Source organism: Planktotalea sp., assembly GCF_050633725.1.
Lineage (GTDB): Bacteria > Pseudomonadota > Alphaproteobacteria > Rhodobacterales > Rhodobacteraceae > Planktotalea.
In genome coordinates this window covers 1042-58712 of sequence record NZ_JBOEHB010000013.1, presented here as the reverse complement: position 1 = coordinate 58712, position 57671 = coordinate 1042, and the positions used below count along the sequence as shown (strand labels likewise).

Sequence of the window (57671 nt, the reverse complement as noted above, 5' to 3'; positions counted from 1 at the left end):
AAGCGGAAAAGATCGCCAGCGCCGCGATGCGCTTTTGAATGCGGTAACGAACGCCGCTGATCACGGTTTGCCTGTTTCGCGCTACAACCCGACCCAACTGAAAGCGCTGCTCAAGAATGCGCGCAGCCCGCGTGAGCGTGGTGCGGTCGAAGTCGAAATGAGCCGGATTTTCTTGCAATACTCCAGAGATCTGCAAACCGGTGTCTTGGTTCCATCGAAAGTCGATAGCGACATCGTGCGCCAGATTCCGCTGCGCGATCGTGTGTCCTATCTCACGAACTTTACCAAGTCCTCGCCAAAGCGCTTTTTCAATGCATTGGCTCCGACGGCGCCAGAATATGCGCGTTTGATGAAATCCAAACTCTTGATGGAGCGTCAATTGGCCAATGGTGGCTGGGGGCAGAAGGTTCCTGCTAAGTCGCTAAAGCCAGGCCAGTCTGGCAATGCGGTTGTAATCCTGCGCAACCGTTTGCAGGTGATGGGATATCTCAAGCGGTCTTCTTCGCAGACCTACGATGCTGCGATGCAATCCGCTGTGCAGCAATTTCAGGCGTCGCGCGGCTTGAACCCTGATGGCGTTGCGGGTCCTGGAACGATGTCCGAGATCAATCGCCCGATTGAATCGCATTTACAGGCCGTGATGGTCGCGATGGAGCGTGAGCGTTGGATGAACCGTCCACGCGGTAAGCGCCACGTTTGGGTGAATTTGACAGATTTCAGCGCTGCGATCATTGATAACGGCAAAGAAACATTCAAAACCCGTTCCGTCATTGGTAAAAACCAGAGTGATCGCCGTAGCCCCGAATTCTCTGATGTGATGGAATTCATGGTGATTAACCCGACGTGGAACGTTCCGCGCTCGATTGCGACAAAAGAATACCTGCCGCTTTTGCAGCGTAACCCGAATGCCGTCGGTCACCTGCGCATTGTTGACAGTCGCGGTCGCACTGTGTCCCGCTCTGCTGCGAACTTTGGTGCCTATTCAGCCAAGACCTTTCCTTACAACATCAAGCAGCCTCCGAGCCGTGGAAATGCTTTGGGTCTCGTAAAGTTCATGTTCCCGAACCGTTACAACATCTATCTGCATGACACGCCTGCAAAGAACTTGTTTAGCCGCGAAGTGCGCGCCTATTCGCATGGCTGCATCCGTTTGCACCAGCCGTTTGATTTTGCTTATGCGTTGCTGGCCAAGCAGACAAATGATCCAAAGGGATTCTTTCAGGCCAAGCTTAAAACAGGCAATGAAACCCGCGTGAACCTGAATGAACCTGTGCCTGTACATATTGTATATCGCACAGCATTTGTGACCGCAGATGGGCGTGTGAACTTCCGCCGCGACATCTATGGCCGCGACGCACGTGTTTATTCGGCGCTGGTCAAAGCAGGCGTGCAAATGCGCGCGGTTGGCGGCTAATCCACGCCTTTGATTGATTTGAGAAAGCCGGGGGAAGCCCCGGCTTTTTCTGTTTCAACGAACGGATAAGCGCTTGGCGGGGTTTGCCTCGCCGCGCGATATCGCCTACATCAACGCCAACACTGCGATGGGACGAGCTATGAGCTATACAATTGAGCAAATCGCGACTGCGCTTGGCGCTGAGGCCGTGGGCGATGTGGCCCTGAAAATCGCCTCCGTCGCGGAGCCTGCACAGGCCTCTAGCAATCAGCTTGCTTTGGCGATGAAGCCCGAGTTTGCAGCTCAGTTGAGCGAAGGAAACGCCGTATCCGCTATGCTTTGGGAGGGGGCCGATTGGCAAGGTTTTGGTTTGAAAGCTGCCATTCTTGCACCTCGACCCCGTTTTGCAATGGCAGGTCTGAGCGCGATGATGGATCCTACGCCACGCGCCGTTGCCGGGGTTCATGCCTCTGCCATCGTCGATCCCGCTTCTCAACTTGGCGATGGGGTAAGCATTGGCCCATTGGCGGTCATCGAAGCTGGTGCGCAAATTGGTGCGGGTGCGCAGATTAGCGCGCAGGTCTTTATTGGACGCGGCGCTGTCATTGGAGAAAACGCAATTCTGCGCGAGGGCGTGCGCATTGGAGCGGGTGTTTCCATCGGTGCGCGGTTTATTGCACAACCGGGCGCAACCATCGGCGGCGACGGATTTTCTTTTGTGACGCCAGAGGTTGGCGCAGTTGAGCGCGCGCGCGACTCGCTCGGGGATCAAGGTGATATCAAAGCTCAAAGCTGGACGCGCATTTACTCGCTTGGGTCTGTGCAGATCGGCGATGACGTTGAGATTGGCGCAAACTCCTGCATTGATCGCGGAACGGTGCGCGACACGATTGTTGGCAACGGATGCAAATTCGATAACCTTGCTCAGGTCGGGCATAATGTCGTGATCGGAAACGATTGCATGATTTGCGCACAGGTTGGCATTGCCGGCTCAACCCGCATTGGCAACAATGTCGTGCTTGGTGGGCAAACAGGGGTAAGCGACAACGTTTTTGTGGGCGACAACGTCATCACGGGCGGGGCGACCAAAGTGTTGGCGAATGTGCCAGCAGGGCGTGTGATGCTCGGATATCCTGCTGTCAAAATGGACAAGCAGATCGAAATTCACAAACTCTTGCGCCGCTTGCCGAGATTGTTCAGCGATGTCACAGCCTTGAAAAAGGATGTTTCCAACGCGCGCAGCACAGACTAAATCAACGCTAACGTATTTGGCACAAAGGACATGGCCATGAGCATACGCACGCAAGTCTTTGAAATCATCGCCGAGCAAGCGCTTTTAGACGTCGATGATGTAAGTGGTGAGAGCACCCTTGAAAGCCTTGGCATTGATAGTTTGGGGTTGGTTGAAAGCATTTTCGCGATTGAGGAAGCTTTTGATATCACCATTCCATTTAACGCCAACGAACCTGAGAAAAGCGAATTTGATATTTCCTCTGTGGAAACGATTATCGCAGGTATCGAAGCTTTAATCGCAGCGAAATCGTGAGACGCGTTGTCATCACAGGCGCGGGAACGATCAACGCCCTTGGCAAGTCTGTCCATGCAACTCTGGATGCCATGCAGAACGGGCGGTGCGGCATCGGTCCGCTCGAATTTCGGGATGTCGAGCGTCTGTCTATTCAAATTGGCGGGCAGGTCAAAGGATTTGAAACAGACGCGTTGTTCAACCGTCAACAAATGACCTTGTATGACCGCTTTACCCAATTCACGCTTTGCGCCGCAAAAGAAGCGATTGCGCAGTCTGGAATAGAGTTTACTGGCGAATTATCCGCGCGTTCCGGCGTTGTTCTTGGCACTGCGGGGGGGGGCGTTAGCACGTGGGATGACAATTACCGTTCTGTCTATGAGGACGGAAAGAACCGTGTTCACCCATTTGTTGTGCCCAAACTGATGAACAACGCGGCCTGTAGTCATATCTCGATGGAACATAATCTGAAGGGGCCCAGCTTTACAGTTTCAACCGCTTGTGCTTCGTCCAATCATGCGATGGCGCAGGCCTTTTCGATGATCCGCACAGGGATGGCCGAGGTCATGGTTACGGGCGGGTCGGAATCGATGCTGTGTTTTGGCGGCGTGAAAGCTTGGGAAGGGCTGCGCGTGATGTCAAAGGATGCGTGCCGCCCCTTTAGTGCGAACCGAAACGGGATGGTGCAGGGCGAGGGGGCTGGCATTTTCGTGTTCGAAGAAATGGAACACGCACAGGCGCGCGGCGCAGATATCCTGTGCGAAGTTGCTGGTTTTGCGATGTCCTCGGATGCCGCTGATATTGTGATGCCCTCCAAGCAGGGCGCGGCGCGTGCGATTGCAGGCGCTTTGCAAGACGCCAAGATTGATCGTTCCGAAGTCGGTTACATTAATGCGCATGGCACCGGAACGGCAGCAAATGACAAGACCGAGTGCGCCGCAGTCGCAGATGTATTTGGCCCGCATGCAGATGAATTAATGATCAGCTCGACCAAGTCCATGCACGGTCATTTGATTGGCGGCACAGGAGCGGTAGAGCTTTTGGCCTGCATCATGGCACTGCGCGACGGGGTCATTGCCCCGACGATCGGTTATGAAGAGGCCGATCCGGAATGCGCATTGGATGTGGTGCCAAATGAGGCGCGCGATGCGAATGTTGAGGTTGTCTTGAGCAACGCCTTTGCCTTCGGTGGGCTGAACGCCGTGATCGCGCTTCGAAAAGTATAGCCTCAGACTAAAAAAGCGCGCCAAGATGGCGCGCCTTTTCGTTTTTGTCAGTTTTGAATTACTGCGTAACGACAGATGATTTGTCATATCCCGCGGTGAACCCTTTCAGGGACATATTCAGGTCAACTTTCTGATCAGGCGCGAGGAAAGGAACGATTGTTACTGTCGCAGACGCCCCACGTTTGAAACCGTCAACGTCACCTTTGGTCAGGCCAATCCGTGCAAAGCAGCCGATAGGGTTACAGAAAGAATAGGGGTAACGCTTGCCCTGCGCGCCATCTACAGAAATACGAAGTTGCGCTTGCAAGGATGTTTCGAGCGGCACAACAACAGTCGCGCCCGCAATCGCCTGTCCACCAGCAGGAAGACGGAAAATGCTCACTTCAGCGACGGAATTGCCTTCGTCGTCTTTTAGAAGCTGGTACATTTGGCAGGGCTCTTCGGCTTCGGCATCGGCTTCACCGCGAATACACTGAATTTCCCAATCCTGCTCGTTCTCGCGAATGTAGGTTTGGCCAACTTGAGGGACATCGGCGTCTTCGCCCATGTTCAAATCAGTTTCAATCGGAGCGATGGGTTTGCTTTCGTCGGCCGTTTCAGTAGCCGTTTGCGCCAAGGTCGCGCTGGATAGCGCAAAACAGGCGATGGCGGAAAGGGCGAACGTACGAGTTATCATCAAAGGCTTCCTGACTTTGTTTGTTTGAGCCTGCATAACATGCGAGTTTTTCGCTGTCAGTGGCTTGTAATCGAAATTGTGGCGAACTTCTGCTTATTTTGCGCAAACTGGATCGCTTGGCAAGGCCAAGGGTAATAATGAGGAACCTGATAACGCGTTGGAATTTTTCAATAAAAAAGGGAAGATCTCTTGCGGATCTTCCCTCCTATTTATTTTCCCCGTCAGACTGGCCGACTTATTGGCGCAACGTTACGATGGTGAAACTCAAGCGTCAACAGGAAAACTGTCAGAATGTCGCATCCTTTGTGCGTCAAGCAGAAAAAAATGCGATTTTTTCGATCTCTGGGTGCAATGATTTGAAATCACATAAAAAAACCGCGCCACAAGGGCGCGGTAAGTCTGACAGGGAGGAAGTCCGCCCACAGCACGAGGACAGTCGGCTGCGAACAGATTGCACTTTGACATGAATAAGTTAACGTGCCGTTTCCGTGTGGTCCTTTCTATCAGGACAATACACTTACAGTTTTAAGCAAGTCCGGGAGAAGCCAATGGACCATCATATTTTCGTCGGCGGCGGCGGGCCGGATTATACAGAAAAGCAATGGTTGAGCCTGAAATATGCGAACCGTCACGGGCTTGTGGCTGGCGCGACAGGCACCGGTAAGACGGTAACATTGCAGATCCTTGCCGAGAACTTTTCCAATGCTGGCGTGCCTGTGTTCCTGACGGATGTAAAAGGCGATCTTTCAGGATTGGCGGCCGCGGGCTCGGATACGTTCAAACTGCATGACGCGTTCACCTCACGCGCCGAAAAAATTGGCTTTGAAGATTACAGCTACGACAAGTTTCCTGTCACCTTTTGGGACCTATTTGGCGAGCAAGGGCATCCCGTACGCACGACTGTCGCGGAGATGGGGCCACTGCTGGTTTCTCGCCTGCTTGAGCTGAGCGAGCCGCAAGAAGGCGTTGTGAACATTGCGTTCCGCGTTGCAGATGAGCAGGGCATGCCGCTGCTTGATCTTAAGGATTTGCAAGCGCTGTTGGTTTGGGTCGGTGAAAACCGGGATGAGCTCACGCTGCGCTATGGCAACGTCTCAGTTGGCTCAATTGGTGCCATTCAGCGTCGTCTTCTGGTTCTTGAAAATCAGGGCGGGGCGATGCTCTTTGGTGAACCCGCGCTTGCGCTTTCGGATATCATAAGCACGGATTCAGACGGGCGAGGGCGGATCAATATCTTGGCCTCTGACAAACTGATGGGCGCTCCACGTCTATACGCGACTTTCCTTTTGTGGCTGTTGTCTGAACTTTTCGAAGAGCTGCCGGAAATCGGTGATCCTGATAAGCCCAAGCTTGTGTTCTTCTTTGACGAAGCGCATTTGCTCTTTGATGGCGCGCCGAAACCATTGGTGGATAAGGTCGAGCAAGTCGCTAGGTTGATTCGTTCAAAAGGCGTTGGCATCTATTTCGTCACGCAGAACCCGTCTGATGTCCCCGAAGACGTTCTGAGCCAACTTGGCAATCGTATTCAGCACGCGCTTCGTGCCTTTACTGCGCGCGATCGTCGTCGCCTAAAAGAAGCGGCAGAGACTTATCGCGATAATCCGCGGTTTGATACCGGCGAAGCAATTCGTGAGGTCGGCGTGGGCGAGGCCGTGACGTCGATGTTGCAAAAGAAGGGCATTCCCGGAGTGGTCGAACGTACGCTCATTCGCCCGCCAAGCTCAAAGCTCGGACCTATTTCGCCCTCCGAGCGCGCGCAGGTTATCGCAACTTCGCATGTCGCAGGTAAATATGAAGCGAAGTTTGATCGTCAGTCTGCATACGAAATTCTGCGTGCACGGGCGGATCAAGCTGCAAAAGCTGCGGCGGAAGAAGAGGCCAGAGAAGACGAGCTTGAGATTGCGGAGCGCGAATATAAGGCAGCCCGCCGCTATAGCGGCACCCGTGTGAGCCGCTCCACCAGCCGTGGCCGCGCCAAAAGCGATAGTTTTGGCAGCGCTATGGCGCAGGTGGTTATTAAAGAGTTAAAGGGTACCACAGGTCGCCGCATCGTGCGCGGCATTCTGGGTGGCTTGTTCAAAGCGAGATAATCAAAATGACAACAAAGCGTATTAACCTCGCCCTGCAAGGGGGCGGGGCGCATGGTGCCTTCACTTGGGGGGCGCTTGATCGCATATTGCAAGAACCTAGCATCGAAATCGCTGCGATCTCCGGCACTTCAGCTGGCGCTTTGAACGCGGCGGCTTTGAAGTCGGGCATGTTAGAGGGTGGCGCGTCAGGCGCGCGTGAAGCGCTTGATGCGCTTTGGGATAAGGTGGCCAAAACCTCAACTGCAGGGTTTGATCAGTGGTTCTTGCATGCCCAGTTGTCCCCATCTGCAATAAGCCAAGCGTTAGAGTTTTCGCCGGTCAAAATGTTCGCAGATACTCTTTCGCGGATGTCTTCCCCCTATAGTTCGGGGCCATTCTACAATCATCCTTTGCAAACGATTGTTGAGGGCTTCAACTACAGCGAAGTCTGCGCCAGCGAAGGCCCTGCGCTCTATATTGGTGCAACCAATGTTCGAAGCGGCAAGGTGAAAGTGTTTCAAGGCGCGCAGATAGGCCCTGATGCATTGCTTGCATCCGCATGTCTGCCGACGCTTTTCCGCGCGGTCGAAATTGATGGCGAAGCCTATTGGGATGGGGGGTACACTGGAAATCCACCGTTGTTCCCGCTGTTTGATCAGGCATTGCCCGAGGACATTTTGGTTATCAACATCAACCCGTTAGAGCGCGATGCGATCCCCACGACTGCGCAGGCAATCCAGAACCGGATCAACGAGATCAGTTTTAACTCATCGCTTTTGCGCGAATTGCGCGCGATCTCTTTTGTGCAGCGTCTCATCGGGGATCAGACCTTGCAACAAGGCAGCATGAAGAACGTTCATGTTCACATGATTGCTGATGACGCTTTAATGACGGAACTCTCTGTTGCCACAAAAACAGTTGCTATCCCGTCCATCCTTTTGGCTCTGCGAGAGGCGGGCACACGTGCTGCCGATGCGTTTTTACAAGCGCATTTGGATGATATCGGCGAAAAGAGCAGCGTTAATTTGCAAGCGATGTTCAGCTAAAACCCGTTATTCAACGGGTTTAGTCGGATCTTTTGCGTTCGGGTAAACAAGCCCCGCTGAGATAACCAGTTTAGCGGCATCCTCAACGCTCATTTCTAGCTCAATGATGTCTTCGCGCGGGAAAAACAGCAAGAATCCCGACGTGGGGTTTGGCGTTGTCGGAACGAAGATGCTGACCAAATCGCCGCTCGTCGCCGCACTTTGTGCGACTTCGCCTTTGGCGGTCGTTGAAATAAAGCCAATCGCCCAAATCCCCTTGCGTGGGTATTCAAACAGGCAGGCTTTCTCAAATGACCGTTCCGATTGTGCGAATACTGTTTCAGCAATTTGCTTAACGCCCGAATAGATCGAGCGCACAACAGGCACGCTTTCAACGATACCTTCCGCAAAACGGATCAGCGAGCGGCCTAAAAGCCCTTTGGCCAACCAGCCCACAACAATCGTGAACAGTAAGAAGATGATGACACCGACGCCGCGCAGGTTGATGCCGATATATTTTTCCGGTTGGAACGTATAAGGCACCAAAGGCAACACGACGCTGTCAATCCAGCCAACGATCGACCAGATGAGCCAAATCGTTAGGCCAACGGGTGCGATAACCACCAAACCAGTTAAAAAGCTGGCGCGCAGAGATGCAAATAGGCCCGGTCGGCGCGGGTGTTCGTCAAATGGCGTGTTCATATAGGTGTTCCAAACGTTCTTGGCCCTACCTAAGCACCTCGATCATTGGGGGCAATGGCTGCTTCTGATCTGGCTGCTAATTGTCACCCATTTCGCAGGCAATCCGTGCCGCAAGTGCTGCATTGTTCAAAACGAGGGCAATATTCGCGGTCAAAGACCGTCCCTTGGTCAGCTCAAAAACCCGTTGCAGCAGATAGGGCGTGACAGATTTGCCGCTGATTCCATGATCAAGAGCATCCTGCAATGCGCGCTCGATCACCGGATCCATTTCCGCGCGCGCAATTTCGTCCGCTTCAGGGATAGGATTTGTGACAAGCTGCCCACCCGGAAGCCCAAGCGCGCCGCGCATCTTGTGGGCATTTGCGATGTCCAAAGGAGTATCAAGCCGCAAGGGGGCTTTATGCGCGCTTTGCGCCGACCAGAATGCGGGAACCGTGTCTTGGCCGAAGGCGATGACCGGCACACCAAGAGTTTCCAAAACTTCTAACGTTTTGGGAATATCCAAGATCGCTTTTGCGCCAGCGGCAACAACAGTAACCGCAGTTTGCGCCAGCTCTTGCAGATCAGCAGAGATATCAAAGCTTTCCTCAGCGCCGCGATGAACGCCGCCAATCCCACCTGTTGCAAAGACAGAAATACCCGCAAGATTTGCCGCAATCATCGTTGCGGCAACCGTTGTTGCACCCGTTCCTTTGCTTGCCATGCAAACGGCGATGTCTGCGCGGCTAAGCTTGGCCGCGCCCTTTGTTTGGGCCAGTTCCTCTAACTGATTATCCTCAAGGCCCACAAGCAAGCGCCCTTCAATGACTGCAACCGTTGCAGGCGTGGCACCGCCGTCGCGCACAGTTTGCTCGACCTTGCGCGCCATTTGCAGATTTTGCGGATAGGGCATGCCATGGGTGATGATAGTCGATTCCAGCGCGACAATAGGTCTGCCTGCATCAAATGCGGATTGGACGGCTTTGGAGCGGATAAAAGGAAGGGTCGTCAATGTGCTGTTTCTCCTGAAACATACCGCGCTGCGGCGTGAAGGGCATCTTCGAGGGCTCTTTGCGGAGTGGCGTTCCGCAGCTCTGCGTTCATATGGGCCGCCATGAATGTATCGCCAGCGCCTGTGACACGAGCCACCAGAACTTGCGGCGGCGTTGCTTGGCGCAGACCTGTTTTATCTGCTTCCGCAGCTAGGTTTCCGCCATCGGTCACAAGGGCCCGCGCGGCGCCGCGATCCAAAAGTTTGCTTGCAGCGTCCGCTGCCGTGGTGAAGTTGCTGTGGCAGAGCAGATTTGCTTCCTCAAGATTGACGTAAAGCGTCGCGCGGGTCTGATCGAGAAAGGGGCGCAGGCGTTCGGCCTTGCCGGGCGATGCAGGCGCGACGCGTAGGTCCGCTGCGCGAAACATCGGATCGCCAGCAATTTTCGTCAATAACGACAGCGTTAGATTGCCATCCAGCGCAATCATTCCGTCATAGGGGGCATCATCACGCGCGAGCCTGCCGTCTTGCAAAGGCGTAAGAATTTTCGCGCCAGCCGTCTCAAGCGAATGCGCATCCGCGATTGCAGCGATCAGCCCGTTAGCGCCTTCAACGGCCATGTAGCGATCCGTTGGAAGATCAGCGGAGCGATAGAGAAAATCGCATCTAAGGCCCATTTCCTCGAGCTCATCCACCAATTGATCCCCTGCGGCGTCGCGGCCGACTGCACTCAGAAGGGCAGGGCGCAAACCGAAACGGCGCAGGGTCATTGCGATGTTCAACGCAACGCCGCCCGGCAATTGTGTGATGCGGCCGGGCACATCATTGCCTTGACGCATGGAGCTGCTCGAGCGGCCAATCACGTCCCAAAGGACAGAGCCGATACAAAGGATATCTGGGTGAGTGTTCATACGGTCTTAGTGCCGCGCCACGTGCGCACTCGCAAGGGCTTAGCGGACTTCAAATGTAAGTGCGGCCCAGAGAGTTTCCCAAACTGCGCCTGTTTCTTGCGAAAGCGCGGGCGAGGGTTCGCGCAGCAAGACATTGTCGAGCAAGTACGCATAACCCGATTTCACAGGGATCACCGCAATCCCTTCATCATTGGTTTGCACCAGTGTAATTGTCGTATCGCCCTCTTTTGAACGTTCGAAGATTTCAATCTGCGCATCCAAGCGGGGCATTTCACGATAGAGCACTTTGACAGGCAAACCGCCGTCGAGCGTATCTGTGTACGGGTTTTTCAGCGCGATGATCTCTAGCTCTAAACCACGTGATGCATCGCTGCCTGCTCCACTGCCAACCGCAAACAGACCCTTTGCAAAACGAGTGTAGGTTTCGCGGAACTTGTCTTCGCTCAATTCTCTTTCGCGATGTTGGCTTAGGACGTCGCCAAAATCCTTGTGGTCTGCAAATTTCTTGAACTTCGCCCATTCAGTGTAGGTGAGGTTTTGAGGATTGGTTTGGTAAACCAGCGTGAACAAACCGTCGCTTTCGATTGGCTTGTCAAACACGGGCGAGTCTCCGAGCCGCGCCTGCACAGGCTTTGCGCCGCTCGCATCAATTCGCTCGAACCGCGCCGCGCGCCTCGTGAAATAGGCAAGGTCTATTCCTTTGAAGTTTTGTCCATTCTTCGTGAAAGCCGCAATGTTTTCGCCTGTTTTGACTTGAAATTTCTTACTATCAATCCAAAACTCATGCGCGAGTAACGGCGTCGTCGCCAAGGTCAGAAAAATATTACAAACGAAGGTCTTAGCGATCATGATATCAACTTTCTCAAAACTCAAAGTCATGCTGATGCAGTTGTTGGCAGTGTCAAGCATTATGGCGTTCACAATGTCGTCGGCAATAGCACATGAGGTCAGCCCAACGGTCGCAGATTTGAGCGTTGAAGAAGGCAAAGCCTCATTAAGCATGCGCATCACATTAGAGAGTTTTCTGGCTGGCATCGATCTGGATAGTGCTGAGGATACGAATGAAGCCCCTCAAGCCGCCGATTATGATGCATTGCGCGCGCTCACCTCCGCTGAGCTGGAAACCCGCATGAGAGAATTTGCGCCGCAAATGCTAAGTAAATTTCAGCTTCGCATTGATGGCGCGCCTGTCGCCCTCGCAATCAGCGGGCTAGATATTCCAGAGGTTGGCGATCCTGAACTTCCGCGCCTGTCGCAGTTGAGCTTTGAAGGCACAGCCCCAAAGGATGCATCCCAAATGCAGCTGGAGTGGCCAAAGGGATACGGCGCGCTGATTCTTCGGCAGATGGGCATAGAAAACGGCTACACGGGGTATATCGACGGAGGGCAGTCCAGCCCTGAAATTTCTATTTTCGGCGGTGAAGAACGCGGTTTTGGCTCTGTTTTCATTGAATATATTCCCGTCGGCTTCGATCATATCCTGCCTAAAGGTTTGGACCATATTCTATTCGTTCTAGGGCTTTTCTTCTTCTCGACCGCGCTACGCCCTTTGCTTGTGCAAGTGACCTCTTTCACCCTGGCGCATACCGTGACACTGGCGCTTGGCGCGCTTGGAATCGTCACGATACCCGGCAGCATCGTTGAGCCAATTATCGCGGCCTCAATTGTGTATGTCGCCGTTGAAAACATCTTCACGCGCAAAATGAACCCTTGGCGACCTGCGATTATTTTCGTGTTCGGATTGCTTCACGGGCTTGGATTCGCTTCGGTCCTTGGCGAATTTGGCTTGCCTGCGGGGCAATTCGTGGCAGCTTTGATCGGCTTTAACGTTGGCGTGGAATTTGGCCAGCTGACGGTAATTGCGCTTGCCTTTCTCGCTGTTGGCTTCTGGTTCGGTGGCAAAGAGTGGTACAGAGCACGCATCGCCATTCCAGCCTCTATCGCCATCGCTTTGGTCGGGGCCTATTGGTTTGTAGAGCGGGTGTTTCTTTAAAGATCGCGAAGGGCGGTTTGCAGATCACCATATCCTGTAAACCGTCGCTCGAACTTAAGGCCCAATCGATCCGCACAGATTTTCGCTTTCTCCGTTAAAGCGGGATCATCGGTTTGCGCCTGATACACCAGCTTTTCATAGTTGCCGAAATACATATCGCGCAGCTCAGGGTGACGATCTAGGCCCATAGGTTTGATCACGAATGCATCAAATTGGCGAACCAAAAAATCCGTAAGATAAAACGCCGTAAACTCGTTTTCAGAGATCTTCGCAAAAGTTTCAGTGCCTTCAAAAAAGGAGTAGCAATGGGGGCCTTGGATCATTTCAACGCCAAGCTCATTGCACTTCGCCTCCAGCAGGCCACCCGTGCCGCAATCCGCATAAGCGACAAATATCTGCGCGTAATTTGGTTGATGTTTCAGAACCGCTTGCTCAACCGCATCAGTGATCTTTTCCGGATAAACGTGATAAATAGCGGGCAAACAGGTGAGATCCATATGATCCCATTTGTTTATCTCTTTCAGCGCAAGAATTTCACGCGCGAGCGCTCCGCAAGCTAGGATTAAAGACCGCCCGCCTTTGAGCTGGCTTAATCCTTCATGGGTTAATGCGGTGTCTTCGATTTTCATCTAATTTACCCAAATGCGAAAGGCTCCGAATGCAGATGCACCGGAGCCTCTTTTTTGCAATAGCCAGTGCTTAACTCGCCAGCTGGTTATGCTTGCGTCCGATCCAGTCTTTTGCCGTTTCGACAGCAACCGCTGCGTCACGGCAATAGGCGTCTGCACCGATGGCTTTACCGAATTCTTCGTTCAACGGCGCGCCGCCAACGAGCACGATGTAGTCATCGCGGCGACCTTGCTCAACCAGCGTGTCGATAACGACTTTCATGTAAGGCATCGTTGTCGTCAAAAGGGCAGACATCCCGAGAATATCTGCATCTTCCGCTTCAAGCGCCTCAACATAGGATTCAACGGCATTGTTAATGCCAAGATCAACGACCTCGAAACCCGCACCTTCCATCATCATGCCGACGAGGTTTTTACCGATGTCGTGGATGTCGCCCTTCACCGTGCCAATCACCATTTTGCCAACGCGTGGTGCTCCTGTTTCCGCCAAAAGCGGCTTCAGAATGGCCATGCCACCCTTCATCGCGTTCGCCGCAAGCAGAACCTCTGGCACGAACAAAATACCGTCACGGAAATCTGCGCCAACGATTGTCATGCCGCCGACCAAAGCTTTGGTCAGAACGTCGTAGGGGGCCCAATCGCGTTCGAGAAGGATATTAACACCTTCTTCAATTTCCTCTTTCAAACCGTCGTAGAGGTCATCGAACATCTGTTGGACTAATTCTTCGTCGTCCAGTTCAGACAGGATGATGTCGTCTTCTTCGTCGGACATGAGCCGTTCCTTTGATGAGGCAGATATGCCTGTTGTTTTCTTGATATTTGGTCAGATTGTCGCGTCTAAACTTAACCAATTGCGACACTGGCGCTTTCAGTTCCGACCTATAGCAATTTTTCAGCAAGGAGCCGAATGAAAAAGGATCATTATGACTATGAGATGCTTTGCAGAAATCGCTATCCTTTTGGGCGGCCTGGGCGGGAAATCACATAGGCTGCGCCCAATGAAATGCCAATCGCTTGCCCGATGATCACGGCCTTTGGCGCGCCTGCGTAAAGACTGAATAAGAAGACAGCCCCCATCATCGAACACGCGAGCCATTTGACCTTTGTCGGGATAACGCCGTGGGCTTCCCAGTCCTTAATCATTGGTCCGAAAAATCTGGAATTTAAGAGCCAAGCATGAAGACGTGGGCTCGATTTCCCAAAGGCAAAAGCTGCAAGAATGACAAATGGCGTCGTCGGCAGAACCGGCAAAACAACACCCAGCGCGCCAAGCGTCAGAGCCAGCGCGCCGAGCGAAAACCAAAGTGCCTTCACTTAGCCAGCTCGTCTTTTGCGCCGTGTCTTTCGCGCGGCTGGAGCATTTTCTTCGGTTCCATCGCCGGCAGAAGAGAACGGGCCGATGGTTTCAGCGATCGCTTCCAGTGTTGGGGCGGCAGATTTGGGAGTTGTTTCTAGCGCTTTGCGCATCGCGCTAAGGTGCTCCGGCATGGTGCCGCAGCATCCGCCAATGATCGTGGCTCCGCAATCACGCGCCATGCAGGCGTATTGCCCCATCAATTCAGGCGTTCCATCGTAGTGGATATGCCCTTCCACATATTTTGGAATGCCAGCGTTGCCTTTGGCGACGATCGGGCGATCAGAGCCTTGGGCCGCAAACCCGAGTACTGTGCGCAGCAAATCAGATGCACCAGTTCCGCAATTTGCACCAAAGGCGAGCGGGGGGTGCGCAAGGCCTTCGACCATTTGCACCATTGCTGCGCTGGTCGTGCCCATCATCGTTCGGCCTGCGGTGTCAAAGCTCATGGTGCCAACCCAAGGCATGTCAGCGCGGGCAAACGCTTCGGCGGCGGCGCGATATTCTTCAGGTGCCGAAATCGTTTCAAGCCAGAGCACATCAGCGCCGCCAGCTTTGAGGCCCTCAGCCTGTTCGTGGAAGATTTCGACAGCGTCCGCATGGGACAGCGTTCCGACAGGTTCCATAATGTCACCCGTTGGGCCGACAGAGCCAGCTACAACGATTGTTCGGCCCGTTGCGTCTGCGACTTCGCGACCGATTTCAGCGGAAATGCGTGACAATTCATGTGCGCGGTCTTGTGCATTGTGCAGTTTGAGCCGCGACGCGTTGCCACCAAACGAATTGGTTAGGAACAAATCACTGCCTGCATCAACCGCAGACTGATACAACGCTTTGATCTTGTCTGGATGCTGTTCATTCCATAACTCTGGCGCATCGCCAGACATCAGGCCCATGTTGAAGAGGTTCGTTCCTGTGGCGCCATCGGCCAAGATCCATTCGCGCTCAGCGAGCATACGTGTCAGTGCATTTGTCATAGTGAAATCCTGCTGCTTTGGGTCTCTGTTACATGCCCAAGCAGGTGGAACCAATTCTTAATCGTCATAAACATTATGAAATTGCCGATAGGATGTTCAGTTTTGAGCATTGCTCTGATTGTTAGGTAAGGGGGGCGGGTCCTGAACCTCTTGCCATACATCCCAGAGCGAAAGCCAAAGGGCGAGCCGATTTGGCGCTGCGGCGTAAAGCGGCCGCCAGTGGGGGGCAAAGCTGCGTTTAAACTGCGCAAGTCCGACTGAGTGGGGCGATTTGCGAAGGCTTAATCTATCAATAATTTGAATGAGCGGCGCACCTGCACAGGCGGCTGAGGCGAGAGAAAAAGAATGCGCGCCAGCGCGCTGTGCATCTTGGACTGCGTGCCAAACCAGCGCGTGCATAGTGCCGCTAGGGGCGTCTGATATATTGCGCATGATGTCCAATGCCCAGATTTTTTGCCCGCTATGGCAACTGATGTAGGCAACTAAGCGACCATTGAGCCAGGCTCCAAGGCAGGTTTGTTTTTGCATATAACCTAGCTCAACCCGTCCCATTGAAAACCCGCGCGCAGGTCCGTTTTGCTGCTGCCACGCCTTGTCGATTTCCAATATCTGGGTTGCCGAAGAGGCATCAATCGCTAACGGCGCGATAACGATGCCTGATTTTTTCGCCTTGTTGAGCTTTCGTCGCAGACTGCGGCGGGCTGGCAGGGTGAGCGTGCAATCGTGCAAATCTAAAACGGCATCCTTAGCGATCCGCGCAACGCTCATATGGTTTTGACGTAACTTCGCTGCGCAGCGTGCGCTACATTTGTAAAACAGCGGCAAGGTTGCTGTGTTTCTGGCCGTTTTCTTAAGGGCCGCGGTGCTTTGCTCGGGGCAAATAGCTGGTTCGAAAAGCATAGCGCTGCTCTGTGTGGTGCGTGCTTTGGCCCCGATCAACGTGCCTTCGCGCGTAATTAGCGGTGCTCCCGTTTGCAAACCTGCGCTGCTTTCAGCATGCAATCCTCTTGCGCGTAAAACAGATGGTCGCTGGCGGGATTTAGTTTTCATCGGGTGAATCAAATAGAGCACGCCAATGCAAGCCGGCAGGGCAAAATAGATAAGCCGAAAGGCTATCAAGCTGGCTAAAACCTCATTCACATTCTCGCCTTGCAGCGCCCATAACAAAGTCACTTCAAACGGACCAACGCCGCCCGGTGTATTGCTAATCAAGGACAAGCCGAGGCATGTGAGATACACAGGAAAAAGCGTTGCAAATGAAAGCGCTGCGCTTTCCGGAAGCAATACCCATAGGGCAAAGGCTGCGAGGCCCGTGTCGCAGGCCGTATAGAAAAGCAACGCAAGAATCGCGGTTAAGCTTGGCAATCGCAACCGTTTGCCCGCGATGGTCAGGTATCGCTTGAGAGCGGTATATAGCACGAAACAAATGGCAGAGAACAAGCTGGCATGAAAAGCCAGCGGCGGAAGGGGGAGAGATGTTGGCGCAAGCAAGCCTGCAACAGCAAAAAGCGCCAGCCAGGCTCCTAAAAAGCTAATTGAAACCATTGCCGTTACCGAGCCTGCTGCGACGATACTAAGGTTTGGCAATCCACGCCATCGCGCAACTGTGCCACTGATCAACCCCATTCCAATCACTTGCGAAATGGCGATCGCTGCTGCGCCACTTGCTTGGGCTGCGCGCGCAGGCACGCCAGTTTCTAAAACGCGGTGAATTATGACGTCATATCGACCAATGGCGGCGAAGCTCGCAGCGCTGGCAAGCAAGGCTAAAGCCCATTGCCCGGCCGTGATCTCGCTCCAAGACAGGCGCACAAGGCTCCAATCGAGTGCGGCCAACACGGGGCGCAATGCAACGGCACATAGAGGCAAAACAAGGCATAAGGCTGTAAGTTGAAACAGCGCTTTGCGTTTGAAGGGAAGTTTTGACAGGGGCGCAGACATGGAGCAAGCTCTTAAGGCTCATCCATTATCAAGACCTTAACGGATACAATTGGACAGAAAAAAGCCCCCACATTCGCACCGTTTAAAACGAGGATTGCAGGGGCTGATTTGACGTTAGAAGCTTGTTTTAAACTTCTGAAATCAACTGTTCTTTTGCGACGGCCATCAGCTCGCCCATCTTCGCGCGGATCGCGTCTTCACTGGATTTATCACCCAGATCACCGGCTACTTTGCGCACAACATCTTCGTGGCCTGCTTCTTCAAAGTCGGACTTAACAACTTCTTTGGCATATTCAGCAGCTTCGTCGCCAGTTTTGCCCAATAGTTCAGCAGCCCAAAGACCTAGCAATTTGTTGCGGCGCGCGTCTGCTTTGAACTGCATGTCTGCGTCATGTGCGAATTTTGCTTCAAAGGCGTTTTCACGATCGTCAAAAGTGCTCATCTTGCTCACTCTCCTCAAGATTCAATTGGTTTGAGTCAATTATGCGCCGCTGCGAGAGGCGCTGCAAGGGCCAAGCGGCATTGCACCGCATGCATAGCCCAAGCACAACCTTGCCCCGAGGTGCCCCTTGCCCTAAGAGGGCGGCAGATGCGCATGGGCAGAGTCGCCCACAACGCGCAATGCTGCAAAGAAAGTCACTGCCATGGCGCGCGGAAAAAAGATCTACGAAGGCAAAGCAAAGACCCTCTATGAAGGTCCAGAGCCGGGAACAATCGTCCAGTACTTCAAAGACGATGCGACAGCCTTTAACGCTGAAAAAAAGGATGTGATCGACGGGAAGGGTGTTTTGAACAACATGCTGTCCGAGTATTTCATGCTGGGCCTTGGAAGCATTGGGGTGCCAACACACTTCCTTAAGCGGTTGAATATGCGAGAGCAATTGGTGCGTTCGTGCGAGATTGTTCCGCTGGAAGTCATCGTGCGTAACTATGCGGCTGGCACAATGTCCAAACGGTTGGGCATCGAAGAGGGCACGCAACTGCCGCGCCCGATTGTTGAATACTGCCTCAAGGACGACAAGCTTGGCGACCCTCTTGTTTCTGAAGAGCATATCGCAGCGTTCGGTTGGGCCTCTCAACAGGATATGGAAGACATTCTAAGCCTCGCGCTGCGGGTAAATGATTTCCTTGCTGGCGTCATGTATGGCGTGGGAATCAAGTTGATCGACTTCAAAATCGAAATTGGCCGCGTCTTTGATGGCGATTTCCAACGTCTTGTCATCGCAGACGAGATCAGCCCGGATAGCTGCCGTTTGTGGGACATCGAGACAAATCAGAAGCTGGACAAAGATGTGTTCCGCCGCGATCTTGGCTCGCTCACGGATGCCTATACAGAAGTTGCCAAACGCTTGGGAGTGTTGCCGAAGAACCAGCAGCCAATCACCAAGCCTACACTGATAAACTAAGCACTAAGAAGGACTTATACATGAAAGCTCGCGTGCATGTTATGCTGAAAAACGGTGTTTTGGACCCACAGGGAGAGGCCGTTCGTCACGCGCTCGGCGCGCTTGGATTTGATGGTGTTGAAGGTGTGCGGCAAGGCAAAGTGATCGAGCTTGATCTTGCTGACGGCACAACTGAAGCGCAGGTCAATGACATGTGTGAAAAGCTGCTCGCAAATACGGTTATCGAATCCTACACGGTGGAGCTAAGCTAATGCGTGCAGCGGTCATCACTTTTCCCGGCTCTAACTGTGACCGTGATCTTGAGGTTGGCCTGCGTATGGCTGGTGCAGAGGTCACACGTGTTTGGCACAAAGACAGTGCTTTACCCGAAGGTATTGATTTTGTTGGTATTCCGGGCGGTTTTTCCTACGGCGATTATCTGCGTTGCGGCGCGATTGCTGCCAATTCACCGATTTGCGCGGCCGTAAAGACCCACGCTGAAAAGGGTGGTTATGTCTTTGGCGTATGCAACGGGTTTCAGGTTCTAACGGAAACACGTTTGTTGCCGGGGGCTTTAATGCGTAACGCAGGGCTCAAGTACATTTGCCGCACTGTTGGTCTCGAAGTCGCTGAAAATGATAGCGATTTTCTGAAAGCGTATAGCGCAGGCCAAGTGATCCAGGTGCCGATAGCCCACCATGATGGCAACTACACAGCTTCCGAAGAAGAGCTTGATCGCTTGGCAGGAGAAGGGCGTATTGCGTTCCGCTACACTGACAATCCAAACGGCTCAAAACGCGATATTGCTGGTATTACATCTGCAAACGGGCGTGTGCTTGGTATGATGCCGCATCCTGAACGGGCGATGGAAGAGGCGCATGGCTCAAGCGATGGCGCGCGACTTTTCGCCGGTGTCGTAGGGTCAATGGTCTCTGCCTGAGCGTGATGCCTTGAGCGCAGAGGACGTGCGCACTACCATCGCGCCCATGAGCGATAGTTCTGCATCGGACAAGCGCGCGGTGACAATCGCGCGAAAGCGAGCCCCGCGCCAGCGTTTCAACCCTTGGCGCGTGCGGGTGCTTCTTATAACGCTGGTGTTGTTTGCGGCCATCACGGTCTTTTTCACCAACTCGTTTCTTGTTACGCGCTTTACAGAAACGACCCGCAACCGCGCCGAGTTGCGACTGGCTCTTTATAGCGGAAATATCCTCTCGGAACTGCGGCGCAATTCTATCGTGCCGCAGCTACTCTCACGCGATCCTGCTTTGATCGGTGCGCTCAATTCTGCGGATTACACCAATTCGACCCAACGCTTGATAAGTTTTGTTGAGGAAATTGGCGCGGCCTCGCTGATGTTGCTCGACCGTGACGGGCGCTCTGTTGCCGCGACGGATCGCAACAGATTGCAATCATTACACCGCACGGAAGCCTATTTTGTTGATGCTTTGCGATCAAATGGCACGGTGTTTTCCGTGATCAAACGCGAATCTGGCGGATTTTCCTTTACTTATTCACGCCGTGTTGAAAGCGCTAACGAAGTACTTGGCGTTGTGATCGTCGAGGTCGATCTGCAAAAGTTTGAGCGCGCGTGGTCAGGCATTTCGGATGCGGTGTTCATCACCAATTCCGAGGGTGTGATTATCCTTGCAACAGAGCCGCGTTGGCGCGGTTTGCAAGAAGAAGAGGCGCTTAAGCGGCAACCGCCCTCTGGTGCGATCAGCCGTGCGCTGCAAGTGACAGCAGATTGGACGAATGATCCGGGCGACGTCTATCTGCGCGGCGAGGCTGTTATGCATAGCCAAGCGCGTATTTCCTTCAGGGGCTGGCAAATTGCGAGTTTCACCTCCTTTGCGTCCGTGCGCGAACGGGTTAACGGCGTGCTCGCACTCGAAATCATGGGATTCGCTATTCTTTTGGCCTTGGCGTTCTATTTCCTGAACCGTCAAACGGCGGGACGCATGGCGCTTTTTCAGCGCGAGTCGGCAGAACTTCGCCAGCTTAACATCCGCTTGCAGCGGGAAGTTGCCGAGCGCCAGAAGGTCCAAGAGAACCTTGCTGTGGCCGAACAGACGCTTGCGCAAAGCTCAAAACTGGCGGCGCTTGGTGAAATGTCTGCGGCGGTCAGCCATGAATTGAACCAGCCCTTGGCCGCGATGAAGACCTATCTTGCTGGCGCGCGTCTTCTGGTCGGGCGAGGGCGCCCTGAAGAGGCGCTTTCCAGCTTTCAACGCATTGACGATTTGATCGGTCGTATGGGCGCGATCACGCGGCAGCTTAAGAGCTATGCGCGCAAAAGCGGGGATGAATATGCCCCTGTAAATCTTGGCGATGCCTTGGCTTCTAGCCTGTCTATGATGGAACCACAGCTGCGCCAACGACAGGTGCAGATCGAAAAGACTTTGCCGCAAGAACCGGTGATGGTGATGGCCGATCGCGTGCGCGTTGAGCAGGTCATGATCAACCTGCTGCGTAACGCGCTTGATGCGACGAAATCCGAAGCGAACCCGCAGGTCGATGTTCTGCTCGCAGCGGGCGAAACCGCGATGTTAACGGTGCGCGATAACGGGCAGGGGATTGAAAACCTAGATGCCCTGTTTGAGCCGTTTTATACCACCAAGCAACCAGGGGATGGGGTCGGGCTGGGCCTTGCCATTTCGTCCGGGATCGTGAACGAGCTAGGAGGGCGGATGACTGCGCGCAACTCCGAGCAAGGGGGCGCGGTCTTTGAAATCCGTTTGCCGATACTACATGAAGATAGCGCCGTAAGCGCAAAGCCAGCAGCGGAGTAAACCCATGGCCAATGCTATGAAAATCGCCATCGTTGATGATGAAAAAGATATGCGCCAGTCGATCTCGCAGTGGCTGGCGTTGTCCGGTTACGACACCGAGACTTTCGCCTCTGCTGAGGATGCGCTTGCGGGGATTGGATCTGATTACCCGGGCATCGTGATTTCGGACATCAAAATGCCGGGCATGGATGGAATGCAGTTTCTCAAGAAGCTGATGGGCACCGATAGCGCTTTGCCGGTGATTATGATCACAGGCCACGGCGATGTGCCGATGGCTGTGGACGCGATGCGCATTGGCGCGTTTGATTTTCTGGAAAAACCTTTCAACCCGGATCGCATGTCCGAGCTTGCCAAAAAAGCTGCGAACGCGCGCCGCTTGACGTTAGACAATCGCGCATTGCGTCGGGAACTGTCTGATGGTGGGCAACTGATGAAAAAGCTCATCGGTGCCTCGCCTGTGATGGAACGTCTAAAAGAAGACATTCTGGATTTGGGTCAAGCTGATGGGCATGTGTTGATCGACGGTGAAACGGGCACAGGAAAAACGCTCGTTGCCCATGCGTTGCACGCGGTCGGAAGCCGCGCGGGCAAACGCTTTGTTCTCGTGAGCTGCGCGGCCATGGACGAAGATGCGCTCGCGCAGCGGCTTTTTGGGCCGGTGCCGCCAGAAGATCCGTATTTGCCTGCGATAGAAGAGGCGAGAGGCGGGACGCTGGTTCTAGAGGATATCGAAGCGCTGAGCGATGGTTTGCAGGCGCGACTGCTTTCGGTGATTAACGAGCAGGGCACGCCAGCGGAAACCCGGATTATTGCGATTTCCAATCTGCAAGAACAAGACCGCACGTGCGAGGATGCTTTGCGCTCAGATTTGTTCTACCGCCTTGCTGCATTGCGCATCACTATTCCACCACTGCGCGCGCGGGGCGAAGATATCCTATCGCTATTCACCCGTCTTTCCGAGCAATTCGCAGAGGAATACGGATGCGACGCTCCAGAGGTGTCAGCGCAAGAGGCGGCGCAGCTATTGCAAGCGCCTTGGCCGGGAAATGTGCGTCAATTGATCAATATTGCAGAGCGCGCTGTTTTGCAGACCCGCCGTGGTTCGGGAACGATCGCATCGCTTCTGATGAATGATCACGACGAAATGACGCCAGTGATGACCACCGAAGGCAAGCCACTCAAGGAATATGTGGAAGCGTTCGAGCGGATGCTGATCGACAATACGATGCGCCGTCACAAAGGTTCGATTGCGGCAGTCATGGACGAACTTTGTCTGCCTCGTAGAACGTTGAACGAGAAAATGGCAAAATACGGTCTGCAGCGCTCTGAGTATTTGTAATCAAATTGTGCGGCTGCGCCGCGCTTGTTTTTTGGGTTGGGGGCTCTGCCCCCGTCTCAATGAATTGAGACTCCCCCGAGATATTTTGAGACCAAAGAAGAATTCACTTCTTTTTTACGCTTTTGGCTTAAATCTGAAGTACGGAACAGGCGGAGACGCCGATGACCGTGACCGAAGAAGCCCTGAGCCCTGTGCTAAGGGTGGATTCCTTCTTTGGTCCAAAAATATCTCGGGGTCTGGGGCTGGCCCCAGTCGGGTCGGTTTTGCCCCCGCTGATAGGCTAAGTTAGGCGGTCAAAAACACGCCGCCCAAGGGCTGAAGCCGCAAGGTCGCTCATCACTTGCGCTGTTTTTCCACGTTCGTCCAGAAATGGATTTAGCTCGACCAGATCAAGCGCGCTTAGCAAACCGCTGTCGCAGATCATTTCCATCGCCAAATGCGCTTCGCGCAGGGTTGCACCACCCGGCACGGTGGTTCCGACGGCCGGGGCAAAGATCGGATCAATGAAATCCACATCCAAAGAAACATGGAGTAATCCATGCGCGCCCTTAACTTTTGCGAGAAACGCCGCAAGCAAGGGGCCAATGCCATGTTCATCAATTGCGCGCATGTCGTGGCAGATGATTTTGCTGTTTTGCAGCGCGGCGCGCTCTGGTGCATCGACGCTTCGTAAGCCCAAAAGGCAGATGTTCTCTTGGGTGAGAGGCTTATCAAACGTTGGAAAGCCCTCAAATCCTTCGCGCCCTGTCAAATACCCCAGCGGAGTGCCATGCAGGTGCGCCGAGGCCGAGGTGTTTGGGGTATGAAAATCGGAATGTGCGTCGAGCCAAAGAACGAACAAAGGGCGATTGATCGCCTGTGCGTGGCGCATACTGCCAAGGACAGAGCCGTGCGACAGGCTGTGATCACCGCCCAAGAAGATTGGAACGCTATGGTTCAACGCCGTTTGAGCCGCCTCAGCGATCACCCGCGTCCAGCCAATTGTATCGGCGCGTTTAAAGCCCGGGCCCGCTGTTTCGATATCACCGAGGGCAGGCAGCGTTAGATTGCCGAGGTCATGCAGATTGAGCCCGAGTTCTTTGATAGCTTTGGGAAGGCCTGCTGTGCGATAGGAATCGGGGCCCATCAAGCATCCTGCTTGCGTTTTACCGCTGTCCACCGGACAGCCGATGAGTTGAACTTGGTTGCGCATGAAATCCCTCGCTAAATCTTTCTTGGATCGGGTTTATCTGTGCGTTATGGTCAATCGTAAGCTTAAAAAGTGATCGAAAATGCGACCGATGGGCCGTTTCGGGTTAAAGGACTTATCGTAATGGATGATTTGGATCACCGATTGATCGCCCTTTTGCGCAAGAATGCGCGTGCGTCTTTGTCAGAGCTTGCTGCTCATTTGGGTATTACGCGGGCGACCGTGCGCAATCGCATGGCGCAGCTTGAGGCGTCGGGCGAGGTTCGCGGGTATCAAGTTGCATTGAAAGGGGACATCTCACCCGATCCCGTGCGCGGTTTGATGATGCTGAGCATTGAAGGGCGCGGAACCGAGCGCGTCACGCGCCAGCTCACTGGAATGAGCGATGTGCGCGCGGTTCATAGCACCAACGGGCGTTGGGATTTGATTGTCGAGATCGGAACGGAAACGCTTGAAACGCTTGATGGTGTTCTGGCGCGCATCCGTAAGTTGGATGGCGTTATGAATTCAGAAACCAGCTTGCTCTTGGCAACGCGCGTGGGGTGATTAGCGTTGTTTGAGCGCTAGGATCCAGATCGCGGCAAACGCGATTGACGCCAGCATGTTCCAACTCGCCATGGAGAGGCCGAACATTTCCCATGGCACTTCATCACATCGCACAAGAGGTGCGGACATAATTTGAGCCATCAAATCGCCCGCGCTCATGTCGGAAACGGAACCAGAGGTGCATGTGGTTGGACCTTCCCACCAGCCGCGTTCAACGCCTGTATGATACGCGCCGATGCCAGCGGTGGTTAGTGCCGCGATCGCGCCGAGCGCCGACAAAAAACGCAAAGAGGTAAGCCAAGCCAGTGCGCCGATCAGGATTGCTGCGACATGCGGATAGCGCTGCCAGATGCACAATTTGCAGGGCGCCATCTCGCCAAGATATTGAAAACCGAACGCGCCGATCATCATCGCCGCGGATCCGCCAGCGGCAAATAGTACCAGATTTCGGTAATTCATAGGAACCTCACAACATAGAAGCCTGCGAAAAGTAGCACAACAAAGAGTGTGAACATCAAAGGCAGGCGTTTTTCAATGAAATCGCGGATAGGCGCACCGAATTTCCACAGTAACAGGGCGACCAAGTAAAACCGCAAGGCCCGCGCTATGATCGAGGTTACGATAAATGTGGCCAGAGGCATCCCCGTCCAGCCAGACATAATCGTGATGACTTTATAAGGGAACGGGGTGATACCCGCGGTCAGGACTGCCCAGAACCCCAAGTCATTAAAGCGTGTCGAGAATTCTTCCATGGCGTGGGCTTTGCCAAGGCTCTCAAGAATGGGCGCACCGAATTGCTCGTAAGCCAAAGCGCCGATAGCGTAACCTAACAGCCCGCCAAGGACCGACGCGATCAGAGCGACGCTTGCGATAAGCCATGCGCGCGAGGGTTTGGCGAGAATCATGGGAATCATCAAAATGTCAGGCGGTATCGGAAAGAACGAGCTTTCTACGAAAGAAACGATTGCGAGTACCCACAAAGCGTGAGGGTGTTCGGCCCAAGACAACGTCACATCGTAGAGTTTTTTGAGCATTTCGTGCCTTTCTTGGCTTTTAGGGCAGTGAACACGCGTGTCCTTAAGGGTCAAGAGGGGCCGTGGCTCATTTTCTTTCATCAACGGCATTGTGAGGTCTGGACCCTGCCGAAAAGCACAGCTAAGTAGGCGTCAGTGCCCAAGTGGCGGAATGGTAGACGCAGGGGATTCAAAATCCCCCGCCTTAACGGGCGTGCCGGTTCGAGTCCGGCCTTGGGTACCACTTGCTTTTGCAAGCTCCGCATTTTTCTCAGCGATGCTTCTTAAAACATACCATTCCTAAAGCTGGCGAAGCAGACGCTCGACGGGTTTCGTGCTTGAGAGCGGATTGCCGTGGCTCTGGCGAATCAAATGCGCTCTGTTTGTGGATAACTCTCACCGAAAATCCCTAAGGTTGGTTATGCGACGTCAGTTTTCTTAAGACAGTCCACGATATCGGGGGAGTTTGATCCGCATTTGGAAACAGAACTGCCTTAATTTGAGCAGCACCTGAAATCTTCGCTCAAATTTTTCACATTCATGGTGAATCGTTTCCGAAGGAGCGATGGTTTAGGGGAAATTAGGGCATACTAACAAAATATGAAACAATCTGTGCGAGAATTCATAAAAACTTAACAATCTTTGCCACAATTTGACGAGCACAAGCACTGAGAACTGAAGGGAAATCCAAAAAATTCCCATGTCAGTTGCGCGAAAAAACGCCTAAAAGTGAAATTGTGTTTGATGCTCGCTGATTGCGCGCTAGGACTAGAGAGCCCAACTGGGGGGCGCTCTGAAGGCCATGGGGGTGGCCGAAAGAACGAATTGGCGTCTGTGATGACGCAAAGCTGCTGTTGAGATCTTTCTTCTGATCCGAAGCGCACCGTGCATTTTTGCGCGGCCCAGCTTTGTAAGTCCCGACACCTTTTTGAGGATTGTCGCACTTTGGTGCGTCGTGGTTTTTTACCTGCTGCTCGCGGGTATGTTGTGAAGGGGTCTGAAATGCCTGATCTAAGAATGTCTTGGGGAGATTACCCTGGTGGATACGGTACCGAGATTACTGGAGCACCAGCTACGATCGACGCAGGCGGAGTTGCTGTCACGGTCGAGTATACGAATGTCGCGCCCACTGCGACGGCTTTCGCGCTGAATCTGGATACATTTGATGATCCGGGCGATGATCTTCCGTCTGGTTCACAGCTAAAGCTGATTTCTGACGGTGGGGGCGCTGGGGATACGTCCACGACCGTTTTGACATTTGATTCTACAGATGCGCTTTTTGGTGATCCAGTCGCTGATCTAACGTTCCGTATCGATGATATTGATGCGGGTGCCTTGGGCGATATCGACGGTGGTGCAGGAAGCTCGCACGATGATATCGTTGTAATTCGCGCCTATGACGCTGCGGGCAATGAAATTCCGGTTACGATAACGCCAGGTGGCGGTATGACGGTGACGGGTCAAACAATTGACGGCGACACGCAAGGCCTGCCAACCGATGCTGCGCAGTCCGCATTGATCGAAATCGCTGGTCCAGTTGCACGTGTTGAGATTGACCTCGCAAACGGTGACGCTGGCGAGCAAGAGGTTCTCATTTCTGATCTGTTGTTCACGACGACCGATCCTTCTGACAATGCTGATCCGATTGCGAACCCTGATACAGGCACGACTCCAGTTGATACGCTGCTTGAGGACATTGATGTTCTAGGCAATGACACGGACGCAGATGGCGATCCTTTGACTGTTACGGCTGCAACTGCGCCAAACGGGACAGTCACGATCAATGCCGATGGTACGCTTGATTATGATCCAGATCCGGGCTTCACGGGGCCGGACACGATTACCTATACGATTAGTGACGGAAATGGCGGCAGCGATACATCTACTGTTGCAATCACTGTCACCGATGATCCGAACAGCCTGCCTGTCGCTGAAGATGACGTCGCAACAGCTGTTTCTGAAGTTCTGCTCGAAAACATTGATGTTTTGGGCAATGACAGTGACCCAGACGGTGATCCGCTGACCGTTACTGCTGCGTCCGCTGCAAACGGAACGGTCACGATCAATGGTGATGGCACACTGAACTATACGTCTGATACCGACTTTATTGGTGACGACACGATCACTTACACGATTGATGACTCAATAAGTGGCACCGATACGGCAACTGTTATTGTAACCGTTAACGCCGCCGATCCGAGCAACACAGCTCCTATTGCTGTGAACGAAGCGATTGATGCGCCGACTGGTTTGCTTGTGGAAGACATCGATGTCCTCGGCAATGATAGCGATCCGGACGGTGATCCGCTGACTGTTATTTCGGCGACATCGCCAAATGGCACGGTGACGATCAACCCAGATGGCACGCTTGATTACCAGTCTGACCCCGGTTTTGAAGGCACGGACAACATCACCTATACGATCTCCGACGGTCGTGGCGGCACCGATGAAGGCGTGGTGCGTGTGTCTGTACGTGACACAGGTGGCGGCAACGAAGCACCGACTCCCGCACCAGACACAGCGTCAACGCCTGTTGATACGCTGATCGAAGACCTCGACGTTCTTGCCAATGACAGCGATCCTGATGGTGATCCGCTGACTGTGACCTCTGCATCAGCGGAGAACGGCACGGTAACGATCAACCCAGACTTTACGCTGGATTATCAACCTGATCCCGGTTTTGAAGGCTTTGACACAATCACCTATGTGGTTGATGACGGCAACGGCGGCACGGTGTCTGCACCTGTCACGGTGACGGTTGGTGATCCCAACGAGTTACCTGTTGCCAATGACGACGCTGCGAGCGGTGTGTCTGAAGTATTGATCGAGAACATTGATGTTCTTGGCAATGACACCGATCCAGATGGCGATCCTTTGACCGTTACTGCTGCGTCCGCTGCAAACGGCACTGTGACTATCAATGGCGACGGTACTCTGAACTATACGTCTGACACTGATTTTGTCGGCGATGACACGATCACCTACACAATTGATGACTCAATAAGTGGCACCGATACGGCGTCGGTTATTGTCACAATCAGTGCGCCTGATCCGACGAACACTGCTCCTATTGCTGTGAACGAAGCGGTTCTGGCTGAAACCGATGTGCTGCTTGAGGATATTGATATCCTCGGCAATGATAGCGATCCGGACGGTGATCCGCTGACTGTTATTTCGGCGACATCGCCAAATGGCACGGTGACGATCAACCCAGATGGCACGCTGGATTACCAGTCTGACCCCGGTTTTGAAGGCACGGACAACATCACCTATACGATCTCCGACGGTCGTGGCGGCACCGATGAAGGCGTGGTGCGTGTGTCTGTACGTGACACAGGTGGCGGCAACGAAGCACCGACTCCCGCACCAGACACAGCGTCAACGCCTGTTGATACGCTGATCGAAGACCTCGACGTTCTTGCCAATGACAGCGATCCTGATGGTGATCCGCTGACTGTGACCTCTGCATCAGCGGAGAACGGCACGGTAACGATCAACCCAGACTTTACGCTGGATTATCAACCTGATCCCGGTTTTGAGGGCTTTGATACAATCACCTATGTGGTGGATGACGGCAATGGCGGCACGGTATCCGCACCTGTCACGGTCACAGTTGGTGATCCTGCTGCGAATTCCGATCCTGTTGCAAACCCAGACACAGCAACCACGCCTGTTGATACGCTGCTCGAAGATATTCCAGTCTTGGGCAATGACAGCGATCCAGATGGTGATCCTCTGACGGTTACGGCTGCGAGCGCACCTAATGGCACTGTCACGATCAATGGAGATGGCACGCTTGATTACGATCCGACACCTGGTTTTGAAGGCGTTGATACGATCACCTATTCTGTTTCCGACGGAAATGGCGGCACGGATGTTTCGACGGTAACCGTCACGGTCGGTGATCCGAACGAGGATCCGGATGCAAACCCTGACACGTCGAGCACAACGGCTGATACACCTGTCACGATCTTCCCGCTTGGGAATGACACGGACCCAGAAGGTGATCCTCTGACCATTACGAGCGCGACTGCACCAAATGGCACAGTTACGGTATCTCCAGACGGAACATCGGTCACTTATACGCCTGATCCTGGTTTTGATGATGATGTCGATTCAATCACCTACACCATTTCCGATGGCAGTGGCGGTACAGACACGTCTTCAATCCAAGTTCTGGTTGGAACGCCGACGCTTGACGGTATTGTCGAAGGCACTGCTGGCGATGATTTGATCGTTGGTGATGATCCTGCGACGGGTGTCGATGATGCCTATATGGGCGATCCTGAAGGCGACGAAATCGACAATTCTGACGCGATTGCGCCAGAAGCTGGTGCGCAAGACGATATCGTTGAAGCGGGCGCTGGTGACGACACGGTCGACTCTGGTTTGGGCGATGACTATGTCGAAGCCGACGAAGGCGATGATGTCGTTACAACGGGCGAGGGCGATGACACGGTCCTCGGCGGCACGGGCGATGATGACATCGACACGGGCGAAGGCGATGACTCTGTCTTCTCTGGTGATGACAACGATACGGTTACAACGGGTGACGGCGAAGATACTGTGCTTGCTGGCATCGGCGACGATGTTATCGACACAAGCGGTGCGATCCCGCTGATCGACACGGCGACATTCCCATCTGTTCCTGTTGACGCTGACCCAGAGGATGACCGCGATTACGTCGAAGGGGATGAGGGCGCTGACCTTATCACAACCGGCGATGACGCGGATACGATCTTTGGCGGTGAAGGCAACGATACGATCTTCTCGGGCATCGACGATGACTCTGTCATTGGCGACGGCGGTGCCGATTCAATCTTCGATGAGCACGGCGCGGACTACGTTGAAGGCGGCGAGGGCGACGATACAATTGACGTTGGTATCGACACATTCTCCGACTACATCGGCGATGATCCAAATCTGCCTGTCACTGACGCTGGGATTACTTTTGTCACGGATCCAAACACAGATGATGGTCGCGATACCGTCTTCGGTGGAACGGGCAACGATGTGATCACCACGGGCGACGATGCAGATAGCATCGACGGCGGAGATGACGATGACACGATCAATGCGGGTATCGATGACGATACGGTGCGCGGTGGTCTTGGCGACGATAGCATCTTTGGTGGCCACGGCTCTGATACGATTGCTGGCGGCGGCGGTGATGACTACATCGACTCAGGCCACACAGGCACGCCGGGCTATATCGGTGACGTTGAGGATGCACTGGAGCTTCCGGGCCTTGAGCTGAACGACCGCGATGTGGTCACAGGTGGCTCTGGCAACGACACGATCTTGACGGGCGACGATGACGACTCTGTTATCGGCGGACAGGGCAACGACTTTATCGACGGTGGTATCGACGAAGATACGATCCACGGTAGCTCTGGCAACGATACGGTTCTGGGTGGTCTTGGTGATGACTCTCTGCTTGGCGAGGGCGGTCTTGACTCAATCGTTGGCGGCGACGGTAGCGATACCATCGACGGCGGCGGTGACAGCGATACGATCACGGGCGGCGCTGGTGCAGACAGCATCTTTGGTAACGACGGTGAAGACAGCATCATTGGCGCAACCGCGGGCGATACGATTGACGGCGGCGAAGGTCCAACGGACTTTGACACGCTTGATCTTCGCGGCGCAGGCGCGGCTGAGAACGTAGGTGGACGGGTCACGATTGACTATGATGCGCCGGGTTCTGAGGGTGGTGTCGTCAACTTCCTTGATGCCACGGATGCGATCACGGGAACGGCGCGTTTCGACAATATCGAAAACGTCATTCCGTGCTTCACGCCGGGTACGCTGATTGCGACGCCGCAAGGCGAACGCCGTGTGGAAGACCTAAAGGCCGGGGATCGCGTTATCACACGTGACAACGGCATTCAGGAAATCCGCTGGTGCGGTGCAAAAGAGCTTACGGGTGGCCAACTGGCAGCCAATGCTCACTTGCAGCCGATCCTGATCCAAGCGGGCGCTTTGGGTGACAATCTGCCAGAGCGCGATATCCTCGTGTCTCCTCAGCACCGTATGCTTTTGACCACGGACAAAGCTGCGATGTTCTTTGAAGAGCGCGAAGTGCTTATTGCGGCTAAACATCTGACCATTCTGGAAGGTGTGGATGCAGTGGAAAGCTCTGGTACGACCTACATTCACATCATGTTCGATCAGCATGAAGTGGTGCTCTCCAACGGCACATGGTCTGAGAGCTTCCAGCCGGGGGATTACTCGCTCGATGGCATCGGCAAAGAGCAACGCGACGAGATTTTGGAGTTGTTCCCAGAACTTGCAACGCAGCAGGGCTCAGAGGCCTATCAATCTGCGCGTCGCACGCTGAAGAAATACGAGGCGGCCCTTCTGTTAGGGTAAAGTCCCCCTGACGGGGCTTTCGTCTCAAACTAATATGCAGCTCTGATGGACAGGGGGCTGTTCATCAGGAATGGAAAGAGGCGGGCAACCGCCTCTTTCTGTCATTGAGTAGATCGCAAGAAATGTATCGTATTCGGTATATTTCCCCCTTGCCCAGTAAGGGGAGGCGTATTGTATAGTGAAAAACAGCACATGGTTGTTTTGTTGGTTTGTAAACTGAGGAAGAGTTATGCCAGTCTTTAATGGATTGCCCGGCGCAGACACGATTCAAGGTAGCGCGACCGAGGATACGATTTTTGGAAATGCAGGCGATGATCTCCTTTCTGGAGAGGGACTCGACGATTCCATTCTGGGCGGCGCGGGTGATGACACCATCTACGGCGACGTCGGTGTTGGAACAGCGCCCGGCGTTGACGCATCTCCCATTGATCTCAGCATTGGCAATTTGGTTTCCGATAGCTCTAGCGGCAACAACAACGCGCAAGTCAATGACGTTGCAATTTACTCCGATGTGGCCGAGCTTGCTGACGGAACACTGGTGTCTGCCCGTCTGATTTTGACTGGAACGACAAATCCGAATCTGAACATTGATATGTCTGGTGCGAATGGTGCCGAGATTCTGCTCAACAGTGGCTCAGGCCGCGTTCCTGCTGGCGCAGAAGCCAGTTTCCGTATGGAGTTCTTTGATCCAGCGACCGGCGATCCCATTGCTCTGAACTCAGTCGCGACTTTTAACGATTTAGACAGAAATGGCGTCGGCGATCAGGAAGCGGTAACGCTTGATACGGCCAGCTTTACAAACTACGCGGTTGCGCCTGTCTCTTCTTTGGCTGTGACCAATGCCGCAGGCAGTGTGACAGCATCCGGTACAGAGCAAAATTCACCTGCGGATACAGACGCTTGGTTTAGCGCAGGTTTTGAAAACCGTGAATTTATCGAATTCACGCTCGAAGCACGTTCGAGCCCATCTGGCTTTACCATGAGCGGCGATTTGATCCCCGACGCGGTTGTGACAGAAATCGAAGCAGGCGACGATACGATATTAGGCGGCGCTGGCAACGATGTCATTTTGGGCCAAGGCGGCGATGACAGTCTCGTTGCTGGATCAGGCGATGATAGTATTGAAGGCGGCGATGGCATGGATGCTATCGTGGGCGGTACGGGAAATGACACCTTAAGTGGTGGTAATAACTCAGATATATTTACCTTCGATGGGGCTGGCGATCATGTGATTGTCGGCGGCGAAGATGCTGACGGGTCCGATATTGATGTCATCGATCTGAGCGGAATTAACGCGCGGGTTATTCAAGGCGGCGCTGAGAACGGCATCATCGAATTCTTAGATGCGGGCGGGGCGGTTATCAATACCGCGACTTATTCTCAAATTGAGCAAGTCATTTGCTTTACTCCCGAGGCGAACATCATGACGCCGCGTGGACCGCGCCGCGCTGACAGTTTGCAGATTGGTGACAAGGTCATCACACGTGACAATGGTCCGCAAGAATTGGCGTGGATCGGTCAAAAGACGCTCAATGTTGGTAACATGATCGCGAATCCTGATCTGGCACCTGTAACCATCGCCGCGGGTGCCCTCGGCAATGGCTTGCCTGAGCGCACGTTGTTCTTGTCACCCAACCACCGCGTTTTGATGCAAGGTGAAATGAATCGGATCTTGTTTGATACGCCCGAAGTTTTGCTTGCAGCAAAACACCTTGTTGGGCGTCCGGGTATTACGCAAAAGGTTCCCAATTCGGTGACCTATCTTCATATGATGTTCGAAAACCATGAGGTGATCATGTCCGAAGGTGCATGGAGCGAAAGCTTCCAACCTGCGACGCATGCACTTCAGGGCGTCGAATCGAGCCAGCGCGATGAGCTGTTTTCGATCTTTCCAGAGCTGAAAACAGCAAAAGGATTGCAAGATTATTCAGCTGCACGCCGCTCTCTCAAAGGTTTTGAATCGGAAATTCTAGTCGCTGAGTTGTAACTGAAAATGACTACACCTTAGGGTTGCGTTGCTTGTGATTTTTTCCCAATTGCCGCGAGTGAACCACGGCTCTGCCACATTTGCGTCACGTTAGGTAAGCAAACCCAGTCTTGTAACGAGATACAACGGCCAGTTTGCCTGCGAAGAGACGAATGTAATGAGTAACTTGGGTAACAGTTTAGTTCTTCGCAAAACCGTTGATCCTGTTGTGTGCAAAGACCTTGATGCGGGGGGCATGCTCCCGCATCAAGCTGCATACTGCCCCTGTTTTACACCTGGTACTTTAGTTAAAACCGACTATGGCGAATGCGCTGTTGAAGATATTACCGTTGGTATGCGCGTACTTACACGCGATAACGGTTATCAGCCTGTGGTCTGGACTGGACAGCGCTCGTTAACCAAGGAAACCTTGGCTCAGTTTTCCGATTTGCATCCTGTGCAGATCGCACAAGGCGCGCTTGGCAATAATCTGCCTGAGCGCGATATGAAGGTTTCACCGCAACACAGAATGTTGCTCAACAATGCGCAAATTCGTCAATGGTTTGAGGCCGATGAAGTCTTGATCGCGGCGCATCTGCTGACTTGTTTTGAAGGTGTTGAGCGAGAAACCGTCGAGGATGTGACCTATATCCATTTCATGTGCGCGCAGCATGAAATCGTCCTTGCCGACGGCGCGTGGACCGAAAGCTATCAGCCCAGTGATATGCGCCTTGGTGCGATTGACGAACGGCACCGCACTGAATTGCTTAGCATTTTTCCTGAATTGGCCGAGGGTGCTAAATCTGTTTTCCCAGCCGCACGTGCAACGATCAGCCAAAGCACATTTGTCGAGACCGTCTTTCCGTCAGAGTGAAGCGCGCCATGCACGCCATTCTTCTGGCGTATCTAGATCAAGCCTTGCACGTTCACCTTGCAATTCAACGCACTCAACCTCGGTTTCATGTTCTTTAAGCAATGAAAACGCGCCGCGATCGCCTGTCAAAAGATCAAACTTTGCCACCAACTCGGGTGAAAAGATAATCGGATGGCCGCGCGCGCCGGATTGGGTGGTGCATTGAAGCGCTATGGGACGCTTTTCGTCATATCGCGCCCAAGCAAGGCTAATATCCTGCGCCGTGATCTCGGGCATGTCGGCAGGCAGGATCATCAAACCTTCAGCATTCTTGGGCAGTGCCGCGACGCCAGCGCGCAGGGAGTATGACATGCCCTCATGCGCGTTTGGAACATAGATTTGCGTAACATCTAAATGGGCAATCGCCGCGACGCGTGGATGCTCTGGCGAGGGCAGGGTGATGATCACCTTGCTTTTTGCCTCAATCGCGCGTGAGGCAAGCACCTCTAGAATAGGCTTGCCCTCTACCAATTCGAGCAATTTGTCCCCCCCGCGCATCCGCGATGAGGCGCCCGCAGCAGGCAAAAGCGTAACCCTCATCCGCGCATCCGCGCGCCGTCCGCATCAAAGAGCGGTGTGGTAATGAGTTTTGCTTTGCGCATATGTCCCAGAATTTCAATTTCGACCTCAAGCCCGTCTTGCGCTAATTCGCGAGGGATCAATGCTTGGGCGATGCTTTTGCCTGCATAATGGGAATATCCACCAGAGGTGCAGAAGCCTTGCACCTTTCCCTCAATCCAGATCGGTTCATAAGCAACGACATCCGCCGTCTCGGCATCCACCTCAAACGCGCAAAGCTGGCGGGCAGGGGGCGTTTCACGTTCCGCCTCGGCCGCCGCGCGACCGATGAAATCCACGTTCTTTTTGAAGCTGATAAAGCGATCCATCCCCGTTTCCGCGGCTGTGTAATCTGGCGAAAACTCTGACAGCCATGATCCAAAGAACTTATCAAGCCGCAGCGACATCATCGCCCGCATCCCAAAGGGTTGCATGCCGTGTTCTTGCCCCGCGTTCCACAGCGTCCACCAAAGTTGGCGCTGCGCCATGGCATCGCAGTAGATTTCAAAGCCCAAATCGCCCGTATAGCTGACGCGCTGCACGATGCAGTCCGCCATGCCCACGCACATGCGCCGCACGTCCATAAACTTCATCTCGCTCACATCGCTGCGCGTGCAGGCGGCCAAAACCTCGCGCGCTTTTGGCCCTGCAATCTGGAAACCCGTGCGCCGATCCGAGATATTCTCAAGAATAACGCCCTCGTCCATATTCTTCTCGAACCAGCGCGTATGAAAAGCTTGACTGCCGTAACTGGCGGTTAGTTGAAATTCTTTCTCGCCAAGGCACGAGACGGTGAAGTCGCCAATCAAACGCCCTTTCGGGGAGAGCATAGGCGTCAGGCTAAGACGACCCTCTTTCGGAATGCGCCCTGCCATAATGCGATCGAGCCATGCGCGCGCATTTGGCCCTGTGATGCGGTATTTGCCGAAGTTTTGCACCTCATTGATGCCGACGCTGCTGCGCACAGCGTTTACCTCACGCGCCGTTGCGCCAAAGGCATCAGAGCGACGGAAGGAAGGCGTCTCATAGCTCGGCTCGCCCTCTTCGCGAGCGAAGTAGTTGGCGACCTCAAGCCCGTATTGCTGACCCCAAACCGCGCCCATATCGCTGAAAATATCGTACATCGGCGTTGTGCGGAAGGGACGCGCGGCGGGGAGTTCTTCATTGGGGTAAGCTACAGAGAACCGCTTTTGGTAATTCTCGATCACCTTTGGCAGCGTGTAGCCGGGGGTGATCACATCTTGGCCAAAGCGCGCCACATCCATCGCGAATGTATCGCGCTCCGTCTCGCCCTCGATCATCCATTGCGCCAGCATCAGGCCAACGCCGCCACCTTGGCTAAAGCCTGCCATGACACCGCACGCGGACCAATAATTGCGCATGCCCGGAACAGGGCCGACCAGCGGATTGCCATCAGGGGCAAAGGTAAACGGGCCGTGGATCACCGACTTGATGCCAGCGGTTTCCAGCACAGGAAAGCGCTTATAGGCAAAGGCGATGCTGTCTTCGATCTTGTCGTAATCATCTGGCAGCAATTCGTGGCCAAAGTCCCAAGGCGTGCCATCCACAGCCCAAGGGCGGCAGGGCTGCTCATAGAATCCGATGCAAAGCCCGCGACCCTCTTGGCGCAGATAACTCTCGCCCGCGGGGTCCATCACATGGGGATGCTCACTGTCCATATTGTAGATGTCGGGGATGTCATCGGTGACGATATATTGGTGCTCCATCGGGTGCAGCGGCAGGTAAACGCCAGCCATCGCGCCGACTTCACGCGCCCAGAGACCGCCTGCGTTGACGATATGCTCGGCGTGGATCGTGCCCTTGTTGGTGACAATGTCCCACGTGCCATCCGCGCGTTGGTTGGTTTCTTCAACTTTGCAATGCGTTTCGATCGTAGCCCCGCCCATGCGCGCCGCCTTGGCATAGGCATGGGTCGTGCCAGAAGGATCAAGGTGCCCATCAAGCGGATCGTAAAGCGCGCCCAGAATGCCATCCGTGTTGGTGACAGGGGCGATTTTCTTGATCTCGTCAGGCGTGACGATCTCCGTTTCCAGCCCCATGTAGCGATGCTTGGCACGCTCTGCGAGCAGCATATCGAACCGCTCTTGATTGTCCGCGAGTGTAACGCCGCCAACGTGATGAAGGCCGCAGGACATGCCCGTCAACGCTTCTAACTCTTTGTAAAGGTTGATCGTATAGCCCTGAAGCGCAGCCATGTTGGTGTCGCCGTTCAACGTATGAAATCCGCCAGCGGCATGCCAGGTCGAGCCAGAGGTGAGTTCGGAACGCTCCAGCAACATCACATCGGACCAACCCAACTTGGTCAAATGATATAACACAGAACATCCGACAACGCCGCCGCCGATTACAGCAACTCTGGTCGTGGTTTTCATGGCTTTTGCTCCTCTGGTTTAGTACCGGCGAAAATTTTCTGCGAAAATTTCCGACAGAAAACACTTCGCAGAAGTGTTTTGTCTTTACGAGATTTTTCGCCGAAAAATCTCGCTCCCCTTGCATGTTTGCGACATAGTTTGTCGCCTTTCATTGATTGTCTCTCAATGCGAGAGCTAGGCTAAGCTAATTGCAGCATTCAGGAGACTAGAAATGCGCACCACTGCACAAGCGGTTGTCATCGGGGGCGGCGTGATTGGCTGCTCAATCTTATATCATCTCACCAAACTTGGCTGGTCCGATGTCGTCCTGCTCGAACGCGATGAACTCACGTCCGGCTCGACTTGGCACGCAGCGGCGAACATACACGGGCTGCATGACAGCACAAATATCAGCCGCATTCAGCACTATACGATGAACCTTTATAATGCCCTTGAGGAAGAGACGGGGCAATCCTGCGGCGTGTTCCAGCCCGGCTCGCTCTACCTCGCTCAAACCGAAGAGCGTGTGCATCAGCTGCGTCTGCAAGCGGCCAAAGCCAAGCTTTACGGGATGAATTTCTACGAAATTTCCATTGAGGAGGCTAAAGAGCTGAACCCGATGGTGAATTACGATGGCATCAAATGCGTGATGTATGAACCTGATGGCGGCAATGTGGACCCGTCGGGGGTCACCAACGCCTATGCGGTCGGCGCGCGTCAGCGCGGCGCGGAAATCATGCGCTTTACGCCTGTCACAGCGACTGAGCCGCAGGACGATGGTTCTTGGATCGTCAAAACACCCGAGGGCGACATTCACACGCAATGGGTGGTGAACGCTGCTGGCCTTTGGGGACGCGAAGTCGCAGCAATGGCGGGGGTAGAGTTGCCTCTGCAACCGACAGAGCACCAGTATTTCGTCACGGAGAGCATTCCTGAAATTGAAGCGTCAGAAAGACGATTGCCGTCAGTCTCTGATCGCGATGGCGAGTACTACTTACGCCAAGAAGGGCAAGGACTGCTGGTCGGGGCCTATGAAAAGGACATGAAGTTTTGGGCTGAGGAGGGCACGCCGCTCGATTTTGCCCATGATCTATTCCCAGACGATCTGGAGCGGATCGAAGAGAATATGATGAACGCGATTGAGCGTGTTCCAGCCGTGGCTGAGGCGGGCATCAAACGCGTGATCAACGGGCCGATGATCTGGTCGCCTGATTCAAACGTGCTGTTTGGGCCTGTGCCAGAACTTGATAACTACTTCTGTTGCAACGGAATTATCCCCGGTTTCTCGCAATCGGGCGGCATGGGTCTGATGGCGGCGCAGTGGATCATCGAGGGTGAAACGCAATACGATATGTTCGGTTGGGACGTCGCGCGATTTGATAGCTGGGCCGACAAAGCCTTTACCAAAGCGCGGGTTGAGGACAGTTATTCGCACCGTTTCGCGATCCATTTCCCCAATGAAGAGCGCGCAGCCGGTCGCCCCGCGCGCATGCGTCCTGCTTATGCCAAGCAACAAGAGCTGGGGGCAGTGTTCGGGCTTAACTCGGGCTGGGAACATCCACTTTGGTTCTCTGGCGAGCGCGGAACCACGGATACCAATGGTTTCACCCGCCAGAACTGGTGGGGACCTGTAGGCGAAGAATGCAAAATGCTGCGTAGTTGCGCGGGTATCATCGATATCTCGAATTTCGCCAAATACCTCTGTAAGGGCGCAGGCGCAGCCGATTGGCTCAACAGTATTTTCGCGAACAACATGCCTAAGACTATCGGCCGCTCTTGTTTAACGCCACTTATCGGCAAACGCGGTGGCATTGCGGGCGATTTTACTGTCACAAAACTGGCGGAAGACGAGTTTTGGATCATCGGATCGGGCATGGCGGAGCGTTACCATAAGCGCTTTTTTAAACAGGTGGCGCGTCCGAAGGGCGTAATATTCGAGAGCAAAACGGAGGCAATGTGCGGCTTTAACGTGGCTGGGCCAAAGTCGCGAGAGATGTTGCAGCGCCTGACAAACGCCTCGCTTGCCACAGATGACTTCCCTTTTATGCGCTCCAAATGGATTGATCTCGCAGGCATCCAAGTTCTCGCTCTGCGGGTGAGCTTTACTGGCGATCTCGGTTGGGAAGTTCATTGCGCCGAAGCTGATCAAGCACGTCTTTACGACGTGCTTTTGGATGCTGGCCACGAGATTGGCGCTGGCCCTGTCGGAAGTCGCGCCTTGATGAGCCTACGTGTTGAAAAGGGCTATGGGTCTTGGAGCCGCGAATATAGTCCTGAGTATTTTCCGCAAGAAGTGGGCCTCGAACGCCTGTGCAAAATGGACAAGGGCTTTTTGAACAAAGAGGCTGTCAGTCAAACATTAGCTCAGGACCCGCGTGAGCACATGGTGCTCTTGCACCTTGATGAAGCTGATGTCACCGCCTCGAACGCCGATGCAACGGGCGGTGAGCCAATATTCAAAGATGGAGTGGGCATTGGCCGCGTCACATCAGGCACTTATGGCTATTCTGTTGGAATGAGCCTTGCTCTTGGGTTCGTGAAAAATGCGGCGGCAGGCGATGTTGTGGAGGTCATGGTTCTTGGTCAACCACACCGCGCAACGATCCTGAGCGAGCCACCTTTTGACCCCAGTGGCGCGCGTTTAAGGGCGTGACGCAAAAGTAGGGTGCGTGGTTTCACGCACCCTTGCCAAAGCGATGCGTCTAAGGACGATCGCTTTTTTCAAACTTTGGCAACATCGCGCTGAAGTCTTTGCCCGACCCATCTTCATCTTCAACAAATTGCGCGTAAAGTGCTTGCGCGAGCGCACCCATTGGTGTGTCCGCATTCGCTCCAATTGCGGCTTCTTGAGCAAGGCGCAAATCCTTCAGCATCAAATCCGCTGCAAAACCGGGTTCGTAATTGTTGTCAGCTGGCGTTGTTGGGCCAACTCCTGGGGCAGGGCAATAGGCGTTCATTGACCAGCTATAACCGGAAGACGTGCTAACAACGTCGAACATTTTCTGACGATCAAGGCCGAGTTTATCTGCAAGCGCAAAGGATTCGCATGTGGCAATCATCGTTGCCCCAAGGATCATGTTGTTGCAGATTTTTGCTGCTTGTCCGTTGCCGGAGGGTCCGCAATGTACAGCTTTTTGTCCCATGATCTCAAAGAGCGGGCTTGCTTTGGCAAAGGCCTCGTCAGAGCCGCCGACCATAAAGGTCAATGTGCCACCGCTCGCTCCGCCAACGCCGCCAGAAACAGGCGCGTCCATCGCGAGAACATTCGCAGCCGCGCATTGCTCTGCCACAGCGCGCGTGCTTTCCACATCAACCGTCGAGCAATCAAGAAGAACAGCATTTGCGTCCATCACAGGGATAACTTCGTTTGCGACAGAGCGCAAAATCGCGCCATTAGGCAGCATCGTGATCACAATGTCAGCGCCCGTTGCCGCCTCAACAGCGCTCGCCGCCGCGCTAACACCGTTTGCTGTTGTGCCAGCAACATCAAAGCTGGTTACGCTATGGCCCGCGGCAGCCAAATTCGCAGCCATAGGTCCGCCCATATTGCCAAGTCCGATAAATCCGATGTTCATGCCTGTCTTCTCCTCTTCAAATGTCAGTTTGTCTTTCCCTAGCGGGCGCAACATGAATGAGACATCAACCGCTGGGATCTTATCAAGGGCGTGCTTCCATTTCGGAGAGCGATCCTTGTCAATAATTGCAGCTCGAATGCCTTCCAGAAAATCACCATGCTCCATCGCGCGCGCGGTAAAGCGGTACTCTAGTTCCAAAGCACGTTTCAAATCGGATGAGCCGCGCAAGCGATGGATCATCTCAACCGCGCAGGCCATTGCCAGCGGCGAATTTCGCTCAATGGACTTAAGGGCTTTAGCGGCGAATTCAGATTCATCGCTGCGCAGGTTTGCGCAAATATCACCAAGGCTCTCGCCGCAGAAATGCGTGTTGATCTGCTCTAACAGAGCGCTTAGCGCAGCGTCGGGAGCTGTTTCATAGGCGGCCTCTAGAACCGCCAGATCACCGCTTTCAAGCAGCGCAGTTTTCACATCCCCCCAGGCGTCCTCGGGAATGAAGTGATCGGCAAATCCTGCAAGGATAGCGTCCCCTGGCCCCATTCGCGTCGTTGTTAAGCCAAGGTATTCGCCCAAGCGCCCCGGAGCGTTGGCAAGCAAGAGCGAGCCGCCTACATCGGGCACCAATCCGATGCCGCATTCAGGCATCGCCATACGGCTGCTTTCCCCGACAATGCGATGGGATGCGTGACAGCCAACGCCGACGCCGCCTCCCATGGTAAAGCCTTGCATGAAGCTTACAATCGGTTTGGAATAGTCTGAAATGCGTGCGTTCAGGCGATATTCATCGCGCCAGAATTTTTGGCCATAAGCGAAATCACCTGCGCAGCCCGTTGAATAGAGATCTGCAATATCACCCCCTGCACAAAAGGCTTTTTCGCCCTCAGCGTCGATCAGGATCACCTTAATGTCAGCGTCACTTGCCCATTCGATAAGAGCTTGATCAATCGAAATCGCCATCTGATACGTCAACGCGTTTAGTGCGGCGGGGCGGCTCAATGTGATATGTCCACAGGGGCCAGATTTTCGGATTTGGATCTCGCTCATGTCGTCGCTCTTTTAGCTAGGGAAAGGCTCGCGGCTTTGTGCCGTTTTGGCGACCTAAGGGCAACACCTTGACAGCAAACTTCGTCATTACGCTACGGCTTGCATTGTTATATGTTATGCGCTGCGTCTTACTGACAGGACGTATCTGGGGTGGAGACAAATTGGAGCGCAGTATTACGCGCATAGTCGTTGCTGCCGCAACGCGTCGACGACCGCGCATGTTCGCGGATCTTTTGCAATCTTTGCAGGGCTTGGATGTCCCGCAAGGGGCAGAACTCTGTTTTGTGTTTGTTGAGAACGACACTCAATTAACAATCACAGACGCTGTCAATGATTTTTACAAACGCACCGGTTGGCCTGCATTTGCAGTCCATGAGCCACAGCAGGGCATTTCTCATGCTCGAAATGCAGCTATGGATGCTGCACGCGACCATGGCGCGGACTGGCTGGCGTTCGTGGATGATGATGAGCAAGTGCGCCACGATTGGCTTCGCATTCTTTGGGCCGGGGCTAAAGACGCTAATGCCCAACTCGCGGGTGGACCTGTCGTGCCTGTTGCATCCGTGATGGGGTGCTCTGATGCAGAGGCCGATGTGCTTGCATATTACGAACGTGCAGCCACGCTGAGCAGCGCGCGCAAAACCGCAGCGATGGCCGCTGGAAAACGGTTTGATCTGGCGACCAACAATTGGATCGCTCAAATGTCCGCGTTGGACAGTGCAGGTCTTAGGTTTGATCCAGCGTTCGGATTAAGCGGGGGCGAGGACACGGATGTTTCGCGCCGCGCTGTTAAAAAGGGCCTTACCCTTGCATGGGTGCCAAGCGCGATAGTCACCGAAGAGGTTCCGCCCGAACGTTTGAGCGCAAGTTATATCTCGGAGCGTGCGCGCGCCCAGAGCATAACGAAATATCACTTGATGTTGGTTGAGAAACCCGGACGCGTAAAAATAACTGCTCTCGCGAAGGTTATATCAAGGGGTATTTCTGGAGCCATCCGCGTCGCTTTCTGGCCCGTTTTGGGACGCTATAGCTATTTCCGCGGCATTCGATCTCTTGGTATTTCCCAAGGGTTTTGGGCTGGTCTGCGCGGACAGGGGCAGGCGAGTTATACGCAAGTTACCGGCGAATAGGCCGCAGGTCACTTTTTTGGACTTGAGGGAAGCTGAGCGCGGACCGTAGATTGGCCCACGCTCGATTTTGTTTAGTCCATCGCTTTGAAGTTGAACTCGCCGCCTTGCTTGATGCCTGATGGCCAGCGTGATGTCACAGTTTTCGTGCGTGTGTAGAACTTGAACGCATCTGGGCCGTGCTGATTGAGATCGCCAAAGGCAGATTTCTTCCAACCACCAAAGGTGTGATAGGCGAGCGGAACAGGGATCGGAACGTTGATACCAACCATGCCCACATTCACGCGGCTTGCGAAATCGCGCGCAGCGTCGCCATCGCGGGTAAAGATCGCTGTGCCGTTGCCGTATTCGTGATCCATCGCCAGTTGCAGCGCTTCTTCATAAGAACCCGCGCGCACGGTGGACAGAACAGGGCCGAAGATCTCTTTCTTGTAGATGTCCATATCGGGCGTCACGTTGTCGAAGAGGTGCGCGCCAACGAAGAAGCCGTCTTCATAACCCTGAAGGCTGAAATCACGACCATCCACGACCAGTTTTGCGCCTTGATCAATACCTGTTTGCACGAGGCCAAGGATGTTCTCTTTGGCGGCAGCTGTGACAACAGGGCCGTAATCCACATCATCGCCAGAGGTGTAAGGACCGACCTTCAGCGCTTCGACGCGTGGCACCAAGGCTTCGATCAAGCGATCCGCTGTTTCTTCGCCAACTGGAAGCGCCACGGAAATCGCCATGCAGCGCTCGCCCGCCGCGCCGTAACCCGCGCCAACAAGCGCGTCTGCGGCCTGTTCGATATCCGCATCTGGCATGATGATCATGTGGTTTTTCGCGCCGCCGAAGCACTGCACGCGCTTACCGTTGGCGCAGCCTGTACCGTAGATGTATTCCGCAATCGGGGTAGAGCCAACAAAGCCAACGGACTGGATCGTCTCGTCATAAAGGATCGCATCGACCGCTTCTTTATCGCCATTAACGACCTGTAGGATACCTTTTGGCAGGCCTGCTTCTTCAAACAGCTCTGCGAGCATCAAAGGAACGGATGGGTCACGCTCGGATGGTTTCAGGATGAAGGAGTTGCCGCAAGCGATCGCAGGGGCGAACATCCACATCGGGATCATCGCAGGGAAGTTGAACGGGGTGATGCCCGCAGTGACGCCAAGCGCCTGACGCATGGAGTAGATGTCGATGCCGGGGCCAGCGCCGTCTGTGTATTCGCCTTTGAGCATTTCAGGCGCGCCGATGCAGTATTCCACCACTTCCAGACCACGCTGAATGTCGCCCTTCGCGTCTGGGAAGGTCTTGCCGTGCTCGCGCGATAGCGCTTCTGCGAGCTTGTCCATGTCGCGGTTCAACAAGCCAACGAAAGCCATCAAAACACGTGCGCGGCGCTGCGGGTTGGTTGCGGCCCATGCTGGCTGTGCTTCAGCTGCGATTGCAACGGCTTTGGCCATTTCATCGTTATTGGCGAGCGGCACTTTGGCCTGCACTTCGCCCGTTGCCGGGTTGTAAACGTCGGCAAAACGGCCAGACGTGCCTTTGACGTGTTCGCCGCCAATATAGTGGGTGAGTTCTTGCATGGATCATCCTCCGATTGATTGAGGGCACATTAATCTTGCAAAAATGCTATTGATAGACGCAATATGCCCAAAGGGTTTTGCAATATTGCAAAGGGTGTCGCATGGCGCAGAATTGGGATGACTTACGTATTTTTCTGGGCGTTGCGCGCGGGCAAAGTCTCTCAGCCGCAGGAAAAAACTTGCGTATCGATCCTGCGACCGTGGGACGGCGCATCGCGCGGCTTGAGCAACGCATGGGCACAGCCTTGTTCGCGAAATCCCCTTTTGGTTATGAGCTAAGCGCCGCAGGCGCGCGCCTTTTGCCCTTGGCGGAGCAGGCCGAACAGGCCATGGGGGCGGCGGGTGATTTGATGGTGCAGGGCAGCGCGTCAGGCAGCGAATTCAGCGGCACAATCCGCATTGGTGCCCCTGATGGGTGCGCCAATTTCTTGTTGCCACAGGTGTGCGCGCGCATCGTTGCCGCCCATCCGGACCTTGATATCCAGATCGTTGCCTTGCCGCGCGTGGTGAACCTGTCAAAGCGTGAAGCTGATATGGCAATAACCGTTAGTGCGCCATCTGCGGGGCGGTTAACGGTTCAAAAGCTCAGCGATTACAAGCTGCATCTGGCCGCGACCCGTAAATATCTGCAAAAAGCTGCGCCGCTGGAAACAGAGGCAGATTTGGTTAACCACCGTATGATCGGCTACATTCCTGATATGATCTTTGACAAAGAGTTGGATTATCTGGGCGATCTGGGGGTTGAGCGCGTTCCGCTTGGGTCAAATTCGGTTGCGGTCCAATTCCACGCCATACGCCAAGGCGCAGGAATTGGCGTTGTGCATGATTTTGCGCTCGCGGCCGCCCCGGAAATCGAGCGTGTTCTTACCAAAGAAATCAGCCTGACACGCAGCTTCTATTTGGTTCGTCATAGCTCAGATCGAAAGTTGCAGCGATTGAACCGCTTTGCTGAAGCACTTGGCGCAGGAATTCGCGAAGAAATTGCAAAGTTAGAGCAGTGGTGCATGGAAATGGAGCCAACGTGCTGTTGACAGGGTCGCAAATTGCGTAAACTCTGAACTTAACGCAATAAAGTTACTTGGAGGGACGCTCATGTTGGTGCAGCAAATTCTTAAATCGAAGTCCAGTGATACGGTTTATACAGTCAAACCGGGAACGCTTGTACGCGATGCTGCACAACTATTAGCGGAAAACAGAATTGGTACCGTGATTGTTTCGGCAAGTGGCGACACTGCTGATGGTATTTTGTCTGAGCGTGATATTGTGCGCGAACTTGCCGCGCGTGGCGGAACCTGTCTCAATGACAAGATCGACGAGTATATGACGGCAAACCCGTTTACCTGTAAGCTATCAGAGAGCGCTGATGAGGTTTTGCAGCGGATGACCGATGGCCGCTTCCGTCACATGCCAGTGGTGGAGGACGGTAAACTGATCGGGCTGATCACCCTTGGCGATGCTGTAAAGGCCCGCTTGAGCCAGCTTTCAATGGAGAAAGACGCGCTGCAAGGGATGATTATGGGGCATTAAGCCGCAAACGGACTTGTTCCACCTTGCGTTCCAGAGCGCAATAATGTTGCGTGCGCCGCATATTATGGGAGCGCGATGATGCGGACAGGTCTTTATCCAGGTACTTTCGATCCAGTTACACTGGGGCATATCGACATTATTCGACGTGCGTGCGCGTTGGTAGACAAACTGGTGATTGGTGTTGCGATCAATCGCGACAAGGGGCCCTTGTTTTCGCTCGAAGAGCGCGTTGAAATGATTGAGTTCACCTGCAAAGAACTCTCAGCCCAGACTGGAACCGAGATTGTTGTTCACCCGTTCGAGAACCTTTTGATTGATTGCGCTCAGGATGTTGGCGCGCAATCAATTATTCGTGGCCTGCGTGCGGTTGCCGATTTTGAGTATGAATATCAAATGGTTGGCATGAATCGTGTGCTGAATGATTCGATTGAGACGGTCTTTCTGATGGCCGATGCTCAGCACCAAGCCATTGCGTCGAAGCTGGTGAAAGAAATCGCGCGCCTTGGCGGCGATGTCTCACATTTCGTAACGCCCGAAGTTAACAACGCTTTGAAAGAGCGCTTAGCCTAACCGGCCTTTAGCTTTCGTCCAGCGCAGCGATGATGGGTGAAAAATCTTCAGCCTTTAGGCTCGCGCCGCCAACCAAAGCACCGTCAACGTTCTCAACCGCGAAAATTTCTGCGGCGTTCGCAGGCTTTACGGATCCGCCATAGAGCAGGCGGATCGCTTTGGCTGTCGCGTGACCGAAACGCTTTTCCAATCGCGCGCGGATAAAGTCGTGGACTTCGCCAATTTGCGCAATGCTCGGAACTTTTCCGGTGCCAATGGCCCAAATGGGTTCATAGGCCACCACAAGAGAGTCGCTAGAAATATCATCTGGAATAGAGCCGGCAAGCTGACCGCCAATGATGTCGAGCGTATTGTCTGCTTCGCGCTCTTCCAGTTCTTCACCCAGACAAATGATCACCCGCAGCCCTGCGGCCAAGGCGGCGCGGGCTTTAGCGCGAACGTCTTCGTCGTGTTCATCGTGATCTGCGCGGCGTTCAGAATGGCCAAGGATGACATAGCTTGCACCCGCGTCGAGTAGCATTTCAGCGGAAACATCGCCTGTATGCGCACCGCGTTCGCGTTTGTGACAATCCTGCGCGCCGATCGTGATCGCTTTGGATTTTGCAACTTGGCTGGCGCGATGGAGCAGGGGCGTCGGCGGCGCGATCAATATTTCTGACAGTGCGCTTGAATGAGCCTGCGCAAGCGCCTCGATCTGCGCGAGATCTGCGCTGGTGCCATTCATCTTCCAATTGCCTGCTGCCAGTTTGCGCCGCATTATTCTCTCCGTTCAAAGACCTTGAATACCGTCTAGGTCACCCGAATAGCGCGCCGCGTCAAGTCTTGGCTGCGTCGGCCTGCAATTCTTCTATATCTTTGAATTTGATCGACTCGCCGCAACCGCAAGCGTCTGAGACGTTTGGATTGTTGAACTTGAAACCCGATTCCAGCAAAGATGTTTCGTAATCGATTTCAGTGCCAAAGAGGAACATCTGGGCCATCGGTGCAATCATCACACGTGCGCCGTTTTGCTCGACCAATTCATCATTGGCGTCGATCTCGTTCACGTAGTCCATGGTGTATTCCATGCCTGCGCATCCGCCTTTTTTGACGCCAATGCGCAGCCCCAAATGACCATCTTTGGTCATCAGTTTAGCAATCTGCGCCTCTGCTTTTGGCGTGATTGTCACGGCTTGCTTGCCAGGAATTGCGAACATTGGATGTCTCCTTTGCACCATATCTAAGGGCGTTGGGGCAATCGCTCAAGGGGCCAGATGGGCGGCGCGACTTTGGCGGCAGGTAAAGCCGCTTACATAAAGCCCAATTCCAAACGCGCTTCATCGCTCATCATTTCCATACCCCATGGGGGTTCCCAGATGAGTTCGACGCCAACAGATTTGACCCCTGCCATCGGCTCAATCGCTTCGGCGACCCAACCGGGCATTTCGCCCGCAACGGGGCAGCCCGGCGCGGTCAACGACATATAGACACGCACATCATTTTCATCGTTGATGTCAATCGTGTAAATCAAACCCAGATCGTAAATATTGACTGGAATTTCAGGGTCATAGACGGTGCGGCACGCCTCGACGATCGCTGGGTATAGCGCGTGATCTGTGCTGGACGGAGCAATAAGGGGGGTGCCCTCTAAGGGTGCGCTGGCGTCGGTCATGGTGGGCCTCATTTATGTTCTTGAGCGTTTATATAGGGATTAGCCAAGCTGGCGTAAAGAGCCGCAAGCGCAAAGGTTGAAGACGCCACGTCGATTTCTGCTCTTGCGCTTTGCCCTGTCGTTCATGGGGCAAAGCGGCGTATGTGTGCAAAATGAAAGAACCTTTGTCTGCTACTCCCGCGCGCACTGCGCCAAAGCGCGCAACATTGATCCTGTTAACTGCGGTTTCGGTGCTTACGCTCAACCTGTTCCTGCCGTCGCTGCCGTCAATGGCAGCAGAGTTCGAGGTCAGCTACGGCGCGATTTCCCTCGCGATTGCAGGATATCTGTTCCTGTCGGCGCTTTTAACGCTCGTCCTTGGCCCCTTAGCGGACAGATTTGGACGCAGACCGGTCCTTTTGATCACCTTCTCGATCTTCGCGCTGGCCTCGGCAGGGGCGGCAATAACGGACGACTATACGCTCTTCTTGTTCTTTCGCATGTGCCAAGCGGTCTGTGCGACGGGATCGACCCTTAGCCGCGCAATCGTGCGCGATATGTATCCGCCCGGCAAAGGCACTTCAGTGCTGGGCTATATCGCCATGGCAATGGCGGTTGCGCCAATGATCGGCCCATTGGTCGGCGGAGTGTTAGAAGAAACGCTTGGCTGGCGCTCTGTTTTTTGGCTCTTTGCGCTGCTCGGCGCGATTTGCGCCCTGGTGATCTGGATCGACCTTGGCGAAACCATGACGGGCAAAGCGAAATCCACTGCCGAGCAAATCCAAGGCTACAAAGAGGTCACCCGCGCCTCTGCCTTTTGGACCAACACGCTAGTGCTCGGCTTTTCGGTCTCTGCGTTTTTCGTCTTTCTCGCAGGCGCGCCGCTGGTGGCGGGGCAGGTCTATGATCTCTCGCCCAGCTTTGTCGGCTTTGTTATGGGCGCAACGGCGGTGGGCTATTTCATCGGCAGTTTCATCACCGCGCGCATTGCCGAACATGTGCCCCTCGGCGCGATGATGATCTGGGGGCGCTGGGTCGGCATCCTCGGGCCTGTGATTGCGTTGATTTTGGTGCTGATGGGCTGGGACAATGCCTATGCGGTGTTTGGGCTGATGATCACGCTCGGCGCGGCAAACGGGATCAGCTTGGCGGCGGCCAACACCGGCACGATGAGCGTGCGTCCCGATCTCGCGGGCAGCGCCGCAGGGCTATCTGGCGCGATTGCAACGGCCATGGGCGGTGCCTTTAGCGCTTTGACGGGGGCCTTGCTCACCGTGCAAAACGGCGATTGGCTGTTTTGCCTGTTGCTGTCGCTCATGTGCCTCGGCGCGCTGATCGCGGCCTATCCGGCGGCGAAAACCTTTGAAGGGATCGGGTAGGGCCTAGTCCGCCTCTGCGCTTGGCATGGGGCCCGTCTTCCATTCGCAACCTTCAGGCGGGGGGATTGGCGTGACATCGCGCCATTTTGCAGGGCCAACGAAACGCCAATCATCGGAAACCCGCCTAGCTGGTTTTGCTTCAACCCAACCGCGCCAGCGTCCGTAGAATTGTTCATCCGCCAGAATATCTGCATGCCATTGGCAGGGAGTCCCCATCTGCTCGTCAAAGGCTGCTGAGCGGGCAACAGACCCGTCGAGAAACGCATTTCTGAAATCGGTTTTTGCGTCAAATCTAGCCCCTGCGAGCGAAACAAACCTGAGCGCGCCACCATTGTTTATGCTCGCGCTCAGGTTTGTAGCATTGAGAAAGTTGATTTGACTTTTTTTTCCTGTCAATTCCGCAAAGTGTAACACCGCTCCCTGCAACTGCGCCCTTCTAAGGTTAGCGTCCTGCAACTGCGCCCTGCTGAGGTTAGCGTCCTGCAACTGCGCCTCGCTGAGGTTAGCGTCCTGCAACTGCGCCCTGCTGAGGTCAGCGTTCTGCAGCTGCGCCCTGAAGAGGGCAGCGTTCTGCAGCTGCGCCCAGCTGAGGTAAGCGTTCTGCAACTGCGCCCAGCTGAGGTAAGCGTTCTGCAACTGCGCCCAGCTGAGGTCAGCGTTCTGCAGCTGCGCCCTGTCGAGGTAAGCGTTCTGCAATTGCGCACTACTGAGGACAGCGTTCTGCAAGTGCGCCCCAGCGAGGTTTGCACCAGACAGAAAGCTCTCATTCAAAATCGCACCGCGCCAATCGGGGCGGGTGGCGTTGATTTTGCTCCAATCGGGTTTGCGTAGATCGTCGATGGCTGCGCTGCGTCGGCGTTTCCATTCTTCCTTGAACGCCTTTGGCATCTCTTGATCCGCGCAGTCGTTCCAGTCCCGTTTGCACCATGTCACGCGAAACTCTTCGCGGGCCAAGTCCTCGGGCAACCACCCATCTGGTTTTTCCACGATGTTTTCGCTTGTGAGATCAACTGGGGCGAGGGGGATAATCGAGTAAGTTTCGAAAAGTTTGCGATTTAGCTCTTTGGTTGGCACGATCACCCGATGCTGCATCACAAACAGGAGCGCGCAGGCCAGTGCTGGTACGCCAAAGGTAAAGGTTGCACTTTCTGTAAGCGCGTGGCTTGGGCGCTTATGTTTCAAGCGACGATAGAGCGCGCACCAGCTGATCCATGCGCTGGCGGCGGCGGCGAGCAAGGAAAACGCCGCGATCAATGTCATCCAGATATTGCGCGCGGTCATGCCTTGCCACCACAGAAACCCGAGCACCACCAGCCCAGCCCCCCATGCGAGCAGGAAGTTGAGCCATCTCGCAGGTGTCTCAAGCGGGCGTTTGGGTGCGGCCCCGTCATCGCGCAAATGCAATGCGGCGTCGGAAATCAGCCACGGGGTGATCTGGGTGCTCAGATGCATGCCGTTCGGCTTCGGCTCTGCCTCGGCCAGCGCGTCCCACAGCCGGATCAGGTAGAGGTGAAAGTAGCAATAGATCGCTGCCGTCAGCAGGGGGGCCGCGAAGAAGAAGTAGCGCGTGGGGACTTCGACATCCACCAGCGGCAGTTTCGTGGCGCGGTCCACGCCGTAAAAGTCGATATGTTCGACGCCCATCAGGGTGATGGTGACAAAGACCAGCGCGGCCAACAGGGCGAACCACGTGCTGCGCGCATTGCGGGTGAGCGCGTTGATATGCTCGATCTGGGCGTTTGGTTCGGACATGGGCACCTCGTGACTTAGGGGCACCTTGCAGGAAGCGCGCGGCTTTGGGGAGTCGCCGCGCGCCAATTCACGCGAATTTCACGCTGTCCCTTTTCAAATAGCGCGCCCCGCAGTAGGACGCCTTTTATGACAGAACGTTTTTCATATACTCTGAACGCCACCGATGGGCGCGCCCGCACTGGCGTGATCAACACCCCGCGCGGCGAAATCAGAACGCCCGCCTTTATGCCCGTTGGCACTGCAGCCACCGTCAAAGCGATGATGCCAGAAAGCGTGCGCGCGACGGGGGCCGATATTCTGCTGGGCAACACCTATCACTTGATGCTGCGCCCCACGGCAGAGCGGATTGATCGCCTCGGTGGTTTGCACAAGTTCATGAACTGGGATCGCCCGATCTTGACCGATAGTGGCGGTTTTCAGGTGATGAGCCTTTCTGATCTGCGCAAGCTGACCGAAGAGGGCGTGACCTTCAAAAGCCATATTGATGGGAGCAAACACCACCTGACGCCTGAGCGCTCTATGGAGATCCAAAAGCTGCTCGGCTCTGACATTGTGATGTGTTTCGATGAATGCCCTGCGCTGCCCGCATCCGAAGCGGATGTGCGCAAGTCTATGGAGCTGTCGATGCGTTGGGCGCAACGTTCACGCGATGCCTTCGGGGATCGCCCGGGCCATGCGCTTTTTGGCATTCAGCAGGGCGGGGTGACAGAAGAATTGCGCGCGATTAGCGCCGAGAAATTACGCGCGATTGAATTTGACGGTTATGCGGTTGGCGGACTGGCTGTGGGCGAGGGCCAAGAAGCGATGTTTGGCGTGCTGGAATATGCGCCAGACATGCTTCCGAAGGATAAGCCTCGCTATTTGATGGGTGTGGGCAAGCCTGATGACATCGTCGGTGCCGTCGCGCGCGGCATTGATATGATGGACTGTGTTTTGCCCTCGCGCTCTGGTCGTACGGGCCAAGCGTGGACGCGCCGTGGTCAGGTCAACATCAAGAATGCACGCCATGGCGATGATCCGCGCCCACTGGATGAGAGCTGTACTTGCCCAACCTGCTCAAATTATTCGCGCGCCTATCTGAACCATGTGTTCCGCTCGCAGGAAATGATCTCTAGCATGCTGTTGACGTGGCATAACTTGCATTACTATCAAACGCTTATGCAAGAAATGCGCGATGCGATCGCGGCTGGAACGTTTGACGCGTTTCAGGCTGAATTTCACGCGATGCGCGCGCTGGGTGATATTGAGCCGCTTTAAAAAACGGGTCCCTTTAACGGGGTGATAACTTTTCAACGTTAGATCGTTTTGCATGTCTATGATGCAAATGATCTTCGCGGCTTTGGTTCTCACGCTTTGCGCAACCTTTATGGAAGCGGGAACAAGTGTTCTCGCAAACGAGGTGCACCGCGTTCGCTGATACACGTGCTGCGTTAAAGTTAAATTGTCTGGTTTCTGGCCCTGTTCGGCCCTATCGAACCTGTGATAGGACAGTTTGAGAAAATGATGCTTGAAACTGGTGGCACCGGCCCCCATGTATTTTAGCCAAACAGGAGAAGATCCAAGCTGCCGCTGAGCGGGGCACGATCTTCTTGCCATGAGTAAGGACAGAGCATGCAAGACCCCCTAAATTCTTCCTATCCGGTATTGCCATTGCGCGACATTGTTGTGTTTCCACATATGATCGTGCCGCTTTTCGTCGGCCGCGAAAAATCAGTTCGCGCGCTGGAAGAGGTGATGGCAGACGACAAACAAATTCTGTTGGCGGCGCAGCGCGATCCTTCCGAAGATGATCCGCAAATCGATGGAATCTTTGATGCTGGCGTGATTGCCAATGTTCTCCAGCTGCTCAAGCTGCCCGACGGAACGGTAAAAGTTCTTGTCGAGGGCCAAGCACGTGTGAGCGTGACCGAGTATTTAGAGAACGACAGCTTTTTCGAAGCGCGCGCCGAGTTTCTGAATGAAATGCCCGGTGACACAACAACAATCGAAGCGCTTATTCGCACCGTAGGGGCGGAATTTGAACGCTATGCGAAAGTAAAGAAAAACGTTCCGGAAGAGGCGCTTACCTCCGTTGTTGAAACAGATGATCCTGCGAAGCTCGCGGATCTTGTTTCTGGTCATCTCGGCATTGAAGTGCACCAAAAACAAGAACTTCTCGAAACGCTTTCGGTGAGTGAGCGTTTGGAGAAAGTGTACGGTTTGATGCAAGGCGAAATGAGCGTTTTGCAGGTCGAGAAAAAGATCAAAACCCGTGTCAAAACCCAAATGGAGCGTACGCAGCGCGAGTACTATTTGAATGAGCAAATGAAAGCCATTCAGAAAGAACTAGGTGATGGCGAAGAGGGCCAGAACGAAGTCGCAGAGCTTGAGACCAAGGTTTCCGAGACAAAGCTGAGCAAAGAAGCGCGCGAAAAGGCGGATGCGGAGATCAAAAAGCTCAAGAATATGAGCCCGATGAGTGCTGAAGCGACGGTTGTGCGCAACTACCTCGACTGGATGCTCGCGATCCCATGGGGCACAAAAAGCCGCGTGAAAAAGAACCTGATCGCTGCGCAGCAGGTGCTTGATGCGGATCACTATGGTTTGGAAAAAGTCAAAGAGCGTATCGTTGAAAACCTCGCGGTGCAGCAACGTTCGAAAAAGCTAAAGGGACCGATTATGTGTCTCGTTGGCCCTCCCGGTGTTGGTAAAACCTCGCTCGGTAAATCCGTAGCAAAAGCCACAGGGCGTGAGTTCATTCGGATTTCCCTTGGCGGTGTGCGGGATGAAAGCGAAATTCGCGGCCATCGCAGAACCTACATCGGGTCTATGCCTGGCAAAATCATCCAAGCGTTGAAAAAGGCGAAAACCACCAATCCGCTTATTTTGCTCGATGAAATCGACAAGATGGGGCAGGATTTCCGTGGTGATCCCGCATCTGCAATGCTTGAGGTGCTTGATCCAGAACAGAATGGCACCTTTGTCGATCACTATCTTGAGGTGGAATATGACCTCTCGAACGTGATGTTCCTGACGACGGCGAACTCGTACAACATGCCGGGGCCTTTGCTTGACCGGATGGAGATCATTCCTCTTGCGGGCTACACCGAGGATGAAAAATGCGAAATCGCCAAGCAGCATTTGATTGACAAGCAGGTTAAGAACCACGGTTTGAAGCCTTCCGAATTCACACTGACAGACGACGCTCTGCGTGAAATCGTACGCGTTTACACGCGTGAGGCGGGCGTTCGTAACCTAGAGCGCGAAATCGCGAAATTGGCGCGCAAAGCTGTAACCAAGATCGTGAAGCGGGAAGAGACCGAAATCACGATCACGCCGGATAATCTTGATGACTACTTGGGCGTCAAGAAGTTCCGTTATGGTTTGGCTGAGCAAGAGGATCAGGTGGGTGTCGTAACGGGTCTTGCCTATACCTCTGTTGGTGGTGAGCTGCTGAGTATTGAAGCACTGCGTCTGCCGGGCAAGGGGCGCATGAAAACGACAGGTAAGCTGGGCGATGTTATGAAAGAAAGCATCGAAGCTGCGAGCTCATATGTGCGGTCAATTTCGCCCGAGATCGGTATCAAGCCGCCTAAGTTTGAAAAATGGGATATCCATGTTCACGTTCCTGAAGGGGCAACGCCGAAGGATGGCCCATCTGCTGGTCTCGCGATGGTGACATCGATCGTATCTGTTCTGACTGGAATTCCAGTTCGAAAAGACATCGCCATGACGGGGGAGGTCACTCTGCGTGGCAATGCTTTGGCTATCGGTGGTCTAAAAGAGAAACTGCTTGCTGCGCTACGCGGCGGGATCAAAACCGTTCTTATTCCACAGGAAAATGCGAAAGATCTGCGTGATATTCCTGACAGTGTGAAAGATGGAATGGAAATTATCCCAGTTACCCATGTCAGCGAAGTGTTGCGCCATGCGCTCGTCTCTGCGCCGGAAGCTGTGGAGTGGGATGAACTCGCCGAGGAAGCCGCAGCCGCAGCTTTGGCCGCGAGCGAGCCAGCGGCGAAAGTCGCGCATTAGGCCTGATATTCACCTAAGCAAAGGGCGGCCAAAAGTCTTGGTCGCCCTTTTTGATTCAACATCATTTCAAACGCGTCGGGTCTGCCGCTTTATTGAGCAATAACCGCCCACATCATTAGGCCAGTTAATGCGACCAAGATTACCGGAGAGCTAGAGCTGCCCGCTTTTGCGTCTTCAATGATTAAATCTTGTTCAAGTATCGGATCGGTCAATCCGCTCGCGTATGCGCTAGATCCACTAAATATTGTAAGGGTTAGCGCTGCTACTACTATATGCTTCATATGGTCCCCCAGTTTTGTGTGGTAAGACGCTTGCAAACAAAAAGCGCTGCGTCAAGGAAACCAGTGGCACGATCACCTGCTTTTTGCTACTTTGTTTCCAAATGAGGAACAAAAGGCAGTAAATCATGGCTAGTACAACAACAACGAAAACAACGGTAAGCAAAAGCAAGGCTAAAACAACGACCGCAAAACCAGCGAGTCGCACAACGAAAACGTCCTCTACAAAATCTGCGGCGACTGCCTCTGCAATAAAAGCTTCGCCAATTCCAGTTGTCGTCACCGAAGTTGCGCCAGTTGTGTCCGATCCTGCTTTGAAGAAGAAAGAACTGATCGACACTGTCACAGAGCGTTCGGGCATCAAGAAAAAAGACGCCAAGCCGGTTGTCGAAGCGATGCTTGCCGTGCTTGGGCAAACCTTGTCAGAGGGCCGCGAAATTAACTTGCAGCCACTTGGCAAAGTTAAGATCAACCGCACGAAAGAAGTGCAGGGCGGGTCTGTAATCATCGCCAAAATCCGCCAAAGCAACCGTGTGCCGAAGGCGGATGCTGACAAAGCGCCTGCGAAGGCGCCTGCCAAAAAGGCCTGATAAGAGGCCAAAAAGTTTCAATGTCTGAGCGCAAGGTTGATACGGTCATCTTGCGCTCTTTCTCGTGATAAGTCAGGCATGCCGCATGAAACGGGCATGAAGGCGATAACACCATGGTCTATCCTACAATTTACCTGATGCGACATGGGCAGACTGAGTGGAATGTCGCGTCTCGTCTGCAAGGTCGACTTGATTCGCCGCTCACATCGCAAGGTCGGGCGCAGGCGCAAAGACAGGGTGAGCTGCTCGCATCGCTTTCGGACGCGGCGCAGAACGTAATAGTGTACGCGAGCCCCCAAGGGCGCGCGCAGGAAACAGCGAAAATTGCGCTAAAAGTTGTCGGCGCGGCGCACCAAACCGATGAACGTCTGCGTGAAATCAGTGCTGGATCATGGGATGGCAGCTATCTCGATGAAATCGAGCAGCGTCACGGAAATCTGTTTGAACAGGCGCGAAACGCGTTTGAATTGATGTTTTTGGCACCAGATGGTGAGGGCGAGCTCTCGGTTTTAGCGAGATGCAAGAGCATGTTAGCGGATATTCGTGAACCAACGTTGCTGATTACACATGGAGCAACCCTGTGCGTGCTACGCGGGCTTTTGCGCGGGCTGGAATTCGAAGACATGCTAGATTTGAGCCATGAACAGGGCTGTATTTACGTGATAGAGAAGGGCGAAGAAAAGATACTGAGATAAAGCGCAAAAAGACGTCATTTTACAGTTGCACGGCCGCGCGGAACTGTCTAAACGACACCTCATCGGGTGATTAGCTCAGTTGG

At 54.1% G+C, this 57671-nt stretch carries 49 protein-coding genes, 1 tRNA gene and 1 pseudogene (1 of these 51 running past the window's edge); 27 read left to right on the top strand and 24 right to left on the bottom strand.

Annotation, left to right across the window (positions count from 1 at the left end; genetic code table 11):
* The 4 genes from ACRBCU_RS12595 to ACRBCU_RS12580 all read left to right on the top strand — a co-directional run.
* A protein-coding gene (locus ACRBCU_RS12595; RefSeq protein ID WP_431365741.1) for a L,D-transpeptidase family protein crosses the window boundary here: on the top strand, positions 1-1414 show its 3' portion. Its footprint begins 209 nt before the window's first position; the window shows 1414 of its 1623 coding nt (coding positions 210-1623); its start codon lies beyond the left edge, outside the window; it ends in the stop codon at positions 1412-1414.
* Positions 1415-1553: 139 nt separating this feature from the next.
* Positions 1554-2645, top strand: coding sequence for a UDP-3-O-(3-hydroxymyristoyl)glucosamine N-acyltransferase (gene lpxD / locus ACRBCU_RS12590; protein ID WP_431365740.1), 1092 nt, complete (start codon positions 1554-1556; stop codon positions 2643-2645).
* Between the two features lie 36 nt (positions 2646-2681).
* Positions 2682-2939, top strand: a complete 258-nt coding sequence (locus ACRBCU_RS12585) for an acyl carrier protein (protein WP_431365739.1) — start codon at positions 2682-2684, stop codon at positions 2937-2939.
* Positions 2936-4144 carry a beta-ketoacyl-[acyl-carrier-protein] synthase family protein gene (locus ACRBCU_RS12580; protein WP_431365738.1) on the top strand — a complete coding sequence of 403 codons (1209 nt, stop codon included), beginning with the start codon at positions 2936-2938 and terminating at the stop codon, positions 4142-4144. The genes ACRBCU_RS12585 and ACRBCU_RS12580 overlap by 4 nt, the downstream gene beginning before the upstream one ends.
* A 58-nt stretch (positions 4145-4202) precedes the next feature.
* Here the strand turns inward: ACRBCU_RS12580 and ACRBCU_RS12575 are convergent, their stop codons facing one another.
* Positions 4203-4820, bottom strand: a complete 618-nt coding sequence (locus ACRBCU_RS12575) for an invasion associated locus B family protein (protein WP_431365737.1) — start codon at positions 4818-4820, stop codon at positions 4203-4205.
* A 548-nt stretch (positions 4821-5368) separates the two neighbouring features.
* On the opposite strand from ACRBCU_RS12575, the gene ACRBCU_RS12570 reads away from it, so the two are divergent.
* Together ACRBCU_RS12570 and ACRBCU_RS12565 are read left to right on the top strand one after the other, a co-directional pair.
* Positions 5369-6910: a helicase HerA-like domain-containing protein gene (locus tag ACRBCU_RS12570; RefSeq protein WP_431365736.1), complete on the top strand. Its 1542-nt coding sequence runs from the start codon at positions 5369-5371 to the stop codon at positions 6908-6910.
* 5 nt (positions 6911-6915) lie between these two features.
* Positions 6916-7935, top strand: coding sequence for a patatin-like phospholipase family protein (locus ACRBCU_RS12565; RefSeq protein WP_431365735.1), 1020 nt, complete (start codon positions 6916-6918; stop codon positions 7933-7935).
* Between the two features lie 6 nt (positions 7936-7941).
* On the opposite strand, the gene ACRBCU_RS12560 is transcribed toward ACRBCU_RS12565, so the two are convergent.
* The 4 genes from ACRBCU_RS12560 to ACRBCU_RS12545 all read right to left on the bottom strand — a co-directional run bounded on the left by ACRBCU_RS12560 (position 7942) and on the right by ACRBCU_RS12545 (position 11406).
* A complete protein-coding gene (locus ACRBCU_RS12560; protein WP_431365734.1) occupies positions 7942-8616 on the bottom strand; it encodes a DUF502 domain-containing protein in 675 nt (224 codons plus the stop codon).
* Positions 8617-8692: 76 nt separating this feature from the next.
* On the bottom strand, positions 8693-9607 hold the full coding sequence (locus ACRBCU_RS12555) for a pseudouridine-5'-phosphate glycosidase (protein WP_431365733.1): 915 nt from the start codon (positions 9605-9607) through the stop codon (positions 8693-8695).
* Positions 9604-10497, bottom strand: coding sequence for a PfkB family carbohydrate kinase (locus tag ACRBCU_RS12550; protein WP_431365732.1), 894 nt, complete (start codon positions 10495-10497; stop codon positions 9604-9606). The genes ACRBCU_RS12555 and ACRBCU_RS12550 overlap by 4 nt, the downstream gene beginning before the upstream one ends.
* Before the next feature lie 39 nt (positions 10498-10536).
* Positions 10537-11406, bottom strand: coding sequence for a DUF4198 domain-containing protein (locus tag ACRBCU_RS12545; protein ID WP_431365731.1), 870 nt, complete (start codon positions 11404-11406; stop codon positions 10537-10539).
* Here ACRBCU_RS12545 and ACRBCU_RS12540 point away from each other — a divergent pair.
* Positions 11345-12490, top strand: coding sequence for a HupE/UreJ family protein (locus ACRBCU_RS12540; protein WP_431365730.1), 1146 nt, complete (start codon positions 11345-11347; stop codon positions 12488-12490). The two genes, ACRBCU_RS12545 and ACRBCU_RS12540, sit on opposite strands and share 62 nt — an antisense overlap.
* Here ACRBCU_RS12540 and ACRBCU_RS12535 read toward each other — a convergent pair.
* The 6 genes from ACRBCU_RS12535 to ACRBCU_RS12510 all read right to left on the bottom strand — a co-directional run bounded on the left by ACRBCU_RS12535 (position 12487) and on the right by ACRBCU_RS12510 (position 17833).
* Positions 12487-13119 (bottom strand): DUF1638 domain-containing protein, encoded by a 633-nt coding sequence (locus tag ACRBCU_RS12535; RefSeq protein WP_431365729.1) that lies wholly within the window; start codon positions 13117-13119, stop codon positions 12487-12489. The two genes, ACRBCU_RS12540 and ACRBCU_RS12535, sit on opposite strands and share 4 nt — an antisense overlap.
* Before the next feature lie 70 nt (positions 13120-13189).
* Positions 13190-13891 (bottom strand): corrinoid protein, encoded by a 702-nt coding sequence (locus ACRBCU_RS12530; RefSeq protein ID WP_431365728.1) that lies wholly within the window; start codon positions 13889-13891, stop codon positions 13190-13192.
* Between the two features lie 179 nt (positions 13892-14070).
* Positions 14071-14433 carry a YbaN family protein gene (locus tag ACRBCU_RS12525; protein ID WP_431365727.1) on the bottom strand — a complete coding sequence of 121 codons (363 nt, stop codon included), beginning with the start codon at positions 14431-14433 and terminating at the stop codon, positions 14071-14073.
* Entirely contained in the window at positions 14434-15450 is a 1017-nt protein-coding gene (gene bmt, locus ACRBCU_RS12520; RefSeq protein WP_431365726.1) for a betaine--homocysteine S-methyltransferase, read from the bottom strand.
* A gap of 96 nt (positions 15451-15546) precedes the next feature.
* A complete protein-coding gene (locus ACRBCU_RS12515; RefSeq protein ID WP_431365725.1) occupies positions 15547-17391 on the bottom strand; it encodes a phosphatidylglycerol lysyltransferase domain-containing protein in 1845 nt (614 codons plus the stop codon).
* 127 nt (positions 17392-17518) lie between these two features.
* Positions 17519-17833: a DUF1476 domain-containing protein gene (locus tag ACRBCU_RS12510; protein ID WP_431365724.1), complete on the bottom strand. Its 315-nt coding sequence runs from the start codon at positions 17831-17833 to the stop codon at positions 17519-17521.
* Positions 17834-18035: 202 nt separating this feature from the next.
* Between ACRBCU_RS12510 and purC the strand changes: the two genes are divergently transcribed.
* From purC to ACRBCU_RS12485, 5 genes are read left to right on the top strand one after another with little or no spacing between them, the layout of a single operon-like run.
* Positions 18036-18797: a phosphoribosylaminoimidazolesuccinocarboxamide synthase gene (gene purC / locus ACRBCU_RS12505; RefSeq protein ID WP_431365723.1), complete on the top strand. Its 762-nt coding sequence runs from the start codon at positions 18036-18038 to the stop codon at positions 18795-18797.
* A 20-nt stretch (positions 18798-18817) separates the two neighbouring features.
* Positions 18818-19048, top strand: a complete 231-nt coding sequence (purS, locus tag ACRBCU_RS12500; protein ID WP_431365722.1) for a phosphoribosylformylglycinamidine synthase subunit PurS — start codon at positions 18818-18820, stop codon at positions 19046-19048.
* Positions 19048-19716 (top strand): phosphoribosylformylglycinamidine synthase subunit PurQ, encoded by a 669-nt coding sequence (purQ, locus tag ACRBCU_RS12495; RefSeq protein ID WP_431365721.1) that lies wholly within the window; start codon positions 19048-19050, stop codon positions 19714-19716. The genes purS and purQ overlap by 1 nt, the downstream gene beginning before the upstream one ends.
* 46 nt (positions 19717-19762) lie before the next feature.
* On the top strand, positions 19763-21565 hold the full coding sequence (locus tag ACRBCU_RS12490) for a sensor histidine kinase (protein ID WP_431365720.1): 1803 nt from the start codon (positions 19763-19765) through the stop codon (positions 21563-21565).
* 4 nt (positions 21566-21569) lie between these two features.
* Positions 21570-22904 (top strand): sigma-54-dependent transcriptional regulator, encoded by a 1335-nt coding sequence (locus ACRBCU_RS12485; protein WP_431365719.1) that lies wholly within the window; start codon positions 21570-21572, stop codon positions 22902-22904.
* A gap of 280 nt (positions 22905-23184) precedes the next feature.
* Here ACRBCU_RS12485 and rocF read toward each other — a convergent pair whose 3' ends face one another.
* Entirely contained in the window at positions 23185-24096 is a 912-nt protein-coding gene (gene rocF, locus ACRBCU_RS12480) for an arginase (protein WP_431365718.1), read from the bottom strand.
* 120 nt (positions 24097-24216) lie between these two features.
* Between rocF and ACRBCU_RS12475 the strand changes: the two genes are divergently transcribed.
* Positions 24217-24639, top strand: a complete 423-nt coding sequence (locus ACRBCU_RS12475) for an Lrp/AsnC family transcriptional regulator (RefSeq protein WP_431365717.1) — start codon at positions 24217-24219, stop codon at positions 24637-24639.
* Here the strand turns inward: ACRBCU_RS12475 and ACRBCU_RS12470 are convergent, their stop codons facing one another.
* Both ACRBCU_RS12470 and ACRBCU_RS12465 read right to left on the bottom strand, forming a co-directional pair.
* Positions 24640-25098, bottom strand: coding sequence for a disulfide bond formation protein B (locus ACRBCU_RS12470; RefSeq protein ID WP_431365716.1), 459 nt, complete (start codon positions 25096-25098; stop codon positions 24640-24642).
* Positions 25095-25673, bottom strand: a complete 579-nt coding sequence (locus tag ACRBCU_RS12465) for a YqaA family protein (RefSeq protein ID WP_431365715.1) — start codon at positions 25671-25673, stop codon at positions 25095-25097. Before ACRBCU_RS12465 ends, ACRBCU_RS12470 begins: the two co-directional genes overlap by 4 nt.
* Positions 25674-25810: 137 nt before the next feature.
* Here ACRBCU_RS12465 and ACRBCU_RS12460 point away from each other — a divergent pair.
* The 4 genes from ACRBCU_RS12460 to ACRBCU_RS12445 all read left to right on the top strand — a co-directional run bounded on the left by ACRBCU_RS12460 (position 25811) and on the right by ACRBCU_RS12445 (position 34864).
* Positions 25811-25896 (top strand) — tRNA-Leu (locus ACRBCU_RS12460).
* Positions 25897-26654: 758 nt separating this feature from the next.
* Positions 26655-32024, top strand: coding sequence for an Ig-like domain-containing protein (locus ACRBCU_RS12455; protein ID WP_431365714.1), 5370 nt, complete (start codon positions 26655-26657; stop codon positions 32022-32024).
* A gap of 229 nt (positions 32025-32253) precedes the next feature.
* Complete coding sequence (locus ACRBCU_RS12450; RefSeq protein ID WP_431365713.1) at positions 32254-34011, top strand: Hint domain-containing protein; 1758 nt, start codon at positions 32254-32256, stop codon at positions 34009-34011.
* Positions 34012-34168: 157 nt separating this feature from the next.
* The gene (locus tag ACRBCU_RS12445; protein ID WP_431365712.1) at positions 34169-34864 is read left to right on the top strand and encodes a Hint domain-containing protein; all 696 of its coding nucleotides are present in this window, start codon (positions 34169-34171) and stop codon (positions 34862-34864) included.
* Here ACRBCU_RS12445 and ACRBCU_RS12440 read toward each other — a convergent pair.
* Together ACRBCU_RS12440 and ACRBCU_RS12435 are read right to left on the bottom strand one after the other, a co-directional pair.
* Complete coding sequence (locus tag ACRBCU_RS12440; protein WP_431365711.1) at positions 34856-35443, bottom strand: nucleotidyltransferase family protein; 588 nt, start codon at positions 35441-35443, stop codon at positions 34856-34858. The genes ACRBCU_RS12445 and ACRBCU_RS12440 overlap by 9 nt on opposite strands.
* Positions 35440-37854 (bottom strand): GcvT family protein, encoded by a 2415-nt coding sequence (locus ACRBCU_RS12435; protein ID WP_431365710.1) that lies wholly within the window; start codon positions 37852-37854, stop codon positions 35440-35442. Before ACRBCU_RS12435 ends, ACRBCU_RS12440 begins: the two co-directional genes overlap by 4 nt.
* 211 nt (positions 37855-38065) lie before the next feature.
* On the opposite strand from ACRBCU_RS12435, the gene ACRBCU_RS12430 reads away from it, so the two are divergent.
* The gene (locus ACRBCU_RS12430; RefSeq protein ID WP_431365709.1) at positions 38066-40486 is read left to right on the top strand and encodes a GcvT family protein; all 2421 of its coding nucleotides are present in this window, start codon (positions 38066-38068) and stop codon (positions 40484-40486) included.
* A 49-nt stretch (positions 40487-40535) separates the two neighbouring features.
* On the opposite strand, the gene mmsB is transcribed toward ACRBCU_RS12430, so the two are convergent.
* A complete protein-coding gene (gene mmsB / locus ACRBCU_RS12425; RefSeq protein ID WP_431365763.1) occupies positions 40536-41408 on the bottom strand; it encodes a 3-hydroxyisobutyrate dehydrogenase in 873 nt (290 codons plus the stop codon).
* A gap of 33 nt (positions 41409-41441) precedes the next feature.
* A pseudogene (locus ACRBCU_RS12420) lies at positions 41442-42452 on the bottom strand (enoyl-CoA hydratase/isomerase family protein); the annotation flags it as partial.
* A 68-nt stretch (positions 42453-42520) separates the two neighbouring features.
* Between ACRBCU_RS12420 and ACRBCU_RS12415 the strand changes: the two are divergent.
* Entirely contained in the window at positions 42521-43582 is a 1062-nt protein-coding gene (locus ACRBCU_RS12415) for a glycosyltransferase (RefSeq protein ID WP_431365708.1), read from the top strand.
* A 71-nt stretch (positions 43583-43653) separates the two neighbouring features.
* On the opposite strand, the gene ACRBCU_RS12410 is transcribed toward ACRBCU_RS12415, so the two are convergent.
* Complete coding sequence (locus ACRBCU_RS12410) at positions 43654-45153, bottom strand: CoA-acylating methylmalonate-semialdehyde dehydrogenase (protein WP_431365707.1); 1500 nt, start codon at positions 45151-45153, stop codon at positions 43654-43656.
* Between the two features lie 101 nt (positions 45154-45254).
* On the opposite strand from ACRBCU_RS12410, the gene ACRBCU_RS12405 reads away from it, so the two are divergent.
* From ACRBCU_RS12405 to coaD, 3 genes are all read left to right on the top strand, one after another.
* Complete coding sequence (locus ACRBCU_RS12405; RefSeq protein ID WP_431365706.1) at positions 45255-46184, top strand: LysR family transcriptional regulator; 930 nt, start codon at positions 45255-45257, stop codon at positions 46182-46184.
* Between the two features lie 61 nt (positions 46185-46245).
* On the top strand, positions 46246-46680 hold the full coding sequence (locus ACRBCU_RS12400) for a CBS domain-containing protein (protein ID WP_431365705.1): 435 nt from the start codon (positions 46246-46248) through the stop codon (positions 46678-46680).
* Positions 46681-46758: 78 nt separating this feature from the next.
* Positions 46759-47250: a pantetheine-phosphate adenylyltransferase gene (gene coaD / locus ACRBCU_RS12395; RefSeq protein ID WP_431365704.1), complete on the top strand. Its 492-nt coding sequence runs from the start codon at positions 46759-46761 to the stop codon at positions 47248-47250.
* A 7-nt stretch (positions 47251-47257) separates the two neighbouring features.
* On the opposite strand, the gene tpiA is transcribed toward coaD, so the two are convergent.
* The 3 genes from tpiA to ACRBCU_RS12380 form a co-directional block, all read right to left on the bottom strand.
* Positions 47258-48007: a triose-phosphate isomerase gene (gene tpiA, locus ACRBCU_RS12390; protein WP_431365703.1), complete on the bottom strand. Its 750-nt coding sequence runs from the start codon at positions 48005-48007 to the stop codon at positions 47258-47260.
* 58 nt (positions 48008-48065) lie between these two features.
* Positions 48066-48446 carry a HesB/IscA family protein gene (locus ACRBCU_RS12385; protein WP_431365702.1) on the bottom strand — a complete coding sequence of 127 codons (381 nt, stop codon included), beginning with the start codon at positions 48444-48446 and terminating at the stop codon, positions 48066-48068.
* Between the two features lie 92 nt (positions 48447-48538).
* Positions 48539-48901, bottom strand: a complete 363-nt coding sequence (locus tag ACRBCU_RS12380; protein ID WP_431365701.1) for an SUF system Fe-S cluster assembly protein — start codon at positions 48899-48901, stop codon at positions 48539-48541.
* Positions 48902-49053: 152 nt separating this feature from the next.
* On the opposite strand from ACRBCU_RS12380, the gene ACRBCU_RS12375 reads away from it, so the two are divergent.
* Positions 49054-50259: a multidrug effflux MFS transporter gene (locus tag ACRBCU_RS12375; protein WP_431365700.1), complete on the top strand. Its 1206-nt coding sequence runs from the start codon at positions 49054-49056 to the stop codon at positions 50257-50259.
* Between the two features lie 3 nt (positions 50260-50262).
* Here ACRBCU_RS12375 and ACRBCU_RS12370 read toward each other — a convergent pair whose 3' ends face one another.
* Positions 50263-52011, bottom strand: coding sequence for a pentapeptide repeat-containing protein (locus ACRBCU_RS12370; RefSeq protein WP_431365699.1), 1749 nt, complete (start codon positions 52009-52011; stop codon positions 50263-50265).
* A gap of 126 nt (positions 52012-52137) precedes the next feature.
* On the opposite strand from ACRBCU_RS12370, the gene tgt reads away from it, so the two are divergent.
* Positions 52138-53268 carry a tRNA guanosine(34) transglycosylase Tgt gene (gene tgt, locus ACRBCU_RS12365; protein ID WP_431365698.1) on the top strand — a complete coding sequence of 377 codons (1131 nt, stop codon included), beginning with the start codon at positions 52138-52140 and terminating at the stop codon, positions 53266-53268.
* A 354-nt stretch (positions 53269-53622) separates the two neighbouring features.
* A complete protein-coding gene (gene lon / locus ACRBCU_RS12360) occupies positions 53623-56025 on the top strand; it encodes an endopeptidase La (protein ID WP_431365697.1) in 2403 nt (800 codons plus the stop codon).
* An 89-nt stretch (positions 56026-56114) separates the two neighbouring features.
* On the opposite strand, the gene ACRBCU_RS12355 is transcribed toward lon, so the two are convergent.
* Entirely contained in the window at positions 56115-56306 is a 192-nt protein-coding gene (locus tag ACRBCU_RS12355; protein WP_431365696.1) for a hypothetical protein, read from the bottom strand.
* Positions 56307-56431: 125 nt separating this feature from the next.
* Here ACRBCU_RS12355 and ACRBCU_RS12350 point away from each other — a divergent pair, with 125 nt between their 5' ends.
* Positions 56432-56893, top strand: a complete 462-nt coding sequence (locus ACRBCU_RS12350; RefSeq protein ID WP_431365695.1) for an HU family DNA-binding protein — start codon at positions 56432-56434, stop codon at positions 56891-56893.
* 113 nt (positions 56894-57006) lie between these two features.
* Positions 57007-57588 carry a histidine phosphatase family protein gene (locus ACRBCU_RS12345; RefSeq protein ID WP_431365694.1) on the top strand — a complete coding sequence of 194 codons (582 nt, stop codon included), beginning with the start codon at positions 57007-57009 and terminating at the stop codon, positions 57586-57588.
* The last annotated feature ends 83 nt before the right edge of the window (positions 57589-57671 follow it).

What these genes read in the sequence shown, in the direction of transcription:
- lpxD (WP_431365740.1), top strand. Translation starts at nt 1,554, where the DNA reads ATGAGCTATACAATTGAGCAAATCGCGACTGCGCTTGGCGCTGAGGCC.
- ACRBCU_RS12585 (WP_431365739.1), top strand. Translation starts at nt 2,682, where the DNA reads ATGAGCATACGCACGCAAGTCTTTGAAATCATCGCCGAGCAAGCGCTT.
- ACRBCU_RS12575 (WP_431365737.1), bottom strand. Translation starts at nt 4,820, where the DNA reads ATGATAACTCGTACGTTCGCCCTTTCCGCCATCGCCTGTTTTGCGCTA.
- ACRBCU_RS12570 (WP_431365736.1), top strand. Translation starts at nt 5,369, where the DNA reads ATGGACCATCATATTTTCGTCGGCGGCGGCGGGCCGGATTATACAGAA.
- ACRBCU_RS12565 (WP_431365735.1), top strand. Translation starts at nt 6,916, where the DNA reads ATGACAACAAAGCGTATTAACCTCGCCCTGCAAGGGGGCGGGGCGCAT.
- ACRBCU_RS12560 (WP_431365734.1), bottom strand. Translation starts at nt 8,616, where the DNA reads ATGAACACGCCATTTGACGAACACCCGCGCCGACCGGGCCTATTTGCA.
- ACRBCU_RS12550 (WP_431365732.1), bottom strand. Translation starts at nt 10,497, where the DNA reads ATGAACACTCACCCAGATATCCTTTGTATCGGCTCTGTCCTTTGGGAC.
- ACRBCU_RS12540 (WP_431365730.1), top strand. Translation starts at nt 11,345, where the DNA reads ATGATATCAACTTTCTCAAAACTCAAAGTCATGCTGATGCAGTTGTTG.
- ACRBCU_RS12545 (WP_431365731.1), bottom strand. Translation starts at nt 11,406, where the DNA reads ATGCTTGACACTGCCAACAACTGCATCAGCATGACTTTGAGTTTTGAG.
- ACRBCU_RS12535 (WP_431365729.1), bottom strand. Translation starts at nt 13,119, where the DNA reads ATGAAAATCGAAGACACCGCATTAACCCATGAAGGATTAAGCCAGCTC.
- ACRBCU_RS12530 (WP_431365728.1), bottom strand. Translation starts at nt 13,891, where the DNA reads ATGTCCGACGAAGAAGACGACATCATCCTGTCTGAACTGGACGACGAA.
- bmt (WP_431365726.1), bottom strand. Translation starts at nt 15,450, where the DNA reads ATGACAAATGCACTGACACGTATGCTCGCTGAGCGCGAATGGATCTTG.
- ACRBCU_RS12515 (WP_431365725.1), bottom strand. Translation starts at nt 17,391, where the DNA reads ATGTCTGCGCCCCTGTCAAAACTTCCCTTCAAACGCAAAGCGCTGTTT.
- ACRBCU_RS12510 (WP_431365724.1), bottom strand. Translation starts at nt 17,833, where the DNA reads ATGAGCACTTTTGACGATCGTGAAAACGCCTTTGAAGCAAAATTCGCA.
- purC (WP_431365723.1), top strand. Translation starts at nt 18,036, where the DNA reads ATGGCGCGCGGAAAAAAGATCTACGAAGGCAAAGCAAAGACCCTCTAT.
- purS (WP_431365722.1), top strand. Translation starts at nt 18,818, where the DNA reads ATGAAAGCTCGCGTGCATGTTATGCTGAAAAACGGTGTTTTGGACCCA.
- purQ (WP_431365721.1), top strand. Translation starts at nt 19,048, where the DNA reads ATGCGTGCAGCGGTCATCACTTTTCCCGGCTCTAACTGTGACCGTGAT.
- ACRBCU_RS12490 (WP_431365720.1), top strand. Translation starts at nt 19,763, where the DNA reads ATGAGCGATAGTTCTGCATCGGACAAGCGCGCGGTGACAATCGCGCGA.
- ACRBCU_RS12485 (WP_431365719.1), top strand. Translation starts at nt 21,570, where the DNA reads ATGGCCAATGCTATGAAAATCGCCATCGTTGATGATGAAAAAGATATG.
- rocF (WP_431365718.1), bottom strand. Translation starts at nt 24,096, where the DNA reads ATGCGCAACCAAGTTCAACTCATCGGCTGTCCGGTGGACAGCGGTAAA.
- ACRBCU_RS12475 (WP_431365717.1), top strand. Translation starts at nt 24,217, where the DNA reads ATGGATGATTTGGATCACCGATTGATCGCCCTTTTGCGCAAGAATGCG.
- ACRBCU_RS12470 (WP_431365716.1), bottom strand. Translation starts at nt 25,098, where the DNA reads ATGAATTACCGAAATCTGGTACTATTTGCCGCTGGCGGATCCGCGGCG.
- ACRBCU_RS12465 (WP_431365715.1), bottom strand. Translation starts at nt 25,673, where the DNA reads ATGCTCAAAAAACTCTACGATGTGACGTTGTCTTGGGCCGAACACCCT.
- ACRBCU_RS12455 (WP_431365714.1), top strand. Translation starts at nt 26,655, where the DNA reads ATGCCTGATCTAAGAATGTCTTGGGGAGATTACCCTGGTGGATACGGT.
- ACRBCU_RS12450 (WP_431365713.1), top strand. Translation starts at nt 32,254, where the DNA reads ATGCCAGTCTTTAATGGATTGCCCGGCGCAGACACGATTCAAGGTAGC.
- ACRBCU_RS12445 (WP_431365712.1), top strand. Translation starts at nt 34,169, where the DNA reads ATGAGTAACTTGGGTAACAGTTTAGTTCTTCGCAAAACCGTTGATCCT.
- ACRBCU_RS12440 (WP_431365711.1), bottom strand. Translation starts at nt 35,443, where the DNA reads ATGAGGGTTACGCTTTTGCCTGCTGCGGGCGCCTCATCGCGGATGCGC.
- ACRBCU_RS12435 (WP_431365710.1), bottom strand. Translation starts at nt 37,854, where the DNA reads ATGAAAACCACGACCAGAGTTGCTGTAATCGGCGGCGGCGTTGTCGGA.
- ACRBCU_RS12430 (WP_431365709.1), top strand. Translation starts at nt 38,066, where the DNA reads ATGCGCACCACTGCACAAGCGGTTGTCATCGGGGGCGGCGTGATTGGC.
- mmsB (WP_431365763.1), bottom strand. Translation starts at nt 41,408, where the DNA reads ATGAACATCGGATTTATCGGACTTGGCAATATGGGCGGACCTATGGCT.
- ACRBCU_RS12410 (WP_431365707.1), bottom strand. Translation starts at nt 45,153, where the DNA reads ATGCAAGAACTCACCCACTATATTGGCGGCGAACACGTCAAAGGCACG.
- ACRBCU_RS12405 (WP_431365706.1), top strand. Translation starts at nt 45,255, where the DNA reads ATGGCGCAGAATTGGGATGACTTACGTATTTTTCTGGGCGTTGCGCGC.
- ACRBCU_RS12400 (WP_431365705.1), top strand. Translation starts at nt 46,246, where the DNA reads ATGTTGGTGCAGCAAATTCTTAAATCGAAGTCCAGTGATACGGTTTAT.
- coaD (WP_431365704.1), top strand. Translation starts at nt 46,759, where the DNA reads ATGCGGACAGGTCTTTATCCAGGTACTTTCGATCCAGTTACACTGGGG.
- tpiA (WP_431365703.1), bottom strand. Translation starts at nt 48,007, where the DNA reads ATGCGGCGCAAACTGGCAGCAGGCAATTGGAAGATGAATGGCACCAGC.
- ACRBCU_RS12385 (WP_431365702.1), bottom strand. Translation starts at nt 48,446, where the DNA reads ATGTTCGCAATTCCTGGCAAGCAAGCCGTGACAATCACGCCAAAAGCA.
- ACRBCU_RS12380 (WP_431365701.1), bottom strand. Translation starts at nt 48,901, where the DNA reads ATGACCGACGCCAGCGCACCCTTAGAGGGCACCCCCCTTATTGCTCCG.
- ACRBCU_RS12375 (WP_431365700.1), top strand. Translation starts at nt 49,054, where the DNA reads ATGAAAGAACCTTTGTCTGCTACTCCCGCGCGCACTGCGCCAAAGCGC.
- ACRBCU_RS12370 (WP_431365699.1), bottom strand. Translation starts at nt 52,011, where the DNA reads ATGTCCGAACCAAACGCCCAGATCGAGCATATCAACGCGCTCACCCGC.
- tgt (WP_431365698.1), top strand. Translation starts at nt 52,138, where the DNA reads ATGACAGAACGTTTTTCATATACTCTGAACGCCACCGATGGGCGCGCC.
- lon (WP_431365697.1), top strand. Translation starts at nt 53,623, where the DNA reads ATGCAAGACCCCCTAAATTCTTCCTATCCGGTATTGCCATTGCGCGAC.
- ACRBCU_RS12355 (WP_431365696.1), bottom strand. Translation starts at nt 56,306, where the DNA reads ATGAAGCATATAGTAGTAGCAGCGCTAACCCTTACAATATTTAGTGGA.
- ACRBCU_RS12350 (WP_431365695.1), top strand. Translation starts at nt 56,432, where the DNA reads ATGGCTAGTACAACAACAACGAAAACAACGGTAAGCAAAAGCAAGGCT.
- ACRBCU_RS12345 (WP_431365694.1), top strand. Translation starts at nt 57,007, where the DNA reads ATGGTCTATCCTACAATTTACCTGATGCGACATGGGCAGACTGAGTGG.